Below are 55,315 nucleotides of genomic sequence, written 5' to 3' on the forward strand. Positions count from 1 at the left end.
CAAAATCGGCCGCATCGTCCAAGCCGCACTTGTGCTCACCCACTTCGAACACGGCCGACTCACCTAACCCCTTACTGAGATCACCTCATTGAAATTGAAGAAGTTGTCCACATCTCCCGGTGTGTCGGGTCACGACGCACCGGCGACTGTGGACAACCCGCAAGTTCCATTGAAATCGAACCTTCGATTTCAATGGAACTTGCGGGAGTGCCGGAGGGCCGACGCCCCGGCTGCGGCCGTGCGACCGGCGACACGTTGTTGAGCAGCGGCAACGTGCTTCGCGATGCGGGCGGTTACTGTTGTCGGTCATGGACGTTCGGGTCGTGGACCACCCCCTGGTGAAGGCAAGGCTGTCCACAATGCGCGATGCGCGCACCAACAGCGCCGCGTTCCGCGCCGCGCTGCAAGAGCTCACACTGATGCTCATCTACGAGGCGACGCGGGACGCCGAGGTCGCGGTGGAGCCGATCCACACCCCGGTGGCGCGCACCAACGGCTACCGGCTGGCGAACCCGCCGCTGCTGGTGCCGGTGCTGCGGGCCGGTCTCGGCATGGCCGACCAGGCGCACCGGCTGATCCCGGAGGCGCAGATGGGCTTCGTCGGCCTGGCCAGGGACGAGGAGACGCTGCAGCCCACGCCGTACCTCGAATCGCTGCCCGCCGACCTGTCCGGCCGCCCGGTGCTGGTGCTGGACCCGATGCTGGCCACCGGTGGCTCGATGGTGCACACGATCAGCCTGCTGACCGACCGCGGCGCCACCGACGTCACGGCGATCTGCACGCTGGCCGCCCCGGAGGGCGTGCGCCGGCTGGAGGAGTCCGGCCTGCCGGTGCGGGTGGTGACCGCGAGCGTGGACGAGCGCCTCAACGAGTCGGGATTCATCGTCCCCGGCCTCGGCGACGCGGGGGACCGCGAATACGGCGCGGTGTAGCTCCACTGGGGCCGGACGCCTCCCGGATTCGCCTGGAATTGCAACGATCTTCGCCGGGTCGCAGCGGTGAAATTCCCGATTTTGCCTGAAATCGGGAGTCCCGCAGCGGCCCGGTTCGTCGTGTTGACCACCCGTTCTACCTGGACAGGTGCGGGGTGCGCGGGCGCCCCGGCGACGCCTCGGGCTCCTGCGTGACCTGCCCGCAGCAGCGTCATTGGGCCGAACAGGCGCTACCTGGTCTAGACCTAACCCGAATATGGTCTATACCACATTGAGCGATCCCCCCGATGACGCAGGAGTCGCCATGTCCGTTCGACGACGCAGCTTCCCGTTCCGGCTGCCGGTGCTGCTCGCCTCGATCCTCGCCCTGGGGCTGCCCGCGCTGGCCGCCCCGGCCGGGGCCTCCGACACCCCGGCCGCCCCCCAACCCCAGGCCGCCGCCCGCAAGGTCGGCTACTTCACCCAGTGGTCGATCTACGACCGCAACTACTTCGTCAAGAACCTCGACACCTCCGGTGCCGCCGGTCAGCTGACCCACCTCAACTACGCCTTCGGCAACCTCGACGCCGGCGGCAAGTGCTTCCAGGTCAACCAGGCCGGCGAAGGCGACGCCTGGGCCGACTACCAGCGCCGCTTCACCGCCGAGCAGACCGTCAACGGCACGGCCGACGCCTACGACCAGCCGCTGGCGGGCAACCTCAACCAGCTCAAGCAGCTCAAGGCGAAGCACCCCGGGCTGAAGGTGTACATCTCCTTCGGCGGCTGGACTTGGTCGAAGAACTTCCACGCGGCCGCGGCGACCCCCCAATCCCGTGCCGCGCACGTCAAGTCCTGCATCGACATGTGGATCCGCGGCAACCTGCCGAAGATCGGCGAGCCGCAGGGCGGGGACGGCGTCGCCGCGGGCATCTTCGACGGCGTCGACCTCGACTGGGAGTGGCCCGCCTCCGAGGGCGGCCCCGGCAACGTCGTCGACCCGGCCGACAAGCAGAACTACACCGCGCTGCTGCAGGAATGGCGCACCCAGCTCGACGCCGTCGGCAAGGAGCTCGGCAAGACCTACGACATCAGCGCGTTCCTGCCCGCCGACCCGAAGAAGATCGAGGCCGGCTACGAGGTGCCGAAGGTCTTCGACCTGCTCACCTTCGGCACGATCCAGGGCTACGACCTGCACGGCGCCTACGAGCCGACGACGAACCACCAGTCGGCGATCTACAGCCCGGAGGGCGACCCGTCGCCGGAGAAGTGGAGCATCGACCAGACGATCAACGCCTGGCGCACCGCCGGGGCGCCGAACGACAAGATGGTGCTCGGCGTGCCCTTCTACGGCCGCGGCTGGACCGGCGTGCAGAACCAGAACAACGGCCTGTTCCAGACCTCGACCGGTCCCGCCCCGGCCAAGTACGAGGCGGGCATCGAGGACTACGAGCTGCTCAAGGCCAAGGCCGGTTCGTTCGCCCTGCACCGCGACGAGAAGGCCGGTCACGCCTGGATCTACGACGGAACCACGTTCTGGACCTTCGACGACGCGACCGAGATCACCCGCAAGGTCGAGTACCTCAAGCAGCAGGGCCTCGGCGGCGCGATGGTGTGGTCGATGGACGGCGACACGCCCGAAGGCGAGCTGATGACCGCCATCCACAAGGCCCTCGGCTGAAGACTGTTTCAAAGCAGCTCGCACAGCGGTGCGGGTAGCGGAACCTCAGAAGCCTTCTCGACTCCGGGATCCCCGACTTATGTATGTCCAATACACGGCGCTGGGGCTGTCCTCGCGAGAAGACTTCTGAGAACCCGCGGCGGTGCGAGCTGCGAGGGTGGGCTAAGCGGCTGCGCCGCTTCAAAGAGAAGACCGACGGAATCCCGAAGCAGTCGTGGGTGGTCATGGCCGCCAGTCAAGGCCGCGCACGACGCGCTGGCCCCGAGGAAACTCCCCCGTCGCTCGGGGTCAGCGCCTCCAACCCGCGAAACCGTTGCGCAGCGCCCGCTCATAGCAGGCGCTGCCTTCGTCTCCAGCCGGGGCCGAACCGCTCAGCTCCAAGGAGACCAAGCCGTGCACCAGCGCCCACGCGGCGAAGACGACCTCCGCCGGATCGGCGTCGATCAGCTCCCCGGTCTCGATGCCCTTGGCGATCGCCTCCCGCAGCGGCTCGATGCTGCGCAGCGCCTGCTCCCACGCCTGCTCGTCGGGCGTGAAGTCGGGCACCGCGTGCCCGAACATGATCGAGTAGAAGTGCCGGTTGGCCAGTGCGCTGTCCCGGTAGGCGTGGCCCAGTGCGGTCATGTCCTGCTCCGTGTCGCCGGTGCGCGACACCCGCTCCATCCGGTCGCACAGCCGCTGGAAGCCCTCCACGTACAGCTCGCGGACCAGCCCCGGCTTGCCGCCGAACAGGGAGTACACCGCGGTGGTCGAGGTGCCCACGTCCGCGGCGAGGCGCCGCAGGCTCAGCCCCTCCGGGCCGTGCGCGGACAGCAGCTCGCCGGCCCGGTCCAGCAGGCGGGTGCGGAGGGCTTCGTCGTGCGCTCGCGGTCTCGCCATTGACCGAACGTAGCGCCTTTCTCGGGTGGTATCAGCGCGATACCATCTACCGCATGGCCATGACCTTGCGTCTGACCGAGGAAGAGAACCGGCGGCTCGCCGAGCTGGCGGCGGTCGAGGGGCGGTCCAAGCAGGAGGTCGTGCGCAGTGCGCTGGCCGAACGCTGGGCGCGCCAGCAGAAGGAACAGCAGCTGGACGACGTGATGCAGCGCGTTCTGCCGCGATACCGGGGATTGTTGGACAAGCTCGGCCCTTCATGATCGACTATTGAGCGGTGACCGTATATCTCGACACGTCCGATCTGCTCCTGCTCGCGACCGCGGTTTCCGACGGCGACCTGCTGGTGCGGGACAGCGGATTGCTCGACGCGGCGGCGTACCGGCCGCGCGCGGAAGTCCTCGGGGTGCCGGCGTACGAGACCCTGTGGCTGAAGTCGGCGGCGCTGCTGGATTCGATCGTGCGCACCCGGCCGCTGGCCGGCGGCAACTGGCGGCTGGCCTGGGTGGCCGCGGTGGCGATGTGCGACGTGAACGGCTGGTGGGTGGAGGCCGACGATGACGAGGCGCTGGTGCTGGTCCGCGAGGTCGGCCGCGACCAGCGGGAGCTCCCCGAGGTGGCGGACCACCTGGAGCGCTGGGCCAAGCCCAAGATCTGACCCGGCCGCAAATCCTTCGTGCGCGGGGAGAATCGCGGCGGCGGGCCCGGAACGGCGATGACCCGCCCGGAAGTCCGGGCGGGCCATCGCGCTCAGTTCGTTCGGTCTTCGGCCGAGGTCGTTGTTCAGGCACTTGCTCGCGGTGGTCGGCCGACCACGCGGGAGTGCCGCTAGCAGGCCCTAGCCGACGGCTCCGCTCTCGAGCTTCCTCATGGCAATCGGTGCGCCTGCCAGGTCCTCTTCGTTGCAGAGCAACTTGAGGTCGTAGTAGGGCGAACCTTCGCGATCGTCGTAGTCCAGGTGGACTGCGATGACATCGATGGGTTCACCCAGCCAGTTCTGGGCCTCGCGAAGCCATTGGGCGGACCGCTCCAGGGCGGCTGGTAGGTCGTCGTCGCGGAACTCGACAGGTCGGTACGGAACGCCCTGAACCTGATCCTGCGGACCGGGGGGCTGTGGGAGATCCACGGAGACGCCGGAGTCGTCGAGTTCGAGTCGGATCGCTTCCTCACTCACTGTCGCAGGGTAACCCCTCCGGCGGTCCAAATGCTGCCGGAGGGCCTGCTCAGTTCCCCCGGATCGGGCTGCTGAGCTGGTCGGACCGGTCGGCCGATTACCATGCGCAAGGTGCGGGGCGCCCTGGGCATCGCACGTTGATGAGGGAAGGCGGGCTTTGCCCAGGGCGCCCTGCTGCCGTCAAGGGGCGCGCCCCGACGACACGATCAGGTTACTCCGGTCGTGTCTTCCAAGATCAACTGGGGGTTGGTCGCGGAGCATGCCGTTTTCGCGCGAAAACGGCACCTCCCACGCGTGGCGAGCGCCGTTTTCGAACGAAGACGCTGCTCCGCCACCCCGGCTGGGCGTCACCCTCCGCGATGGGCGGTTACGCCGTTCAGGGCATCAGCCCGGCCGCGACGGTCGCCCCGAGCTCCCAGCACGCCTCCAGCGCGTCCTTGTCCGGCTGGCCGAGCACGGTGACCGGTTCCGCGACCTGCTGCCACGACAGGCCGGTCGTGATCGACCGGATCGCGCGCAGCGCGCCCTCCACGCCCTCGTTGCCGTGCACGTAGCAGCCGTACGGCCGGCCGATCGTCGAATCCAGGCACGGGTAGTAGATCGTGTCGAAGAAGTGCTTGAGCGCGCCGCTGATGTAGCCGAGGTTCGCCGGCGTGCCGAGCAGGTAGCCGTCGGCTTCCAGGACGTCGCTGGCCGTGGCGCTCAACGCCGGTCGTCGCACCACTTCGACGCCCTCGATCTCGTCGGTCGTGGCGCCCGCGACGACCTTCTCGAACATCGCCTGCATGCCCGGCGACGGCGTGTGGTGCACGATCAGCAGCCTCGGCATCGTCAGTCCTCCCGCACCAGGTCGGAAACCGCCTGCTTCAGCGCGTCGAGCCGGTCCGCGGCCCGCTGCTTCGCCGCCGCCAGCGGGAGTTCGCCGGCGTGCTCGACGACCTGCAGGTAGCACTTGAGCTTGGGTTCGGTGCCGGACGGCCGGATGACGACCCGGAGCCCGCCCGCGCCGGTGATCACCAGCGCATCGGTGTCCGGCGACAGGTCCTCGACGTCCACAGTGGTCGCCGCGAGGCTGGTCGGCGGCCGCTCGCGGAGCCGTCGCATGATGCGCGGGATCACGCCCAGGTCCGTGACGCGCACGGAAACCTGTCCGGTCTGGTGCACGCCGTGCTTCGCGGACAGCGCGTCGAGCAGCTCCGGCAGGCCGCTCCCGGATGCCTTCAGGGTGGCGGCCAGGTCGCTGCCCAGGACGGCGGTGGAGATGCCGTCCTTGTCGCGCACGGCATCCGGGTCGACGCAGTGCCCGAGCGCCTCCTCGTAGGCGTAGACCAGGCCGGTTCCGGCGCCGTCGCCGGCGCGCACGAGCCACTTGAAGCCGGTCAGCGTCTCGTCGTAGCGGACGCCGAACTCCGCGGCGATCGAACGCAGCATGGTCGCGGACACGATCGTCGTCGCCACCAGCGGATCGGCCGATCTATCCACAGTGGACAGGATGTGCTGGGCGAGCAGGACGCCGGTCTCGTCACCGCGCAGCATCCGCCAGGCGCCGTCCTCCCGGACGCCGAGCGCGCACCGGTCGGCGTCCGGGTCGAGCGCGATCGCCAGGTCCGCGCCGATCTCGGCGGCCAGCGCCAGCAGCTCGTCGGTCGCCCCCGGTTCCTCCGGGTTCGGGAAGCCGACGGTGGGGAAGTCCGGGTCCGGTTTCTCCTGGGACGCAACGAGATGCACGTCGTCGAAACCGGCGCGATGCAGTGCCTGCCGCAGCGTCTGCGCACCGACGCCGTGCAACGCGGTCGCCGCGATCCGCAGCGTTCGCGCGTCGCCGCGCGGCAGCGTCGCAACCCGCGCGAGGTAGTCGTCCAAGGCGGAGCCGTGGATCGACCAGCTTTCCTTGCGCGGCACCGCGTTCGCCGCCGGAGTCGCGGCGATCGCCGCCTCGATCTCGGTGTCGACGGGGCTCACCAGGTGGATGCCGCCCCGCAGGTACAGCTTGTACCCGTTGTCCTGCGGCGGATTGTGCGAAGCGGTGATCTGGATGCCCGCGACGGCGTCCAGCGCGCGTGCGGCGTGCGCCAGCACCGGCGTCGGCAGCGGCTCGGGCAGCATCCGCACGTCGAAACCGGCGGCCGCCAGCACCCCGGCGGCGTCGGTGGCGAAGTCCTCCGAGCCGTGCCGCGCATCGCGGCCGACCACGACGACACCGCCGCCGTGACCGCGCTCGGTCAACCACGCCGCCACACCGGCGGTCGTGCGCACGACCACGGCGCGGTTCATCCCGTTCGAGCCCGCGCGCACCGCCGCGCGCAGGCCGGCGGTGCCGAACTGCGGCATGCCGGACATCCGGTCCGCGAGCTCCGGGTCGTCGGCGTCGAGCAGCGCCTGCAGCTCGGCCTGGGTCCGCGGGTCCACGTCGCCGGCGATCCACCGCAGGGCGGCCTCGCGCGGCTGCGCGTCGAGCGTCACTTCGCCTCCTGAGCTCCGTCGCGTCGTGAGCGGTTTCGTCGCTGCAGCAACCAAAACCGCTCACGACCACAATCATCACGCCGACTTCAGCACCTGGCCACGCGCGAGGCAAGAGCCGCGCTCACGCCGCCTCGACCAGCGAGCGCAGCAGCTTGCCCATCCGGCTGGCCGAGGCGCGACCGGCGTCCAGGACCTCCTGGTGGTTCAGCGGCTGCCCGCTCAACCCGGCGGCCAGGTTCGTCACCAGCGACAGCCCGAACACCTCGGCGCCCTCGGCGCGGGCCGCGATGGCCTCCAGCACGGTCGACATCCCGACCAGGTCGACGCCGAGCCCGCGCAGCATCCGGATCTCCGCCGGCGTCTCGAAGTGCGGGCCCGGCAGGCCGGCGTACACGCCTTCCTCCAGCGAGGGATCGATGCTGCGGGCCAGCTCCCGCAGCCGCGGCGAGTACAGGTCGGTGAGGTCCACGAAGTTCGCGCCGACCAGCGGCGACCGCGCGGTCATGTTGACGTGGTCGCTGATCAGCACGGGCTGACCGACCTGCATGCCCTCGCGGATCCCGCCGGCGGCGTTGGTGAGCACGACCGTCCGGCAGCCGGCGGCGATCGCGGTCCGCACGCCGTGCGCCACCGGATCGATGCCCTTGCCCTCGTACAGGTGCGTCCGCCCGAGCATGACCATCGCCCGCTTGTCACCCACCTGCAACGACCAGATCTTGCCGCTGTGCCCGATCGCGCCCGGCGCGGCGAAGCCCGGCAGGTCGGACATGCTCAGCTCGGTGGTGGGCCGGCCGATCTCCTCGGCGGCGGGTTGCCAGCCGGAACCGAGCACGACGACCAGGTCGTGGCGGTCGGTGCCGGTGATCTCGGCGAGCTTGACGGCGGCCGCCTGCGCAGCGGCGGAAGGATCGGAAGCAGTCGTAGAGGTCACGGCCGCGCAGCTTAGTCCGTACCAGGCCGGGACGAAGCCCGTTCAACACCGCACGAGCACGTGGAACCCGTTTTCACGGCTAGCTGGTCTGCAGGCTGCCCTGGATCTGGTCGAGTTCGCCGTTCGGCGCCTGGCTGCCCGGCACGGTCACCCGCACGATCCACAGGTCGTTGCCGTGGCGGCTCAGCTCCGCCGCGGTGCTGACCCGCCGCTCCGGGTCCAGCTGGCTGAACTTGGACTTCTCGACCGTCGTGTACGCCAGCCGCTGCCGGTTGCTGCCGTCGGGGGAGCTGGACTGGATGGTGACCTCGTGATCCTGGCCCGCACCGGACTTCCGCAGCTCGTTCTCGTAGTCCGAGAACTCGTAGCCGGCGCCGAAGAAGCTGCCGTAGCGCTGGACGGCGATCTCGGTGGTGCCGTCCGGGGACACGAAGGACACGACCGCGCTGTTGGCGAAGTCGTTGCGCTCGCTGATGAACAGCCGCCAACCCGGATCGCTCGGAGCCATGATGGTGAACTCGCCGCCGCTCGGCGCGGCGGTGTGCTTCGCGACGTTGCGGTGCTCGGCCAGGTTCAGGTGCACCTCCGGCGGTTCGGGCTCGCCCCCCGGGCTCGAGGCTTCCGGCAGCACCGGCTTGCCCGCGATCAACCGGGTCGCGGCGAAGCCGCCGGCGAGGGCGGCGGCGAAGAGCACGACCGCGGCGACGACGAGCGCGAGCACCGCCAGCGGCGACCTGCGGCGCGGCTGCTGCTGCGGCTCCTTCAACGCGAACGGCGGCAGGCCGGGATTGCTGGCCAGGGGAGCCGAATCCGGCGCGGGCGCGGGCTTCGGCGCCGGCGGGGGCGACACCTGGTGCCGCACCTTCACCGTCGGGGCGTCCGGGTCCAGCAGCATCGAGAAGGGGCGGACGCCGGGCTCGGGCAGCAGGCGCTGGATCCGGCGGCGCGCCTCGGTCAGCGGCATCCGCTGCGACGGGTCCTTGACCATCAGGCCGCGGATGATGTCGCCGATCGGGCCGGGCCGGGTGGCCACCGGAACGGGGCCGCGCACCACCTCGGTCACGGTGGCCAGCGGGTCGTTGCTGACGTCGTAGGGGGTGCGCCCCTCGGCCGCGGCGAACATCGTCGCGCCGAGCCCCCACAGGTCGGCGGCGGCGGTCACGCCCTGGCCCGCGGCGACCTCCGGGGCGATGAACGCCGGGGTGCCGAGCAGGATGCCGGTGCTGGTGAGGGTGTGCTCGGCGATGTTGCGGGAGATCCCGAAGTCGCTGACCTTGATCCGGCCGTCGTCGCCGATCAGCACGTTGCCGGGCTTGACGTCGCGGTGCACGATGCCCGCCCGGTGCGCGGCGTCCAGTCCGGAGGCGACGCCGTCGGCGATCACCGCGAGCTGGTGGTCGTCGAGCGCACCGTGCTTGCTGAGGATCGCGGCGAGGCTCTGCGACGGTACGAGCTCCATGACCACGAACGGTTCGCCGTTCTCACGCGCCACGTCGTAGAGCGTCACGACGTTGGGATGCGACAGGACGGCGATGGCGCGAGCTTCCCGGAGCGCGCGCTCGCGCAACTCGGCGGCCTCCTCATCCGGCATCCCCGGCGGGAGCTTGACCTCCTTGACCGCCACCTGCCGCCGCAGCAGCTCGTCCGTGCCGGACCACACGGTGCCCATCGCACCGCCGCCGAGCTTGCCGTCCAAGCGGTACCGGTTCCCGATCAACCGCCCGGCGCCGGCCAGGGTGTCGGGTTCGTAGCTATCCGTGGGCACGGCCATATTTTCCATGGTCGACGGCCCGGCATTGGCGGAACCGGTGAGTATCGTTGCTCAGCTGCGATGATTACCGGACCCGCCGGAACGATCACCCGCGGTATTCGTATCGGCGTTACGAAAAGTGAACAATCCCACGCCGACGGTCGTCTCGGCAGCACCCCCGATGCCGCCAAAGGTCATTTCGTCGCAACGAAAAACGGCCTCCCATCGGCCAATATGCCGTCTGGAGCTGATTGGCCCGAACTAGGGCGTTTCGGATAAGTTGGGCTCCGATCGGACCTCGCTGTACATCGGTGGCCCGAGCCTTCCTCAAGCCGATACGCGCAGCGGTTGCACTGCCGCGACGTCGATCGTCGCGGTGCGGCTGCGTCAACGGTGACGAACAATCCCGGTGTTCGGGAGTCGGCGGGTCCGGGTGACCACGACCAATCGTCGTCGAGGAGGTGCCCTTGCTCGCGTTCGTCATCGTGCACCTGCTGGTTGCTCTGGCGCTCCCGTTCCTCGCGCGGCGCAGCACCAGAGCCGCGTTCCTGACCGCGGCCGTCCCACCGGCCGCAGCGCTGGTCTGGGTGCTGGCGCAGGCGCAACCGGTGCTGACCGGGCAGGTGATCACCGAGACGGTCGCGTGGGCGCCGCTGATCGGGCTGGAGCTCAGCTTCCGGCTGGACGCGCTCGGGCTGCTGATGACGGTGCTGGTCGCCGGCATCGGTTCGCTGGTGCTGATCTACTCCGACGCGTACTTCAGCCGCGGCGGGGGTGACGCGCGGCGGTCCGCGCCGCTGCTGCTGGCCTTCGCCGGCGCGATGCTGGGGCTGGTCTTCGCCGACGACCTGATCACCGTCTACGTCTTCTGGGAACTGACCACGATCTGCTCGTTCCTGCTGGTCGGGCAGGCCGGGATCAGCCGCGAGTCGCGGCGGTCCGCGCTGCAGGCCCTGATGATCACCAGCCTGGGCGGGCTGGTGATGCTGCTGGGCTTCGTCGTGCTCGGCGAGTCCGCGGGCACCTACCGGATCTCCGAGCTGATCGCGAACCCGCCCGGCGGCACGCCGGTCGCGGTGGCCGCGGTGCTGATCCTGGTCGGCGCGTTCACCAAGTCCGCACAGGTGCCGTTCCACAACTGGTTGCCCGCCGCGATGGTGGCGCCGACGCCGATCAGCGCCTACCTGCACGCCGCGTCGATGGTCAAGGCCGGCGTGTTCCTGGTGGCCCGGCTGGGGCCGGTGTTCGCGGGCGTGCCGCAGTGGTGGCTGCCGACCGTGGTGTTCGGCCTGGCCACCATGCTGATGGGCGGCTGGCGGGCGCTGCACGAGTACGACCTGAAGAAGCTGCTCGCCTACGGCACGGTCAGCCAGCTCGGCTTCCTGATGGTGCTGCTCGGCACCGGCACCTACACCGCGGCGGTCGCCGGGACCGCGATGCTGCTGGCCCACGGCCTGTTCAAGGCGACGTTGTTCCTGGTCGTCGGCATCATCGACCACCAGACCGGCACCCGCGACATCCGCGAGCTGGCCGGGCTGGGCCGCCGGATGCCGTGGCTGGCGGTGATCGCGACGCTGGGCGCGGCGTCGATGGCGGGGCTGCCGCCGATGCTCGGCTTCGTCGGCAAGGAGGCGGCGTTCAGCGCCTACCTCGGCGGCTCCGGCCCGGAACCGCTGGTGGACGCGGTGCTGGTGGTCGGCTCGATGCTGACCGTCGCCTACAGCCTGCGGCTGTTGTGGGGCGCCTTCGCGGACAAGCGCGACATCGTGCCGACCGAGGCCAAACCGGCCGGTCTGGAGGCGCTGCTGCCCGCCGCGCTGCCCGCCGCCGCGGGCGTCGTCCTGGGCCTCAGCTACTCGGTCGTCGACAAGCTGACCAGCGCTTACGCCAGTGCTTTCCCGGCAGGGGCCGACCCGTACCACCTGGGGATCTGGCACGGCTGGACGCTGCCGCTGCTGCTGTCGGCGGTCGCCGTGACCGGCGGTGTCGCGCTGCACCTCGGGCGCACCCGCCTCACCGCGCTGCGCAGCCGGCTGCCGCGGCCGCTGGACGCCCAGCGCGGGTACGAGCGGATCATGGCGCTGCTGGAGCGGGTCGCGGTCGGCGTCACCGGACGCCTGCAGGTCGGTTCGCTGCCGACCTACCTCGGCATCATCCTGCTGACCGTGCTGGCGATCCCCGGTTCGGCGCTGGTGATGCGGGCGAGCGTGCCGGAAGACCTGCGCGCCTACGACAACCTCCTGCAGCTGCCGCTGGCGATCGTGGTGATCGTCGCGGCGATCGCCGTGCTGCGCTCGCGGCGGCGGTTGACCGGGGTGCTGCTGGTCGGCGTCGTCGGCTACGGCATCGGCGGGCTGTTCATCGTGGACGGCGGCCCGGACCTGGCGCTGGCGCAGTTCCTCGTCGAGACGCTGACGCTGGTGGCGTTCGTGTTCGTGCTGCGCCGGCTGCCGGTGCGCTTCACGCAGAGCGAAACCCCGACCACGAAAGCGCTGCGGCTGCCCAAGGCGATCATCGCGGGCGCGGCCGGCGTGTTCATCTCGCTGGCCGCGGTCATCTTCAGCGCGGCCCGCCAGGCGCCCCCGGAGGCCAGCGCCGAGTTCATCGCGAACTCCGAGAAGGGCGCCGGCGCGACCAACGTGGTCAACGCGATCATCGTCGACTTCCGCGCTTTCGACACCGTCGGCGAGATCGCGGTGCTCGCGGTCGCCGCGACCGGCGTCGCCAGCCTGATCCTGGCCTCCCGGCACGAACGCCGGAAACGCAGCACCCGCGCGGCGACCATGCCGCGGATCAAGACCCCGACCCTGGCCAAGCAGCAGGAGGAGGTGCGCGAATGACCTCGCCGACGAAGCCGAAACCGGCCTGGACCGCCTGGGACGCCCCGAGCGAGCGGTGGCTGCTCTCCGGTTTCCCCCGCGAGGGGATGCAGCGGACCGTGCTGCTGGAGCTGGCGTCCCGGATCATCTTCCCGACGGTGCTGGTGCTGTCGATCTACCTGCTGTTCGCCGGGCACGACCGGGCCGGCGGCGGGTTCAGCGGCGGCCTGGTCGCCGGGCAGGCGTTCGTGCTGCGCTACCTGGCCGGTGGCCGGATGGACGACAGCGCGATCGTCTCGATGCGCCCGCCGGTGCTCATCGGCATCGGCCTGACCATCGCGACCACCTCCGCGTTCCTGCCGCTGCTGTTCGGCGGGCAGATCCTGGAGACCGCGATCTACAAGTTCGCGGTGCCGCTGCTCGGCGAGATCAAGTTCGTCACCAGCGTCCTGCTGGACACCGGGGTGTACGTCCTGATCGTCGGCGTGGTGCTGGACCTGCTGCGGACCCTGGGCGCGGGTATCGAAGCCGACGTCGAGGCGGCGGCCAGGGGGCAGCGATGACCATCAACCTGACCATGGCGGTCGTGCTCGCCGTGCTGTACTCGGTCGGCTTCTACCTGCTGATGCAGCGCTCGCTGATGCGGATCCTGCTGGGCATCGTGATCCTCGGCCACGGCTCCAACCTGCTGCTGCAGACCGCCGGCGGCCCGCCCGCCGGCGCCGCGATGATCGGCACCACGCCGCTGGACGAGATGGCCGATCCGCTGCCGCAGGCGATGGCCCTCACCGCGATCGTGATCACCTTCGCGCTGACCACCTTCCTGCTGGCGCTGGCGTACCGGTCGTGGACGCTGCTCGGCCACGACGAGGTCCGCGACGACGTGGAGGACCGGCGCATCCAGCGGATGGAACGCCGCCTGGCGGAATCCGAAGACGACAGCACCGAGGAACTGGCGAAGGAGGCTCGCGGGTTGGAGGCGGAACGGTGACGTCAGGCAAGCGGCGTCAGCCGCTTTCAACCACTTATGCAACTTGCGCCGCCGCGGGTTCTCAGGGGTCGCCTCGCGAGGACAGCCCCGATGCCGCGTATTGGTCATACACAAATCGGGGATCCCACAGCGAGGCGGCGCTTGAGGTTCCGCCACCCGCACCGCTGAGCAAATCGACCCGAGCGGATATCAAGGAGGCCACTCAGTGACGGTTCTGGTGGCCCTGCCCGTTCTGCTTCCGCTGGCCGCTGCCGGACTGTCGTTGGCGCTGGGACGGTTCGCCGACATCCAGCGCGCGCTCGGGCTCATCGTCCTCGGCGGGATCATCGCCGACGCCGCGGTGCTGCTGTACGTCGCGGACCGCTACGGCCCGGTGGTGCTGCAGATGGGCGCCTGGCCGGCGCCGTTCGGCATCACCCTGGTCGCGGACCGGCTCTCGGCGCTGCTGCTGGTGGTCTCGTCGGTGGTGACGTTCGCGGTGCTGATCTACTCGATCGGCCAGCGCATCACCGACTACGGCAGGCAGCGCTCCAGCACCACGTTCCACCCGATGTACCTGGTGCTGTGCGCGGGCGTGTCGCTGGCGTACCTCACCGGCGACCTGTTCAACCTGTTCGTCGCGTTCGAGATCATGCTGAGCTCGTCGTACGTGCTGATCACCCGGCGCACGACGGCCACCCGCATCCGCGCGGGCATGACCTACACGATCGTCAGCCTGGCGTCGTCGCTGCTGTTCATCACGATGATCGCGCTGGTGTACGCCTCCACCGGCACGGTCAACCTGGCCGACCTCGGGGAGAAGGTGCACCAGCTGCCGGACGGGCTGCAGATCGCCCTCGCGCTGCTGGTGGTGATCGTCTTCGGCGTGAAGGCGGCGATGGTGCCGCTGCACTTCTGGCTGCCGGACAGCTACCCGACGGCGCCCGCGCCGGTCACCGCGGTGTTCGCCGGCCTGCTGACCAAGGTCGGCATCTACGCCCTGATCCGCACCCAGACACTGGTCTTCAGCCATTCCGAGAGCTGGAACCTGATGCTGGGCATCGCGCTGATCACCATGATCGTCGGCGCGCTGGGCGCGCTGGCCCAGAACGACCTCAACCGGCTGCTGTCCTTCCTGCTGGTCAGCCACATCGGGTACATGCTGTTCGGCCTCGGCGTCTACGACGTGATCGGGCTGACCGGGGTGATCCTCTACGTGGTGCACCACATCACCGTGCAGGCCACGTTGTTCCTGGTCAGCGGGTTGATCACGCGGCACACCGGTACGGTGGCGCTGACCAGGATGGGCGGGCTGGCCAAGGCCGCGCCGCTGATCGCGGTGCTGTTCGCGCTGCCCGCGCTGAGCCTGGCCGGGGTGCCGCCGTTCTCCGGCTTCGTCGCGAAGCTGGCGCTGCTGCAGGCCGGTGTCGGCGCGGGCACCTGGACGGCCTACGCGGTCACCGGCGGCGCGGTGCTGACCAGCCTGCTCACCCTCTACGCGATGGCGCGGGTGTGGACCCGGGCGTTCTGGGGCCAGGTCAAGGCGCCGGAGCCGGACCCGGATCCCACCGACGAGCTGGTCGTCGGCACGGCCACGTCGAGCCGGCCGATGGTCGTCGCGACCGGCGTGCTGGTGGCGGCGAGCGTGGTGATCGCCCTGGTCGCGGGGCCGCTGGCGGACGTCAGCGGCCGGGCGGCGACGGACCTGATGCACGGCGAGACCTACCGGACCGCGGTGCTGGGAGGTGCTGCCGGTGAGTGAGCAGGCGATCGGCCGCCGGCGGCGGCTGCTGCAGCGGCTGCCGCTGGTGGCCTGGCTGACCCTGGTCTGGGTGATGCTGTGGGGCACCTTCGACCTGGGCACGCTGTTCTTCGGCCTGGTGGTGGCGCTGCTGGTGTCGACCATGTTCCCGCTGCCGCCGATCAACACCAACATCGTGGTGCGCCCGCTGCGGCTGCTGCAGCTCGTCGCCTACCTCGCGTGGGACCTGGTGAGCTCCACGGCGCGGGTGTCCTGGCAGGCGTTGCGGTACGGGCCGAACGCGAAGTCGGGCATCGTCGCGGTCACGCTGCAGACCGACTCCGACCACATCACCGCGATGGTCGCCAACGCGGTGTCGCTGGCGCCCGGCAAGTTCGTCCTGCAGATCGACCGGGTCAACCGGATCTGCTACGTCTACGCGCTCGGCATGCGGGCCGAGGACGTCGAGTCGGTGCGGCGCGAGGTGCTGGCCCTGGAGCGGCGGGTGGTGCAGGCGGTCGGCTCGGCGAACGAGGTGGCGCTGGTGAGCGGACAGGAGGGGTGAGCATGGCCTGGGTCTTCGCGGTCACCTTCGGCCTGCTGTGCGTGGCCGGCCTGCTGGTGGTCGTCCGGTTGCTGCGCGGCCGCACCACCCTGGACCGGATCGTGGCGGTCGACGTGTTCGTCACCCTGATCGTCGCCGGGACCTGCGTCGGCATGGGCTGGCTGGGCGACGGCTCGAACATCGCGTTGCTGGCCGCGTTCGCGCTGCTCGCGTTCATCGGTTCGATCAGCGCGGCGCGGTTGATCGAGAAGAAGGAGCCGTACCGATGAGCTGGTTGGACGTGTTCTCCGCGGTGTGCCTGATCGGCGGCGCGTTGTCCTGCCTGCTCGGCGCGATCGGGTTGCTGAGCTTCCCGGACGTGACGGCGCGGTTGCAGGCGGCGACCAAGCCGCAGACCCTCGGGCTGATCCTGATCCTGATCGGCACCGCGGTGCAGCTCGACTTCGTCTACGCCTCGGGGCTGATCCTGGTCGGCCTGTTCCAGATGCTCACCGCGCCGGTGCTGGCGCAGCTCGTGGGCCGGGCGGCGTACCGCGCGGACAGCATGGACCGGGATTCGCTGGTGGTGGACGAGCTCGGCGACCGCATCGAGCGGGAGCGCCGGGTTCGCTGACCCGTTCGGCACTGCGCCGATCCGGCACAAGTCGCGCATAGCTGGTCACTCTCGGCGTCTAATATGATCAAATGGACCTGCACGAGTGACCACGCAAGAGTTACCGCTGACGTGTGATCAACGAACGCGGCGTAGGAGGGTGTGGAGCCATCATGTGGCGGACCGGCCGCGTGTTAGCTGGCCTTGCGATCGCGTTGTTCCTCTTGGTGGCGCCACCCGCGCTGGCGGCGGGCGAGACCGCACCGCCCGGCGCGCCGGTCGTCGTGCTGGCCCAAGATCCGGGCCAGCAGCCGGCGCCGCCCGCTCAGCCGCCGGCCTACGACAAGCAGCGCCTCGCCATCGGCGCCGCCGGAGTGGTGTTGATCGCACTGGTGCTGTTATCCCGCAAGGCGCGCAAGAAGCCGGTCTTGTTCGTCACGTGGAAGAAGAAGTAGTCGCCGATAAAACCGGCAGCGTGGTCGGTTTTTACGAGATTATTTCGGTGCTAATTCTCGCCATGGACTAGACCTGACGCCGAACCTGTGGGATTTTCACAACTGACTGAGTGCGCGGACCACATCCCCCGCCCGGGTAACCACGGGTCCAGCGCGCCTGCGACGGGGTAGTAGCCCCCCACTGACGTGGGCCGGCACCGGGAAGCCCCCCGACCGGTGCCGGCCCACACCTTTTCCTGGTACGGCCTGCGCGGCAGGCACTCCTCGACCTCCGGATGCGGTCACGCTGTGGTGTCGTGATGGTCGGCTTCGTCGCCCGGTTTATCAATCGAAAGTGTGAGGAATAGGTTAGTCGGCTCCGGTCGATCTCCAATTTCTTCGGTTCCGCCGAATCCGAACCACCCGTTCGTCGCAGTGTGACGACCGGTGGGCTCCCGGCCTCGCGCCAGGCCCGCGCCGGCGATCCGGATGATGCAGGATGGGCGCAAATGAGTACCGCTCCACATCCCGCCGCCGATCGTTCTGCCGCAGCGCGCGCCCACTGCCGCGACCGGGTGCAGCACCACGAAGCGGAGCTGGTCGAGCTCTCCCGGAGCATCCACGCCGAGCCGGAGCTCGCGTTCGCCGAACACCGCAGCGCCGCCAAGGTCGCGGACCTGCTCGCCCGGCACGGCTTCGCCGTTCGAACCCCGGTCGCCGGCCTCGACACCGCGCTCGTCGCCGAGTCGGGCAGCGGCGAGCTGGTGGTCGGCATCTGCGCGGAGTACGACGCGCTGCCGGAGGTCGGCCACGCCTGTGGGCACAACATCATCGCCGCGGCCGGCGTCGGTGCCGCGCTCGCGCTGGCGGGGATCGCCGACGACCTTGGCATCACGGTGCGGCTGATCGGCACCCCGGCCGAGGAGACCGGCGGCGGCAAGGTGCTGATGCTGGAGCGCGGCGTCTTCGACGGTGTCGCGATGGCGATGATGGTGCACCCCGGCCCGGAAGAGGTCTGCCGGCCGACCTCGCTGGCCATCACCGATCTCGAGGTCCGCTACACCGGCCGCGCGGCGCACGCCGCCGCGGCCCCGGAACTAGGCGTCAACGCGGCCGACGCGTTGACGGTCGCGCAGGTCGCCATCGGCCTGCTCCGCCAGCACCTCGAGCCCCGGCAAATGGTGCACGGTATCGTTACCGCAGGTGGCGCGGCGCCGAACATCGTTCCCGCGCACACCGCGGCGGTCTACAACCTGCGTGCTGCCGAAGCGCGCTCCCTGCAGCGCCTGGAGAACCGTATTCGGGCCTGTTTCGAGGCGGGCGCGACGGCGACCGGATGTGAGCACGAAGTCGTGCAGATCTCTCCGGTGTACGCGGAGCTGAACCCCGACGGCTGGCTGTCGGAGGTGTACGGCCGCGCGATCACCGAGCTCGGGCGTGAACCGCTCGACCGGGGCGAAGAGCAGGGCCCGGTAATCGGCAGCACCGACATGGGCAACGTGACCCAGGCCTTGCCCGCGATCCATCCGATGATCGCGGTGGACTGCGGCGACGCGGTCAACCACCAGGAGGAATTCGCTGCGGCCTGCGCGACACCGACCGCGGATCGCGCGGTGCTCGACGCAGCGTTGGCGATGGCCTGGACCGCAGTGGCCGCTGCTTTGGACGGCGCGCAACGCGATCGCCTGCTGGCGGCCGCGCGCGACCGGTCGGCTCGGAGTTCGTCGGAACAGATCTGCACGTCGGGAGGCGTGGCGTGACCGTGGTGGATTCTCGTGGCCCGGACCCGGGTCAGTCCCCGAACGGCGGTTCGGTGGCGGAAGACGTGGATTGGGAAGCGGCGGAGCGTTCCGCCGTGGCCCAGGGCACTCTCGTGGCGGCTGGTGCGGACGGGCCGAGTGCGCCCATCGGCAGCACCATGTCCAGCGTGGGGTCCGGTGCGGAATCCGCCGTGGTCGACCTCGGCGCTGGTCGTGGGCCATCCTGGCTGGATGCCTGGCTGGGCGCCAACGCGCATCGAGTGGTGGCCTGGCGGCGGCACATCCACGCCTACCCGGAGCTCTCCCGCGCCGAGCACGAGACCACCGCGTTCCTCGCCGAGCGGCTCACCCGGGCCGGCCTGCGCCCGCGGATGCTGCCGGTGGGCACCGGCCTGGTCTGCGACATCGGGGAGGCGCGGCCCGGCCAGCGCACCGTGGCGCTGCGGGCCGACATCGACGCGCTGCCGCTGAGCGAGACCACCGGACTGCCCTACGCCTCCACAGTGGACGGAGTCGCGCACGCCTGCGGGCACGACGCGCACACCACGGTCGCGCTGGGCGCCGCGCTGGCGCTGGCCGCCGCGCCGAGCCTGCGCGGCCGGGTGCGGATGGTCTTCCAGCCGGCCGAAGAGGTGATGCCCGGCGGCGCCCTGGACGTGCTGGCCGCCGGTGCTCTCGACGACGTGGACCGGATCTTCGGGCTGCACTGCGACCCGCGCCTGCTGGTGGGGCAGGTCGGAACCCGGGTCGGGGCGATCACGTCCGCGGCCGACCTGCTGGAGCTCCGGCTGACCTCGCCGGGCGGGCACACCTCGCGCCCGCACCTGACCGCGGACCTGGTGCACGCGCTGGGCACCGTCATCACGGGCCTGCCGACGCTGCTGTCGCGCCGCGTCGATCCGCGCACCGGAACCGTCCTGACCTGGGGCGCGGTGCACGCGGGCGAGGCGCCGAACGCCATTCCGCAGGACGGCGTGCTGACCGGGACGTTGCGCACGGGCGACCGCGACACCTGGGCGAAGCTGGAGCCGCTGGTGCACGAGCTCGTGCACAACCTGCTGTCGCCGCTGGGCGTCGGGTTCGACCTGCAGCACCGCCGCGGCGTGCCGCCGGTGGTGAACGACGCGGAGAGCACCGAGCTGCTGCGGGCCGGGATCGCGGCCGGCCTCGGCGAGGACGCCCTGGCCAGCACCCCGCAGTCGTCCGGCGGCGAGGACTTCGGCTGGTACCTGGAGCACGTGCCGGGCTCGTTCGCGAGACTGGGCGTCCACTCCGGGGTGGGCCGGGTCAAGGACCTGCACCAGCCGACGTTCGCGCTGGACGAGCGGGCCCTGTTCGTGGGCATCCGAGCGATGGTGAACACCGCTCTGATCAGCCTGGAGCGCTGAGATCGCGGCCGTCCGGCGGGCACTTGCCCGCCGGACGGCCGGATCAGCAGGCTCCTGCACGCGGTTCGCGGCCGAGTCCACCCGAATGAGGTGTATCCGCTCGCTGCTGTATCTGTTCGCGGGGTTCCCGCCTCTTTAATGGCATGACCGCGAACATCATCTCTCCCGAAATGCGGCCGCCGGTGGCCGTCGAATCCGACGTGCCGGGCGGCTGGCCGAAGTCCTCGCTGCACGGTGCCATGACCCGCCGCGACGCGGAGCAGGTGCTCGGTCGTGCGGAGGTTGCGGCCGGACTGGCCGCAGGCGACTGGGTGGAGCCTTGGTACGGGGTCGTCGTGCCGGTCACCCGCGTCCACGACCCGCTGACCCGAGCGGCGGCCGCGCTGCTGCGCGCCGGGCCGCACGCCGTGCTGTCCGGCGCCACCGCAGTGGCGATGCACGGCTGCGATTTCGCCGCCGACGGCGTGGTGCACGTGACCATTCCCTACGACCGAGAGCTCCGGTCCCAGCCGGATCTCGTCATCCACCAGGCCTGGGTCAGGGAGTGCGACGTCGTCGAGCTCGACGGGCTGCGCACCCAGGCGCTGGACGTCGCCATCTGCGAACTGCTGTGCACCGGCGAGCAGCGGTCGGCGCTGGACTGCCTGGAGCAGGCGCTCGCCCAGCTCGGTGAAGCCGCCGAGCGCTTCCGGGCGCTCGTCGCCGAAAGGCTCACCCGGCGCAGGGATCGCCGGGGCACCCGGCGAGCCACGGCCCTGCTCCAACTCGCGTGGTCCAGGCCTCGCGGCGTGCTGGTCGGAGGTGCGCGATGAGCAGCCGAACGTCAGTCCGCGCGCCGGAACCAACCGGCGGCCTGGGCGGATTCGCGCACCTTCACGAACCGGGCGTATGCGTCGTCGTACAGCGCGCGGTTGCTCTCGGTCGGCCGCAACGGTTCGGACGTGCCGACCAGCTCGCGGGCGACATCGGTGATGTCGCGGCCCGCCAGCAATGCGTGCGCGGTCACCGCCGCGCCCCGCGCCCCGGCCTGCTCGTCGGTGGTGCGCACGACCGGCAGGCCGGTGACGTCCGCGATCACTTGGCGCCACAGCGGGTTCGCCGACCCGCCGCCGGTGAGCCGCAGCTCGGTGGGCTGCGCGGTGCTGGCGACCAGGCAGTCCCGGATCACCATGGCCAGCCCCTCCAGGCAGGCCCGGGCGATCTCGGCGGGGCCGTGCTCCAGGCTCAGGCCCTGCAGGCTGCCGCGCGCGGCCGGGTCGTAGAAGGGCGCGCGCTCACCGCCGAGCGAGAGGTAGGGCAGCATCAGCAGGTCCTTGCTGCCCGGCTCGGCCTGTTCGGCGAGCTCGGTGAGGTTCTCCGGGTTGGGCAGGCCGAGCATCCGGCAGGCCCATTCGACGACCTCGGTCCCGGCGAGCGTGGCGCTGGCGAGCATCCAGCGGCCGGGCATCGGGGTGCGCAGCGACATGCCGACGGGAGTGCGCTCCAACCGGGGCTCGTCGCTGATCACCTCGGTGCAGATCGTGGTGCCGAGGATGGTGCAGGCCTGCCCGGGCTCGGTCACGCCCGCGCCGATCGCGGTGGAGATCACGTCGTAGGCGCCCAGCACGACCGGCGTGCCTTCCGGAACGCCCAGCCGCTCGGCCGCGGACCGCTGCAGCGGCGCGATCCGCTGCGCGCCGTCGACGGCGTCGGGCAGCAGCCGCTGCGCCCAGTCCAGGCCGAGTTCGCTGAGCACCGCGTCGGAGTAGAGCCCGGTCCGAGCGTCGAGGAACGGGTTGGAGGCCTCCGAGACGTCCCAGGCCAGGCGGCCGGTCAGGCAGTTGAACAGCCAGCCGCCGCAGGTCAGCACCTTCGCGGCGGTGGCGATCCGGTCCGGTTGGTGCTCGGCGAGCCAGCTGAGCTGCGCGTGTGGCAGCCCGGCGAAGCCGACCGAGCCGTTGATCTTGAACAGCTCGGCGAGCAGCCCGGAGTCGGCCCAGTTCGCGGCGATCGCCGAGGCGCGCGCGTCGTTCCAGAGCAACGCGGGACCGGTCGGCCGGCCGGCCTCGTCGACGAGCCAGCAGCCGTCGCCCTGCGCGGTGATCGCCAGCGCGGCGACTTCGGCGCGGAGCTCGTGGACGAGTTCGGCGACTGTGTCGGCGACGGCCGACCAGACCTCGGGCATGTCCTGTTCGGCCCAGCCGGGCCGGGGGCGCTCGACCCGGGTCGGGCGGCGGACGACCGCGAGCTCGGTGCCATCCGAGGCGTAGGCGACGCTCTTCACCACCGAGGTGCCGGCGTCGATGCCGATGGTGATCACGGGCGTGTCCTCCTGATCCCGCCTGCCTGGTCGATCCGGTCGGCCCGACCCGAGAACATCACAACATTTGGTGTTAAAAATTTCAAGATAGATGTTATGTTTGCGATGGGATGTGACACCAAGGTCCCGGTTGCGGACCACGACCGGAAGGACGCCACGTGCCGCCTCAACCCAGCCCCGGCTCGGAGAACGACCGCATCGACCTCGTGCTGCTCGACGTCGGCGGCCCCATCTACGACGACAAGGCCTACCGCGACGCGCTGCTGCGCGCCGCACGAGAGCTGGCGGCCGAAGACGGCCGGGGCGTCGACGAGGCCGAGTTCCAGCAGGTCTACGACGAACGCCGCCAAGCCCAGGGCGGGTCCCTGCGCACCGCGGTCGCCGAGCGGTTCCTGACCGCGCAGGACCGGCAGCGGCTTTCCGACCGCGCCGAGCGCTACTGGGAGTATCCGCCGTCGGCGCTGCACGCCGACGTGCTCCCGACGCTGCGCGAGCTCGCCGGCCGCTACAAACTCGCGGTCGTGGCGAACCAACGAGCGGTCGTCGTGGACGCGCTCCGCCGGGACGGCGTGGCCGACTTCATCGACATCTGGGCGGTTTCGGAGGTCGTCGGCGCGGAGAAGCCGGACCCGCGGATCTTCCAGCACGCGCTGCGGGAGGCCGGCGTCGAGCCGAAGAACGCGGTGCACGTCGGCAACCGGCTCGACACCGACGTGCGCGGCGCGCACCGGGTCGGGCTGCGCACGGTTTGGGTGGTGCGCGGCGAAGCGCCGCCGGAGCCCACGCCGGAGCAGCTCGCCGAGCCCGATGTGGCGGTGTTCTCGCTGGCCGAGCTGCCCACCGCGCTGGAACGCCTGCAGGGGGCCGAATGAGCGAACAACTCTCGAAACCGCTGGAGGCTTGCCGATGACCGAGCTCGTCGCGGGCGTCGACGTCGCGACCGCCAACGTCCGGGTGCAGATCCACGATCCGGCGGGCTCGGTGATCGCCGCGGCGTCCCGGCGGCTGCCGCAGCCGGTGCGATCATCGGGTGGACGCTCCGAGCAGGACGCGACCAGCTGGTGGCCCGCGGTGCGCGACAGCCTTGCCGAGTGCACGGCCGCTTTGGGTTCGCGCAGCAGCGAAATCCGCTCGCTGGCGATCTCGGCGACGTCGGGCACGGTCGTTCCGGTCGACGGTGACGGCGAGCCGCTCACGGCGGCGCTGATGTACGACGACCGGCGTGCCGATGCGGAAGCCCGGATCGCCGCCGAGGTGGGTGCGAGCCGCTGGCGGCGCACCGGCATCACGCCGTCGGCGGGCTCCGGCCTGGCCCGGATCGGTTGGCTGGCGCGACACCTCCCGGACGGCACGGCGCGGGTGTGCCACACGCCCGACGTCATCGCCTGGAAGCTCGTCGGGCATCCGGTCGCCACCGATTCCAGCCACGCGCTGAAGAGCGGCTACGACGCGGTCGACGGCGAGTGGGCCACCGAGGCGTTCGACGCCTTGGGCGTGCCGGGTGGGCTGCTCCCGGAGGTCGTGCGCCCGGCGGCGGTGCTGGGCACCGTCGATGCGAACGCCGAAGCGCAGACCGGACTCCCGGTCGGCTGCGAGGTGCGTGCCGGGATGACCGACGGCTGCGCCGGGCAACTGGCCTGCGGAGCGGTCGACGTCGGGCAGTTCGTGACGGTCCTCGGCACCACCCTGGTGCTCAAGGGGGTCTCCAAGGAGCTCGTGCACGATCCGGCCGGTGCGGTGTACAGCCACCTGCACCCGGAGGGGATGTGGCTGCCCGGCGGCGCGGCGAACATCGGCGGCTCGGCGCTGTCCGATGTGGACCCGGCAGAGCTGTCGAGCCTGGACGCGGCGGCGACCGAGCGCGGACCGGCGAGCGTGGTCGGCTACCCGCTGCGCGGCGAGGGGGAGCGCTTCCCGTTCCTCGCCGCGAACGCCACCCGGTTCACGCTCGGCACGCCCGCGGACCGGGTCGACGAGTACCGCTCCCGCCTCGAAGGCGTCGCCTTCTGCGAGCGGCTCGCGCTGGAGCGGCTGGCCGAGCTCGGCGCGCCGGCAGAAGGCGCTGTGCGCACCGCCGGCGGCGGAGCCCGCAGCATCGCCTGGTGCCAGATCAGGGCGTCGGTGCTGGACAAGCCGGTGCTGCGCGTCCAAGGCGCGGGGACGGCGTTGGGCGCGGCGCTGCTGGCGGCCAGCGGTTCGACCTACCCGAACCTGAGCACCGCGGCGGCGGAGATGGTGCCCGGTGGCGAACTCGTCGAGCCGGTGCGGGCTGAAGTGCGGCAGCTGGACGACAGCTACCGGCGCTTCCTCGACGAGCTCCGCGCCCGTGGCTGGCTCCCCGTGGCCTGATCAGGAGCCGGAGAGGGCTTCCGCGACCGTGAGGCTGTCTTCGTAGACGGCGTAGCGCGTGATCAGGCCGTCCTCGACGATCAGGTGCAGCGCGCAGAGCGCGGTGTACGGCTTGCCGGTGGCCTTGGTCGTCTGACGGATGTCGCCGAGCACAACCGCCTCGTTGCCGTCCACGAGGACCCGCGGCGCGGGTCCGGTCGCCTCTCCCGGCACGTGGAATTCGGCGATCATGCGGAAGTGCTCGGCGACGTCCGCCCTGGTCGAGCGGGGCCGGATCCAGGGCACCGCCGGGTGGCCGCCGGCCGGCCAGTCCAGCACCCAGTCGACGCGCTCGGCGAACAGGTCGGCGATCCGGTCCGGGTCGCCGGCGGCGAGCCTGCGGAGGAAATCATCCACAGTGGACCGGGTGTCTCCGGTCGGCACGGTGAACTGGTGGTCGGACCGGATCCGCCCGTCCGGGCCGAGGACGACGACTGCCCGGCCGGTCCAGGCGATGTCACCGCCTCCGGCGGGCACCATGTGCGTGGTGAAGGTGATGATGTCGTGGTGGCCGCTGGCGTCACCCGCGGCCCGGAACGCGAAACCGGCGTCCCGCACGAACTCCTCGTGGGCCGCGGCGATCCGGCCTTCGAGCTCGTCGTGGCCCCGGAACTGCGCCGTCTCGATCACCTCGACGCCGTCCTCGGCCCAGAGGGAGGCGATGGCGCCGCGCCGGGCGACCGGGTCGGGCTCGTTCCACACCGCGACGTAGCGCTCGACGAACTGGTCGATGTCGATGTTCATGCGCGGACGCTATTCGGGCTTCCCTGACATCTCCTGTCAGTGGATCTCGGCAGACTTCCGCTCATGCGCGCGAGCCGGCTGGTATCGATCCTGTTGCTGCTGCAGACCAGGCAGCGGATGACGGCGCAGGAGCTGGCCGACGAGCTGGAGGTGTCGGCGCGAACCATCTACCGCGACGTGGAATCCCTCAGCGCGGCGGGCGTGCCGCTCTACGGCGAGCCCGGCCACGAGGGCGGGTACCGCCTGCTCGAAGGCTTCCGAACCAAGCTGACCGGCCTGACCGCCGGCGAGGCGGAGTCGCTGTTCCTGACCGGGCTGCCCGCGGCCGCCGCCGAGCTCGGACTGGGTGCCGTCGTGACCGCGGCCCAGCTCAAGCTCAAGGCCGCCCTGCCCGCTGAGCTGCGCGATCGCGCCGAACGGATCACCGAACGGTTCCACCTGGACGCCCCGGCGTGGTACCGAGGCGCGGACCGCACGCCGCACCTGACCGAGGTCGCCGACGCGGTCTGGAACAACCGAGCGGTGCGGATGCGCTACCTGCGCTGGGCCGAACCGCACGAGACGACCCGGATCGCGCACCCGTACGGGCTGGTCCTGAAGGCGGGCCGTTGGTACCTCGTAGCCGGGGCGGCCGGGCGGATCCGCACCTACCGCATCTCCCGGATCGTCGACCTGCACGTCCTCGACGAGCGCTTCTCCCGGCCGGCCGGCTTCGAGCTGGCCACCCACTGGCAGGCATACCTGGAGCAGTTCGATGCGCGACGCCACCGGGGTGAAGCGACGATCAGGCTTTCCCCGCACGCCCTCGACCGGCTGCCGCACCTGGTGGAGCCGGCCGTGGCGCGAGCGGCACGGCGAACCGCGGAAGCCCCCGACGCCGCCGGCTGGACCGAGGTGACGATCCCGATCGAGTCCGTCGACCAAGCCCTCCCGGAGCTGCTCAAACTCGGCGCCGACGCCGAAATCGTCGCCCCGGCCGAGCTCCGGGAACGGCTCACCACGACGCTCGACGCCCTGAACCGCATCTACGGCACGGCATGAACGCCGGTGATCAGCCGTCGGCGACCTCCAGCGCCACGCCCGCCGCCCGCAGCTCGTCGCGCAGCGATGCCGGGGTTCCCGCGTCGACCACGACGACGTCGAACTCGGTCAGCGGCGCGAGCTCGTGCACGGCGCGCCGGTCGAACTTGGAGTGGTCCAGCAGCAGCACGCGCTTGCCGGTGGTCTCCATGAGGGCGCGCTTGACCTGGATCGTCTCCTGCGAGCGATGCAGGCAGTGCCCGTCGACGACTGCCGTGGTCGACATGAACAGCACGTCGGAGCGCATCGTGCGGGCCATGCCCGCGGTGTGCAGGCCGAGGAACGCGTCGTAGGACGGCTGGTAGTCGCCGCCGAGCCCGATCAGGTGCAGCCCCGGTTCGCCGCTGAGCAGGTTGATCACGGACAGGAAGTTCGTCACGACGGTCAGCGGACCCAGCGGCGCCAACTGCTCCGCGACCGCGAGCGCGCTGGTGCTGTCGTCGAGCGCGACGACCTGACCTGGGGAAACGTGCCGGATGGCGTGCTTCGCGATGCGCGCCTTCTCGTCGGCCGCGTCGGCGATCCGGGCCCGCACCGAGGTCTCCAGCAGCGCGGTCGGCGTCGACGTCGCACCGCCGCGAACCTTGCGCAGCCAGCCCTGCTGTTCGAGGACGTCCAGGTCGCGGTGGATGGTCATCCCGCTGACCCCGTGCTCGGCGGCCAGCGCCTCGATGCGGACGAACCCGCTGGCCAGCACCTCTTGGCGGATCTGCTCGCGCCGGTCCTGCTGGTTGACCGGCGTGCCTGCGTCGACCATGGACCCCCTCACCTCGCGCGTGCAACCGGAGTGATTATCACACGAGAGACGTGATATTCGGTCCGGATGTCACGCGGGGTTCACGGGCCGACGTTGTGGCACGGGCGTTTGCGCAGCTTCTCGACGTAGTCCTCGGGCGCCCCGGCCGCTTCGGCCGCATCGGCCATCACGCCTAGATAGCGCGCCGACGGCAGCCCGCCTTCGTAGGCGTCCAGCACGTACAGCCAGGCCAGCGCCGATCCGTCCAGCGTCTGCACCCGCAGCCGTAGCTTCTTGTGCATGCCGAGCTCGGCGCCTTCCCAGTTGTCGAGCTGCTGCTCGTCCTCCGGGCTGACGTCGTAGAGCACCGTGAAAACCTGGGAGCCCGGCTGCTCGACGATCGTGGCGAGGGCCCCTTCCCAGCCGTAGTCCTCGCCGCCGAAGGTCAGCCGCCAGTCCACCAGCCAGCCCGTTCCCGCCATCGGGGAATGCGGGGCGCGCTTCATCATCTGGGCCGGGTCCATGTTGGACCCGTACGCGGCGTACAGAGGCACGCCCAACAGGGTAGCGATCGACAGCCCGGGTGGCGGTGCGGACTACGTCACGAATGTGGGTGGGGGTCCCGGCCCGGGCGTTCCGCGCGGCCCTGTCCGGAACGCCGGGAGTGGTCTGCGCCACGATGGTCAACTCGCGCGGCACCACCCGAAATGCCTGGACTCGTCGCAGCGTACGGTGAGTTCGGCGCCCACAAGGCAGGCGGACCGAGGAGGAGCGCGAAGTGACCCGCATCGTGATCATGGGAGGCGGCCCCGCGGGCTACGAGGCGGCGCTGGTCGCGGCTTCGAACGGGGCGGATGTCACGCTGGTCGAGCCGGAGGGCCTCGGCGGTGCGTGCGTGCTCTACGACTGCGTCCCGTCGAAGACCTTCATCGCGTCCGCCGGCGCGCGCTCCGCGTTCCGGGACGCCCGTGAGCTGGGCATCCGCACCAAGACCGAGGATTCCGACGTCGACGTCGCGGTGGTGCACGGCCGGGTCAAGGGCCTCGCGCTCGCGCAGTCCGCCGACATCCGCTCCAGGGTCCGCCGCGAAGGCGTGAAGATCCTGCCGGGCCGCGCGCGGTTCACCAACCCGACCAAGGGCATGGCCGTCCACCACATCGGGGTCGATCTCGCCGACGGCAGCTTCGAGGAGCTGTCCGCCGACGTCGTGCTGATCGCCACCGGCGCCACACCCCGGATCCTCAAGGACGCCGAGCCCGACGGGGAGCGGATCCTGACCTGGCGGCAGCTCTACGACCTGCCCGAACTGCCCGAGCACCTGGCCGTGATCGGCTCCGGTGTGACCGGTGTGGAGTTCGCCTCCGCCTACACCGAGATGGGCGTCAAGGTCACCATGATCTCCAGCCGCGACCGGGTGCTGCCGCACGAGGACGCGGACGCCGCGGCGGTGCTGGAAGAGGTGTTCGCCGAGCGCGGTACCGAGGTCGTCAAGCACGCCCGGGCCGAGAAGGTGGAGCGCACCGACTCCGGGGTGCTGATCCACCTCGCCGACGGGCGGCAGGTCGAGGCCAGCCACGCGCTGATGACCGTCGGCTCGGTGCCCAACACCACCGACATCGGCCTGGAGCGGGTGGGGATCGAGCCCGATCGCGGCGGCTACATCCCGGTCGACCGGGTGTCGCGGACCTGCGTGCCCGGCGTCTACGCGGCCGGCGACTGCACCGGTCTGCTGCTGCTGGCCTCGGTGGCGGGCATGCAGGGCCGCATCGCGATGTGGCACGCGCTCGGCGAGGGCGTCACGCCGATCAAGCTCAAGACCGTCGCGGCGAACGTCTTCACGCACCCGGAGATCGCCACGGTCGGCATCAGCCAGCAGGCGATCGACTCCGGGGAGGTGCCCGCGCGGACCGTGACGATGCCGCTGGCGACCAACCCGCGGGCGAAGATGGAGGGCCTGCGGCGCGGCTTCCTCAAGGTCTTCTGCCGGCCGCAGACCGGTGTGGTGGTGGGCGGCGTCGTGGTGGCGCCGAACGCCAGCGAGCTGATCCTGCCGATCGCACTCGCGGTGCAGAACCAGGTGACCGTCGACAACCTGGCGAACACCTTCTCGGTGTACCCGTCGCTGTCGGGTTCGCTGACCGAGGCCGGACGTCTGCTGATGCGCCACGACGACCTGGACTGACCCGCGCTGATCGGCCGATCCGTCGGCCGTGAACGCCGGGGCAAGCCTCGCGGGGCGTTCACCGTGTTGCCGACCGCCTGGCCGCGTCCACTGTTGGAGGCGGCCGGGAGACCGGCGGAAAGGGGCGTGCGAGGCATGGCAGACCTGCCGGTGCTGATCTACGACGGTGACTGCGGATTCTGCACGCGCAGCGTGCGGCTCGCGGAGCGGCTGCCGGTGCGCATGCGCATCCTGCCGTGGCAGGAGGCAGATCTCGCCGCACTGCGGACCACATCGGACCGGGCCCGGCACGAGGTGCTGTGGGTGGCCAGGTCGGGCCGCGTGTTCGGCGGCGCGGCCGCGGTCGCGGAGCTGCTCAAGAACTGCCGCGCGCCGTGGCCGGTGCTCGGTCTGCTCATGTCCGCCCCGGTGCTGCGGCTGCTGGCGGAGTGGGCTTACCGATGGGTCGCGGCGAACCGATACCGGCTGCCGGGTGCCACCCCTGCCTGCCAGCTGCCGCCTGCGGAGCGTCCCGGCCATTCGGCTCGTTCCTGACCGCCGCCGACCTCGGCCAAAAGTACTAGAAGCGCTGCCTCCTTACTGGCCGATCGGTTGACCCGGCCTGCCAATTCGGCCGAGCCGCCGACCCCTCGCGACGCAATAGCTTTGGAGTCGTTCGGGGGTTCGGAGTGGCCCGCCCTCCGCTTCAGGGGATCGGCGGAGGGCGTGGCCGCAAATCAACTTGGTGCGTCTTGAGCACCAACGCGGTGGAAAGGCCAGGTGGCTCGAGATGTACGGCAAGGCATTCGCTCCGGAGTACCAGGGGAAGCTCCGGGACATGTCGGTGAACGCGGCCCTCGGGGATGTGCTGGCGGCAGCGTTGGAGCGTGAGTCCCAGGCGGCGGAGGAGGGCGTCGGCCTGGCGCTCGCCCAGGCGCGGCTGGCGGTCGCGGAGGCGTACCGGCGCCTCGGCCGGCTCGACGAGGCGGATGCGGCGTGGCGGGCGAGCTATCGGACGGCCCGCAGCGCGGGGGAGCGGGGCGCGATGGCGTGGGCGCTGTGGAGCGGCGGCACCCTGGCCCGGCAGCGCGGGCAGATGGCCGCCGCGGTGCGATGGCTCAGCTACGCACGGGACCTCGCGAAGCAGTCCGGTGAACTGATCGCGTACGGCTACTCGGTCGCCGGGATCGCCGAAACGCTGCGGATCCGCGGGGACTACGAGGAAGCACGCGAGCTGCACGTGCAGCTGCTGGCCGAGGCCCGCAAGCGGGGCGAGTGCCGGCACACGGTGTGGGCGCTGGAGGGCCTGGCCCAGCTCGACCGCAACGCGGGCGACCTGGGCTCCGCGTGGGAGCGGTTCGCGGAGGCCGCCGAGATCGCGGAGGAAGGCGGGGACGAGCGCGGCCTGGCCTGGGCCCTGAGGGGGATGGCGGACGTCATGTCGTTGCGCGGGGAGCACGACGAGGCGTTGCAGCTGTTGTCGCGAGCCGAGAGGATCTGCCGCCGGATGGACCTGGCCAGCGCGCTGGCCTACAACCGCAAGATGCGTGGCAACGTCCTCTTTCGCGCGTGCTGGTACGGGGAGGCCGCACGCACGTACCGGGACGCGAAGCAGATGTTCCAGTCCATCAACGAACCGCGCGGCGCCGCGCTGGCCGAGCTGGGTCTGTTGAAGAGCCTCGACAAGCTGGGGCGGCCGCGTCCCGCCACCGAGCACGACCTGCGCGCCTTGCGCGACCGGTTGGACAGCCGGGAGCTGCGGCACACCAGGCGAATGGTGGAGGAGGCGATCAGCGAAATGGCGGAGATCGCAGCCTGAGCAAGCGCCTTCGGCGCGAAGCCGTTCGAGCCCGGCCGAACACGGGCCTACACCGACGCTGTCGCGTCCTTCGGGTGCGGGGTCTGGGAACGAAAGCTGTGCCCCAGTTCCCGGCCGAGCCCGAAGTAGTGGCGGAAGTTGTAGATCAGGGGACTCCACGCCGTCGGGTCGATGTGGTCCGTGCCGGCCACGACGATGCGCGGATCGCAGTGCACCCGCAGCACCTGCGCCTCGATGATGCGGAAGCTTCCGGTCGTATCGGCTCGAACCCGCGTTGCGCGGGCCTCCAGCTGAACCGGGCACTCGGCGACGCGGGGCGGGCGCACCAGATCCGAAGGCTCCGGGCGCAGCCCGGCGGCACCGAACTTGTCTGGTTCGAAGCGGAACACGCCGCGCTTCTGGTCCGGAACCGGGTTCCGGCCGGTCAGGGGCGCGAGTCGTTCGACCGCGGGCCACTGCTCGGGCGACGGGAAGTTGATCACGAGGTCGGGCCGGGCTTCGAGGTTGGACGCGGTGTGGGAGCCGCCGCCCATCCCGAGGACCATCACGTCGCCGAGGGCCCAGGCGGACGACATCGGCGCGAGGTTCGCGGTGCCGTCGGAGTTCTCGGTCGACAGCAACGCCACCGGCGTTCCGAAGTACAGGACGCTCGGCGCGATGGTCACGTGGTCGGCATCGGCACCGCTGCTGGTTCGGATGTCATTGCTGGGCGACGTGGTTTCCATGGGTGGAACGGTAAGGAGGTGTTGCTTCGGTGAGGAGCGAAGTGTTGTGGACTACGCCGTGAGTTGTTTCGCCGCCGCGCGAAGCCCGGCGCCGGCGTTGCCGATGATCGGCTCCCCGTGGCCGAAGCAGGCGACCTCGGTGTCGAGTTCCGCGAGGCGGTGGAACGACTCGATGGTTCGCGCGCGATCAACGTTGAACGTGCCGAGCATCAGCCGGCCGACGTTGGCGATGGTGTCTCCGGTGAAGAGAATTCGGCTCTTTGACAAGTAAACAGCGATGCTTCCATCGGTGTGCCCCGGGATGGAGAGGACCCGTGCGCCACCACCGAAGTCCAGCACATCGCCGTCGGCGAGCTCCTGGTCGACCGGGCAGGGCGGCGGAGGCGGGAGAGTCGGGGCGATGCTCGCGAAGAGGGGACGTTCCCAGTCGAGCAGCACCGGATCGGCCTGCTTCCGCTCGCCGCGCACGACGGGCGCGTCCGCGCCGTGGGCCAGCACGGGCGCGCCGGTCGTGGCACGGAGTTCGGCCGCGGAACCGGTGTGGTCCTCGTGCCCGTGGGTGATGACGATCCGGTCGAGCTCGGCGCCCAATTCGGCCAGCAGCCCGGTGATGGCCGGGCCGGACCCGGCGATCCCGGTGTCGATGAGGGTTGCCGAGCGGCCCTCGCGCAACAGGTACGCCTGCCCGAACTCGAGCTGCAAGAAGTACAGGTTCGGCATCACCTCGGTCACGTCCATGCCGTCAACGTAAGTCACTTCTCGGTCGACTCCCGCTGTTTTCGTTGCGGGCGAACAGGTTTGAAGCGCGAACCGAGGCGAAGCACGTGTGCTGCGAAAATCGGTGCGACATCAGTCGGGGCGGTCCGTTATCCTCGGCGCATGGCCCACGTGCAGTACTACCTCTGATCAGGACGCCGCGACGGCGGCGATCCCCGGGCGGCTACACCGCCTGGTTCCACCGCACTTCGGTGCGCATCATTCCCAGTCCGGGAATTCACCGCTCGCAACCTCCGAGCGCTGACCGCTGGTGTCCGGCCGTCCGCGCTCAGGTGGTCGGTGCGAGGCGGTTGCATGCGACCGGTGCGGGCGATCCGATTACCTTTCGCGCTCCTCGCTGCGGCGAGGGCGTTCCTGATCAGGAGTAGAACAAGATGGCCGACACGGCTCAGAACAGCCACCGCACCAGGCCCGCGCACATCGCGTTCATGTCGATTCCGGCGCACGGGCACGTGAACCCGGGCCTCGGGCTGGTCGCCGAACTGGTGGCCCGCGGGCACCGCGTCACATACGCGACGACCGATGACTTCGCGGCGCAGGTGGCGGAGGCCGGCGCGACGCCGGTCCGCTACACCTCGATGCTGCCGGGCCCATCGGCGGAGACGCAGGAATGGCCGGAAGAACAGGTCGCGGCTCAGGAGATGTTCCTCGAAGAGATGATGGCCGTGGTGCCGCAGCTCGAACAGGCGTACGCGGCCGACCGGCCGGACCTCATCGTGTACGACATCGCGGCCTTCCATGCGCTCGTGCTGTCGGAGAAGTGGCAGGTGCCCCGCCTCCAGCTGTCTCCGACCCACGTGTACTTCGAGGGTGTCGAGGAGATCTTCGGCATCGAGTTGTCGCCGGAGGCCCTTGCGGTGCGGGCGAAGTACGACGAGTACTTCGCCCAGCAGGGCACCGGACTGGTCTTCCACGACGTGGAGGCGTCGAACCGCTGCGTCGTGACCATTCCCCGCTCCTTCCAGTACTTCGGGGAACGGGTCGCGGACTCCTACACCTTCGTGGGGCCGATGCTGACCGAGCGCGCGTTCCAGGGCGATTGGCAGGCGCCGGACTCCCGTCCGGTGCTCGTGATCTCCCTGGGCTCGGCCTACAACGGCCGGGTGGAGTTCTACCGCAAGTGCGTGCGCGCGTTCGCCGATCTCGACTGGCACGTGGTGATGTCGGTGGGGCGGTCGACCGATCCGGCGGAACTCGGTGAGATTCCGCCGAATTTCGACGTGCGCCAATGGATTCCGCAGTTGCGGATGTTGTCGCAGGCGAGTGCGTTCATCACGCACGCGGGCATGGGCGGCACCATGGAGGGCCTGTACCACGAGGTGCCGCTGATCGCGGTTCCGCAGGCGGCCGACCAGTTCTTGAACGCGGCCCGGATCGAAGAGCTCCAGCTGGGCACGCAGGTCGACTGCGAGTCGGTGACCCCGGAGCAGCTGCGGGCCGCTTTGGAGCAGGTCACCTCGAGTGAGGCGATCCGGCTGAGGTTGAAGGAGATGCGGCGGGAGATCCTGGAGTCCGGCGGCCTGCGGCGGGCCGCTGAAATCGCCGAGTCCGTGCTCTGACGAGGGCGGCCGAGGTGGGCTGCCGGGCCATCGGGCAGCCCACCATCCGCCGCCGGGCGACGAGCAGGGTGGTGTGCGTTCCGCGAGCGCCGAAGTCCGCGCTCGGTGTCGAGCCGCTGCTCGGTCTCGGCTGGGCAAAGCAAGCCCGGCAATGCCGCAGCACGGTCACGGCGGCCCAGTCCTCCTGGGAGTGGTCCACCTGCGGGTGAAACCGGCGATCGGTCCTCCTCGCCGACCCGGTACCGCACGCCGGATGCGAAGTGAATCTTGGAATTCGCTGTTCCGGTAGCTATACCTGAGGGCACGGCGTTGCCGGGAGGAGCGCGGACGTGCCCGAAACGAGGTGGACGTGATGGCTGGGGCGATCAGGGGGATCCGGACCTACGACATCCGGTTCCCCACCTCCCGCGAGCTGGACGGTTCGGACGCGATGAACCCGGACCCGGACTACTCGGCGTCCTACGTCGTGATCGACACCGATGCGCCGGACGAGGCCGAGGGGCACGGCTTCGCCTTCACCATCGGCCGCGGCAACGACGTGCAGACCGCCGCGATCAAGGCCCTGGAACCGGCCCTGGTCGGCCGGGACGTCCAGCACACCCTGGACGACCTCGGCGGCATGTGGCGAGAGCTGGTGCACGATTCCCAGCTGCGCTGGCTGGGCCCGGAGAAGGGCGTCGTGCACATGGCGATCGCCGCCGTGATCAACGCCCTGTGGGACCTGAAGGCCAAGAGGGCCGGCAAGCCGCTGTGGCAGCTGCTCGCCGAGCTGACGCCGGAACAGCTGGTCGACCTCGTCGACTTCCGGTATCTCAGCGATGCCCTGACCCCGGACGAAGCGCTGGACATCCTGCGCCGGGCCGAACCGGGGCGCGCCGCCCGTGCGGCGGAGCTCCGCGAAGGCGGTTACCCGGCGTACACCACGACGCCGGGGTGGCTCGGGTACTCCGACGAGAAGCTGCGCAGGCTCTGCCGGGAGGCGGTCGAACTGGGGTTCCGGCAGCTGAAGCTCAAGGTCGGTGCGGACCTCGCGGACGACGTCCGCCGGATGCGGATCGCCCGCGAGGAGGTCGGTCCGGACATCCGCATCGCCGTCGACGCCAACCAGCGCTGGGACGTGGGGATCGCGATCGACTGGATCCGGGAACTCGCGCCGTTCGACCCGTGGTGGGTGGAGGAGCCGACCAGCCCGGACGACGTGCTCGGCCACGCGGCCATCGCGCAGGCGATCGCCCCGGTCCGGGTCGCCACCGGCGAGCACGTGGCGAACCGGGTGGTGTTCAAGCAGCTGTTGCAGGCGAACGCCCTGTCCTACCTGCAACTGGATGCCGCGCGGGTGGCCGGTGTCAATGAGAACGTGGCGATCTTGTTGCTCGCGGCGAAGTTCGGGGTGCCGGTGTGCCCGCACGCGGGCGGGGTGGGCCTGTGCGAGCTGGTGCAGCACCTGGCCATGTTCGACTTCGTCGCGGTGTCGGGGTCGATGGAGGACCGGGTCATCGAATACGTCGATCACCTGCACGAGCACTTCGTCGATCCGGTGACGATCCGCGGCGGCAACTACCTGGCACCTGACCGCCCCGGGTTCTCCGCACAGCTGCGACCGGAAACGCTGGTCGAGTACTCGTATCCCGACGGCCCGGTGTGGACGTCGAACGGGAGGGGACGAATGCATGAGTGAATTCGCCGGACGGACCGCCGTCGTCACCGGGGCCGGTTCGGGCATCGGGCTGGCGGTTGCCACCGAGCTGGCCGCGCGCGGTGCCTCCGTCGCCGCCCTGGACCTCGATCCCTCCGGCGCGCCGGCGGACGTGCTGGGGTTGCGTTGCGACGTGACGGACGAGGAGTCGGTGTCCGCCGCCGTCGAACAGGTCGTGCAGCGGCTCGGCGGCGTGGACGTCCTGGTCAACAACGCCGGAATCGGTGCTCAGGGCACGGTCGAGGCCAACGCCTACGACGAGTGGAACAGGGTCTTCGACGTCAACGTCCTGGGCATCGTGCGCACGACCCGGGCGTGCCTGCCGCACCTGCGCCGGTCCTCGGCTGCGGCGATCGTGAACACCTGCTCGATCGCGGCCACCGCAGGACTGCCCAACCGGGCGCTCTACAGCGCGAGCAAGGGGGCGGTGCTGTCGCTGACCATGGCGATGGCCGCCGACCACGTGGCGGAGGGAATCCGCGTCAACTGCATCAATCCGGGCACCGTCGACACCCCGTGGGTGCGCCGGCTCCTCGACGCGGCCGACGACCCGGAGGCGGAGCTGCACGCGCTGCAGGCCCGGCAGCCCACCGGGCGTCTCGTGTCGGCGGCCGAGGTCGCGGGGGCCGTCGCCTACCTCGCCGGTCCGGCGGCCGGGGCGACCACCGGCACTGCGCTCGCCGTGGACGGTGGGATGCAGGGCCTGCGCCTGCGGAAGAGCTGAGGGGAAGGCCGGAGATGCAGCGAATCGCCTTGCACACCAAGCTGAAGCCCGGCAAGGAAGCGGAGTACGAGCAGGTGCACGCGGTGATCCCGGCGGACCTGGATGCGGCTCTCCGCGCCGCGGGCGTGCACAGCTGGCAGATCTGGCGCGACGGCCAGGACTTGTTCCACGTCGTGGAGGTCGAGGACTACCAGGCGATGCGGCATGCGCTGCGCGACCATCCGGCGAACGTCGCCTGGCAGGCCACGATGTCCGAGCTGCTGGACGTCGAGGACGATTACTCGGGCACCGACACCGGCCTGACGCAAGTGTGGGAGCTGCCCGGGATCGGGGGCGCATGAAGTCCGTTCGGTTGGGCGGATCGGCGGTTTCGGTCTCGGCGCTCGGATTCGGCGGCGCGGTGATCGGCAACCTCTACCGCGCGGTGGACGAGGACACCGCGTTCGGAGCGGTGGATGCGGCGTGGCACGCGGGCATCCGCTTTTTCGACACCGCCCCGCACTACGGGCTCGGGCTGGCCGAGCGCCGACTCGGGCGGGCCCTCGCCGGGCGGCCGCGGGACGAGTTGGTCGTGTCGACCAAGGTCGGCAGGCTGCTCGTGCCCGATCCGCGCGGCTCGGCGCGGCGGGACGACGCGGGCTTCGAGGTTCCCGCCGACCACCGGAGGGTGTGGGACTTCAGCGCGGACGGGGTGCGGCGTTCGCTGGACGCCAGCCTGCGACGGCTCGGCCTGGACCGGATCGACGTCGTGCTGATCCACGACCCGGACGACCACTGGGAACAGGCCGTCGGCGAGGCGTACCCGGCCCTGCACGAGCTCCGGTCGCAGGGCGTGATCGGTGCGATCGGCGTCGGCATGAACCAGTGGCGGATGCTGGAGCGGTTCGCCGCCGAAACCGACGTCGACGCGGTGATGCTGGCGGGCCGGTACACCTTGCTCGAACAGTCCGCAGTGGACACCATGCTGCCGACGTGCCTCCGGCGCAACGTATCGGTGCTCGCGGCCGGCGTCTTCAACGGCGGGGTGCTGGCGACCGACGAGCCCGGCCCGGAAGCGATGTACGACTACGCCCCGGCCGCGCCGGAGGTGCGGGAGCGCGTGGCGCGGATGGCCGAGGTGATCCACCGGCACGGCGCGAGCGTGCCGCAGGTCGCGATGGCTTTCGTCGCTTCGCATCCGGCGGTCGCGAGCGTCGTGGTGGGCGCTCGAACCGCGTCGGAGGTCCGTGGCAACGCCGAACTGTTCGGCCGCGCGGTCCCGGCCGAGCTGTGGGGCGACCTGATCGCGGAGGGCCTGCTGCGCCCCGACTCGGTGCTTCCGGTCTGACGCGAATTCCGGGTTATTCATTTGACCTCGAGCGCGGTGGAGGTTCTACCTTGGGAAGTGATCATCGATCGCTCTGAGGGGATTTCTTCATGACCGTGTTGGTAACCGGTGCGACGGGGAATGTCGGGCGGCGCGTGGTGGATCGCCTGCTGGCCGCCGGGACACAGGTGCGGGCGTTGACCAGGCGCCCTGAAGCGGCCGGGCTGCCGGGTGATGTCGAGGTGTTCCGGGGCGACCTCACCGATTCGGATGCGCTGGCGAAGGCGCTGGCCGGGGTCGGCAGCATGTTCCTGTTCCCGGTGCCCGAAGGGATCGAGGCGTTCGTCGAGCGGGCGAAGGCGGCCGGTGTCCGTCGTGTCGTCGTGTTGTCGTCGAAGGCGGTGGAGTTCGCCGACGGCAACGCGATCGGCGAGCGGCACCGGGTGATCGAGGAAGCCGTGGAAGCAGGCGGCTTCGAGTGGACGTTCCTGCGACCCGGCGCGTTCGCGACCAACACCCTGGCCTGGGCCGGCTCGATCCGCGCCGAAGGAGTCGTCCGCGAGCCGTTCGTGGATGCCCAGCAGACGCCGATCCACGAGGACGACATCGCGGCGGTGGCGGAGACCGCCTTGCTGGAGGACGGGCACGCCGGAGCGGCCTACGCGCTGAGCGGGCCCGAGGCGCTCACGGTGCGCGAGCAGGTGCAGGCGATCAGCGCCGCGATCGGCCGCGAGATCGGGCTTGAAGAGCAGACGCTGGAGCAGGCCCGCGCGCACATGATCGCCAAAGGCGTGCCAGAAGCCATCGTCGATGCACTGCTCTCCTACGGGGCGCGGAACGTCGAGAACGCGGAGCCGCCGGTGCGGACGGTTGAGCAGGTGACCGGGCGCCCAGCACGCACGTTCGCCCAGTGGGCCGTCGACCACGCGGACGACTTCCGTTGATGCGGCCCGGAAAACCGGTCGCCGATGGTGTTCCGGAACGCCTAATCTCCTGATATGGCGATTGTTTCGGTTCCTTACCACCTCGACGAGCGGTTGCCGGAGCCCGGCTTCCCGCTGCCGTCAGACGCTACGACGGTGGAGATACCGCTGCCGGACGGCGACGTGTGGCAGCGCCTCGGCGCGTTGTACTCCGTTGCCGTCGACGAGGTTGCCAGGGTCGCCGGCCGAGGCGAAGTGCCGACCGTGGTCTCCGGGGACTGCATGGTGTCGCTCGCTGTGCTCGCCGGACTGCAGCGGGCGGGAACCGACGCGGCGATCGTCTGGTTCGACGCGCACGGCGACGTGCAGACCGTCGAGACCTCGGAATCCGGTTATGTCGGCGGGATGCCGCTGCGGATAGCGGTCGGCTACCGCCCCGAGCTGATCGCGGACCGGCTCGGACTCCGCCCGCTGCCGGAGGACCGTGCGCTGCTGGTGGACGCCCGGGACCTGGACGAGGCGGAGGTCGAGTACCTGGCGACCTCGGACATCGCGCGGTGCGAGGTCGATGAGATCACCGAGGACGTCCTGCCGGACGGGCCACTGCTCCTGCACATCGACGTGGACGTGATCGACACCGCCGACTTGCCCGGCATGAGCTTCCCGGTCGGCGGTGGGCCGTCGCGTTCGGCGGTGCTCACCGCGATCCGGCGGATCATGGCAACCGGGAGGGTCCGGGCATTCGACGTCGCCTGCACCTGGCGGCCCGACGAACAGCACGGTGAGGCCAGGGCACGAGTCCTGGCAGACCTGTTGGCGGCGAGCGAAGCACCGCGCTAGGTCTTTCGCTGGACCGGCAACGATCTCCGTCCGGGCGCGGCCAGCCGCCCCCGGAGAGCCACACCGCCACGTCGCGACGCGTCGCCCCTCGACCGGCGCGCGGCGGTGCCATGAGCCGGGTGGTGCGTTCGGCACGCACCACCCGGCCGCAAACCCATCCCGCAGGGCGCCCGCGAACCGGGGACTCGGTGCGGTCGCCGTCGGCCCGGGCATGGCCTTCAGGCCGTTGATTTCTCACTCCAGGTGTTCGGTCGCGTACTGCCTGCTTATCGGCCATTTGGCCCCGGAGTGGGATTCGTCACTCGGCCCCGATACGCTGTTTTCCCAGCGGAGAAGGGCAATCGGACATCACACGCGCCTTTCTCGGATTTGCTGCCAGGCGTGGCGCGACCAATCAGCGGTACCGGACGCCGCACGGGAATGTGGCACCGTCGATGCGAGCACAGCGATGCGCACGCAGACGTGAGGAGGAAGATGAAAAGCAGGAAAGCGTCCGCGCTGGCCGTGGCGGCTCTGGTCGCGGGCGGCGTGCTGACCGGCGGGGTGGCTACCGCGCAGGCCGCGGGCGGCAGCCCGAGCCCTTGCCGGGCGAGCGCCAAGGCGTGCGTGAGCCTGTCGACCAACCAGGCCTGGCTCCAGAAGGACGGAAGCACCAGCTACGGACCGGTTCCGATCACCAGCGGCAAGCCGGGTTCGGAGACCCCGACGGGCATCCACCGGGTGCAGTGGAAGGATGCCGACCACCGTAGCCAGGAGTTCAACAACGCGCCGATGCCGAACTCGGTGTTCTTCACCAATACCGGCGTCGCGTTCCACGAGGGCAGCCTCCGGGCCCAGTCCAACGGCTGCGTGCACCTGTCGACAACGGCGGCGAAGCGGTTCTTCGACGACCTGAACCCGGGCGACGAGGTCCAGGTCGTCCCCTGACGGCCCGCATCCGCAGCGCCCCGCCGGGCGGACGCCTCTGAAAGTCCATTGTGGACTATAAGTGTCGCCCTGCGGAGGAACGCGAAGGTTCCAGGGCGGGGCTCCTGCCATCGATCCGAAGGATGCGCAGGTTCGGGCATCCCTTCGCCCTTTCGCATGATCTCCGACTGCCGAAGCGCATTGCGCGCTCTGGAACAGGCCACCCAGCCGAACAATTGGGTTCCAACGGACCTGCTTGCGAAGAACCCCTGCTACCAGGGAAGACTTCCCCGGTCTTCGCGGAGGTCCCGAGCGTTCGACCGCCGTCACCGGCCCCGGCCGGACGAGTTCGGGCGCACGCGTGTGATCGCGGGTGCGCCTATGATCCACAGGACCGCCAGAAGTCGCGTACCGAACCGGCTTGCTCCCTGCGCGCTCGACGAATTTGAGGAGCCTCGGTGACGGACCTCGCGGACTCGATCGAATCGATGGAACAGCTCGCGGTGGTCTGGCGCGACATGGTGCTCGACCGTGATCCGGGGGCCGATGTGCGAGACCTCCCGGGCATCGCCGTTCGCTGGGCCGACTGCCGGTTCCTCTTCTGGAACTGCATCACGTTGACCGAGGTCGGCGCGGACGCGGAACTCGTCGGGCAACGACTGGGCCAGGCAGCGGACATCATGCGCTCGAAGCAGCACCCGGGCTTCCTGTGGATCTTCGAAGACCTCCTCGCCGATGACGCACGCGCGGCGCTGGGCGAAGCAGCCGGGCGAGCGGGCCTGGCGCACGCCTTCCCCGGAACCGGCATGGCCGGAGACCTGCTCCCCATCCCCGAGCCCAGCCACCCCGACCTGACATTCGTGCGCGTGACCACCGACGAACAGCTGCGCACCTACGCAGATCTCAACTCGCGCGCCTACGGATTCCCTTTGGAGGACGGCCGCGACGGGCTCGTCGGCTCGGCGCTGTGGAAGAACCAGGTGCACGCCTACCTGGGCCTGCGAGACGGCGTGGCGGTGACGTGCGCTGCGACCGTGGAAGCAGCGGGCCGTCTCTTCGTCGCTCTCGTCGCCACCGCCCCGGAGTGGGAGCGCAGGGGATACGGCGAGGCGGTGACGCGGAAGGCGCTGCACGAGGGCGGCCGGGCCACCGGACTGACCCGCGCCACGCTGCACGCGACCGTCGCCGGGGCACCTGTGTATCCGCGTATCGGCTTCAACCCGAACTCGCCGATGCACTTCTACAGCCTGAAGAACTGATCCCAGCCACGCCGCGCCTCGCGTTCCGGCAGTGTGCGACCCTCGGTGCAGTCCAAGTGCGCCAGGCAGGCTCGGGGCTGTGTACCTGTTTACGACGGTCGATAGGAAAGTTCGATGCTCGTCCGCCGCGCCTACATCCCCGAAGCGCAACGCCCGGAGTCGTTGGACACCTGGCCGTACACGGTGCCGTGCGTCGCAGAACTCGCCGAGCGCGGCCTGACCTTCACCGCGCCGGTGACCATGCTCGTCGGCGAGAACGGGTCCGGGAAGTCGACGTTGGTCGAGGCGATCGCGGAGGGCTTCAAGCTCGACTCGCACGGCGGACGGGCCGGCCGCAAGTACGGCAACGACCGGCCCAGGACTCCGCTCGGGGACGTGCTCAAACTGGAGACCACCCCGATCGGGAGCCGGATGCTGACCGGGCCGAGGTCGCGGCGCAAAGGTTTCTTCCTGCGCGCTGAGACCGCGTTCGGTCTGCTGAACACCGTGAACGGCGTGTACGGCTATTGGGATGAGGACACCTCGACCATGTCCCACGGCGAGGGGTTCCTGACGGTGTTCGGGGCGATGTTCCAGGACCGCGGGTTCTACGTCATGGACGAGCCCGAGGCCGCGTTGTCCTTCGAGTCCTGCCTGAAGCTGGTGGGGTTGATGCACGAGCTCGGCAAGTCCGGCGCGCAGATCGTCTGCGCGACGCACTCGCCGATCCTGGCCGCCACGCCCGGCGCGGACATCATCGAGGTGGGCGAGCACGGAACCCGCCGCGTGAAGTGGGATGAGCTCGACCTGGTCGACCACTGGCGCCGGTACCTGGCCGACCCCGGCCTCTACCTGCGGCACATCACCGGATGAACCAACACCATCAAGGCCATTCGCGCTATAGATGGGGTTACCGCATGGCGGCTGTGTCGCGATCGCAGTGAACAGACACGAGGACTCCGACCAGAGGTTTGGCGATGCGATCCCGTTTGGTGCATGATCTGCCCCCGCTCCGAGCGTGGCGGAGGCCGGGTCGATCAGGCGAGCAGGCCGGTTCTGGTGTCCGGGCCGCTTGCATTGCCGACTCTAACAGTGGAAAGGGGCACGAGTGGTTGGCTACGACGGTGAAGTCTGGGATCCATTTGGCACGTTGCGCCACGCGTTGTGGATCGGCGGCGGGCAATGGGCGGGCAAGTCCACCGTCGCGCGACTCCTGGCCGTTCGATACGGTCTTACCGCCTATCACTACGACTACCACGACGCTCGTGCCCACAACGATCGCCGGATCGCCCGCCGCATCGAACTTGGTGAGCCGTCCGCCGAGCCCGACCCGGACACCGTGTGGGTCCACCCCACTCCCGAGGACATGGCCGCCCAGACCCTGGCCGGATTCCCGATCCGATTCGAGTGGGCTCTGGACGACCTGCGGGCACTCGTCTCAGGACGCCCGATCATCGCCGAAGGATGGGGACTGCGGCCCGAGCTCGTCGCACCCATCACCGACTCACCGCGCCGGATGGTCGTCATGGTGCCCACGCAGGAGTTCCGCCAGCATCAGCTGCACGCACTACCTCGGGCCGCAGCCTTCGGGCTTCAGGTCAGCGACCCCACCCGAGCGCAGCAGAACCGGCTCGCCCGGGACCGCCTCGTTGCTGACGAAGCTGTCCGCACGGCGCGGCGACTCGGCATCCGCGTGATCGAGGTCGACGGCTCCCGCGACGCCGAAGTCGTTGCCAACAGCATCGCGGACCACTTCGCCCCTTACCTCCCGCCGCCCGAGCCGGCGTATTCCTGATCACTCATGCGATCCCATAACGCGGCGGCGTGACCCGCCACCAAGCTGATCTGCGAGGTGCCGGTCACGCCGCCGCGGTGCTGCTCGCGCGAAAGCGCCTGTCCTACAACCGAGAAGGGCTCACTCGACCCAGTCGAAGGTCTTGGTGACTGCCTTCTGCCACTGGTGGTACTGCTTTTCGCGGAGTTCCGCCGGCATCGCCGGGTCCCACTGCTTGTCCTTGGCCCAGTTCGAGCGGATGTCCTCCTCGCTGGACCAGAAGCCGACCGCGAGGCCCGCCGCGTAGGCCGCGCCGAGCGCCGTGGTCTCGGCGACCACCGGGCGGATCACCGGGACGCCGAGGATGTCGGCCTGGAACTGCATCAGCAGTTCGTTCTGCACCATGCCGCCGTCGACCTTCAGCGACTTCAGCGGGACGCCGGAGTCGGCGTTCATCGCCTCGATCACCTCGCGGGTCTGGAACGCCGTCGCTTCCAGCACCGCGCGGGCCAGGTGGCCGCGGTTGACGTAGCGGGTGAGGCCGACGATCGCGCCGCGCGCGTCGGAGCGCCAGTGCGGGGCGAACAGCCCGGAGAACGCGGGCACGAAGTACGCGCCGCCGTTGTCGTCGACGGAGCGCGCGAGCTGCTCGATCTCCGGGGCCGTGCCGATGATGCCCAGGTTGTCCCGCAGCCACTGCACCAAGGAGCCGGTGACGGCGATGGAACCTTCCAGGCAGTAGACCGTTTCCCGGCTGCCGATCTTGTAGCCGACCGTGGTCAGCAGGCCGTTCTCGCTGATCACGCGCTCCGTGCCGGTGTTGAGCAGCACGAAGTTGCCGGTGCCGTAGGTGTTCTTGGCTTCGCCGGGCGACAGGCACGCCTGTCCGAAGGTCGCGGCCTGCTGGTCACCGAGGATGCCGGAGATCGGGATTCCCGCGAACACGCCGCGCTCCCGGAACTTGCCGTACACCTCCGACGAGGACCGGATCTCGGGCAGCATCGCCATCGGCACGCCGATCTCGGCGCAGATGTCGGCGTCCCACTCCAGCCGTTCCAGGTCCATCAGCAGCGTGCGGGACGCGTTGGTCGGGTCGGTGATGTGCAGGCCGCCGTCCGGGCCACCGGTGCAGTTCCACAGCACCCAGGTGTCCATGTTGCCGAACAGCAGCTCGCCCTTCTCGGCGCGCTCCCGGGCACCGTCCACATTGTCCAGGATCCACTTCACCTTGGGGCCGGAGAAGTAGGTGGCCAGCGGCAGGCCGGTCTTGCTCTGGTACCGGTTCTGGCCGCCCTCGCCGGTGGCCAGCTCGCCGACGATCTCGTCGGTGCGCGTGTCCTGCCAGACGATCGCGTTGTAGACGGGCTTTCCGGTGGCCTTCTCCCACACCACGGTGGTTTCCCGCTGGTTGGTGATGCCGCAGGCCGCGATGTCCGAGGACACCAGGTCGACCTTGGCCAGCGCGCCCGCGCAGACCTGCCGGGTGTTGGCCCAGATCTCGTTCGGGTCGTGCTCGACCCAGCCCGCCTTCGGGAAGATCTGCCGGTGTTCAATCTGGTCGACCGAAACGACCCGACCGGAGTGGTCGAAGATCATGCACCGCGTCGAGGTGGTTCCCTGGTCGATGGCGGCGACGTACGAGGACATCTCGTTCTACCTTCCTGAGTGGACCGTTCGGTCAGCTGATGGGTAGGGCCAGGGCCAGCAGGCCGGCCAGCACACCGCCGATGATCGGGCCCGCGATCGGAATCCAGGAGTAGCCCCAGTCGGCCGAGCCCTTGCCGCGGATCGGCAGGATCGCGTAGGCGATGCGCGGCCCGAGGTCGCGAGCCGGGTTGATGGCGTACCCGGTCGGGCCGCCGAGCGAGTTGCCGATGCCGATCACGATGAAGGCGACCGCGGCGTAGCCGAGCGCGGAGTTGCCGAACGACGGCACGCCGGGAGTTTCACCGACACCCGCCTGCGGGCTGAGGATGATCCAGAAGACCAGCACGAACGTGCCGATGATCTCGGTGACGAGGTTCCACGGAGCGTTCGGCACGGTCGGGCTGGTGGAGAAGATGCCGAGCGTGTTGGCCGGGTCGTCGTGGGTGTCGAACTGCAGCTTGTAGGCGGCCCAGCACAGGATCGCGCCCAGCGTGCCGCCGACGAGTTGCGCTGCGATGTAGACCGGGACCTCGGACCACGGCGTCTGGCCGTTCACCGCGAGCCCGAGGGTCACTGCCGGGTTGATGTGCGCGTTGGACGGCGCGGCGACGCTCGCGCCCGCGAAAACCGCGAAGCCCCAACCGAAGTTGACGAGCAGGAATCCGCCTTCGTAACCGCGGTTCTTGCGCAGCACGGTGTTTGCGACGACACCGCAACCTAACAGGGTGAGAATCGCCGTCCCCATCATCTCCCAGAGGAAGATCTCACCAAAACTCATGCTGCCGTTCCCCTCTTAATGCCGCCGTTGGCAAAGGCGGGTTCGCTGACTGTCCGAGATGGAGTGAGTCGGGACGGTACTGCCGCATAGCAACACGTGTCCACGTATGCCGCCACTCGTGGCAACAGGTTGGTCTGAACCGCCTAGTCCGACGTCTCGGCTGGTAGTAGCGGATGCCCGAACCGTCGATCGGTGATCTCGATCGACCGGTGGCGCGGGCCCGGTGGACGGCCCGCGACGGGGGCGTACCCCGGGCATCGTTGCGCATGGCAAGTCACATTAGACTTGTGAAAACAAACGTTGCAAGACGGTTCCGATGGTGTTTTTATCGAACTAGGTGATGACACCGCGCCGGCTCGGCGCTCGCGTCAGGCTGGTGGCAGCCGCGCACCGGTCGGCCGGAGCGCGATGACCTGGGATTTTGGAGGACGACGATGTCCGGTCGACGCCCGTCCGGGAAGCAGCAGGACCGGCGGCGCAAGATCACCGAGCTGGTCATGGCGGAGGGCACCATGCGGATCGACGACCTCGTCGAGACCGTCGGCGCCAGCGCGATGACGGTGTACCGCGATCTCGCCGACCTGGAGTCCCAGGGCTTGGTGCATCGCAACCGCGGCTACGTCTCGGCGGCCTCGTCATTGCTCTACGAGGCCGCGTCGGAATACCGGTTGCAGCAGAACACCTCGGAGAAGGAGGAGATCGCGCAGGCCGCGGCGGAACTGATCGAGCCGGGGCAGGCGCTGGTGCTCGACGACTCGACGACCGGCGTGTACCTGGCCCGGCTGCTGCCGGAGCGCGCGCCGCTGACCGTCGTCACCAACCACCGCGGGGTGTTCGGCGAACTGGCCGGCGCGTCGGGCATCAGCCTGATCTGCGTGGGCGGCGACTACCTGCCGTGGGCCGACGCGTTCGTCGGCGGGATGGCGTTGGACGCGCTGCGGAACCTGCGCGTCGATCTGGCGATCATGTCGGTCTCCGCCGTGACCGACGGGATTTGCTGCTACCCGCAACAGGAAATGGTGCAGATCAAGAAAGCCATGCTGGCCTCGGCGCGGCGTCGCGTGCTCTACGTCGACCACACCAAGTTCCGGCGGCGGGCGCTGCACGCGGTCGCTCCGGTCGAGGACTTCGACGTCGTGATCGTGGATTCGCAGACGACGAGCGCCGATATCGAGGTGCTGCGCGACCGCGGCGCGCGGGTCGAGCAGGCGGGAAATGCGCGGAGTGCCGTGCCGAGCACGAAGGGTGCAGGTCGGGCATGATGACCACCGCAGGACGGACTGGCGCCGAGTCCGGTTCCGCGCCGGCGGGGTGGTCAGCGGTGGGACGCGATTCGAGCGAGGAGGACGCCTGGTGTCCAAGGACAAAATCGAAATCGACAGCCGGTTGAAGGGCACGTTGGGCCCGGCGGAGCGGGCGGAGAACTGGCGTCGGCTCGGTTCCGAAGAGTTCGACGTGGTGGTGATCGGCGGTGGCGTGGTCGGCGCTGGCGCGGCGCTGGACGCGGCGACCCGCGGGCTGCGGGTGGCGCTGGTGGAGGCGCGCGACCTGGCGGCCGGTACCTCCAGCCGTTCGAGCAAGCTGTTCCACGGCGGACTCCGCTACCTGGAGCAGCTGGAGTTCTCGCTGGTTCGCGAGGCACTCCGGGAGCGCGAGCTGATGCTCACCCGGATCGCGCCGCACCTGGTGAAGCCGGTCCCCTTCCTCTACCCGCTGACCCGCCGGGTCTGGGAGCGCCCCTACACCGCCGCGGGCCTCTTCCTCTACGACACGATGGGCGGCGCCCGCTCCGTGCCGGGGCAGAAGCACCTTTCCCGCGCGGGCGCGCTGCGGATGGTGCCGGCGCTGAAGCGCAACGCGATGATCGGCGGGATCCGCTACTACGACGCCCAGGCCGACGACGCCCGGCACACCATGATGGTGGCCCGCACCGCCGCCCGCTACGGCGCCGTGATCACGACGTCCACCCAGGTCACCGGTTTCCTGCGGGAGGCCGACCGGGTCGCCGGCGTCCGGGTGCGCGACGTGGAGTCCGGTGACGAGGTCGAGGTCCGCGCGCAGGCCGTGATCAACGCGACCGGAGTCTGGACCGACGAGCTGCAGAAGCTCTCCGGCGGGCGCGGCCGCTTCCGGGTCCGCTCCAGCAAGGGCGTGCACATCGTGGTGCCCCGCGACCGGATCGTCGCCGAGGCCGGGATGATCCTGCGCACCGAGAAGTCGGTGCTGTTCGTCATCCCGTGGGGCAACCACTGGATCGTCGGCACCACCGACACCGACTGGCACCTCGACCTGGCGCACCCGGCGGCCACCAAGGCCGACATCGACTACCTGCTGGAACACGTCAACTCGGTGCTGGCGACGCCGCTGACCCACGACGACATCGAAGGCGTGTACGCGGGGCTGCGGCCGCTGCTGGCCGGCGAGAGCGAGGAAACCTCGAAGCTGTCCCGGGAACACGCGGTCGCACGCGTCGCGCCCGGGCTGGTGGCGATCGCCGGCGGCAAGTACACGACGTACCGGGTCATGGCGGCCGACGCCGTCGACGCCATCTCGCCGGACATCACCGGGCGGATGGCGTCGTCGATCACCGACCGGGTCCCGCTGCTCGGCGCCGACGGGTACCACGCGCTGGTCAACCAGGCCGATCAGCTGGCCGCCGCGCACGGCTTGCACCCGTACCGCATCCGGCACCTGCTGGACCGCTTCGGTTCGGAGATCCACGACGTGCTCGCCCTCGGCGACGACCGGCCCGAGCTGCTCAAGCCGATCCCGGCGGCGCCGAACTACCTGCAGGCCGAGGTGGTTTACGCGTGCAGCCACGAAGGCGCGCTGCACCTGGAGGACGTGCTGACCCGGCGCACCCGGATCTCCATCGAGTACGCGCACCGCGGCGTGGACTGCGCGGAACCGGTCGCGCGGCTGATGGGGGAGGTGCTCGGCTGGGACGACGCGCGCGTCGCCCGCGAGGTCGAGGTCTACGCGAAGCGGGTCGAGGCGGAGCGGGATTCGCAGACGCAGCCCGACGACCAGGCGGCCGACGCGAAGCGTTCGGCGGCGCCGGAAGCACGCGAGCGCATCATCGAACCGGTGGTGTGAGGACGTATTCGGCTCGGTGAGTCCCTCGGGGCGCTTGTCATCCCGAGGGACTCACTGGTTTTCGGACACCTCGGCGAGCAGTTCCTCGACGTGGCCGATCAGGCGCCGGGTGTCGACCGGCGCGACGGTGCTCCACACGTCGCCGGACGGCGATTCCCGCCGCAGCTGGGCATAGCGGCCGTGCGCGGTGTCGAAGAACCCGATGACGTGGTCGGCGCGGATCCGGCGGCCGTACCGGTCCCGGGCCGCGGTGCCGAACTGCCCGCGCGCCTCGACGCCGGCCACCATGCTCATCAGCGTTTCGGCGTCGTCCGGGCGGATTCCACGGCGCTGCAACGCGTTCTGCAGCCGCTCGATGTTGTCGCCGGCCTCCTCGGCGGCGCCGTCGAGATCGCTGCTGGGCACGGACACCGAACGGCCCGGGCCGGGCGGCAGCGTCGGCAGCACCGAAACCGCTTCGCGCGGCAGCCCGGTCGCCGCCGCGGCCCGCAGGCTCAGGGCGTCCTGGTCCTTGACGACCAGCGCCGCTCGTTCGGTCTCGGCGTCGGACGCCGCGAGCACCCGCACGCTGCGACCCATCCAGATCCGCCCGTCGACCTCGCGGCCGGGGCGCGCCAGCAGCCGCAACATCCATTCGAGCTCGGGATCGAGTTCGGTCGGGCGGCCGAGGTCGCGGGCCCCCAGCGATCGCCACGCCGATTCCACCAGCTTCGCGCGCTCGGTGTGGGTGCGCCCGGGCGACGGGACCTTCAACACCAGCGGCATGGTGTCCAACCCGAGGTGCTCGGTGAGCACGTCGAACTCCAGCGCCGACAGGGTCAGCTGCCGGCCGGTGTCGGTGACCGTCATTGGCCGGGCTCGCCGCCGATCACCGGGCGGGACAGGGTCTGCGGTTCGTCGAAGAACCCGCCCGGGCGGCCGACCTGCTCGGTCACCTTCCGGTCCATCCCCTCGTCGCGGTCCTTGCGGCCGCGCTTGCCGGCCGCACGGCCGTCACCGCCGCGCACCGGCCCACCGCCGCCACCCGGCCGTCCCGACCGCTGCTCGGGGAGCCGGTTGGAAAGCGTCGACTGCGTCGTCGCGATCCGCGTCGCGGGCGCGGAGGTGCTGCCCCAGCTGATGGTCACGTTCTGCTGCCCGCTCGGTGTCCCGGAACCACCGGTGACCGGGGCGTCGACCACCACCTGCGGCGGCTGGGTGAACGACGCCAGCGACGTGGTGTTGGCCTGCGTCGACGCCTCGTACGTGCGCATCACGTCGAAGGCCCGCTGCTCGGCGGCGTTCTGCTTGGCCTCCTGCAGCTCGTAGTCGGTCTGCCCGCCGAAGAGGTGCGTCAGCACCGTTTCCGCGGTGCTCGGCTCCTCGGTGGTCACCTGCACCGGCGGCGGCATGTCCTGGCGGGCCTTGCTGATGAACTCCGCCTGCTGCTCGGCCCGCTCCCGCATCACGGTGGTGGCCTGCTGGGCTTGGGCCGCCCAGTTGCCCAGCGGACGCACGCCGCCGTGCGCGCTGTCCGCGGCGATGCCCTGCCAGCCGGCCATCGCCGACGACAAGGCGGACGCCAGCCCGGCGTCGATGTCGCCGAGCGCGCGGGCGAGTTCGCTCCAGCGGCGCACGCTGTCGATCGAGCCGTTCGCGCCCGGGCCCTCGTGGATCTGCGCGAACAGCTCGGGGTGGCGGTATCCCTGCCAACGGTGGTCGCTCATCGGGATCAGCAACCTCCGCCGATGCCGTAAGCGCTGTCGCCGTCGATCCGCTCGTACTGGCGGTTGGCGAGCCGCAGAGACTCGGCGGCCGCCTGCAACTGGTCTCGGTAGCCGCACAGCGCGGTCAGCGCGTCCTCGCCGCCGCCGACGGAGCGCCGGTTGAACTCCTCGGCGGCGTCGGCGCTGATCGGATCGCCGGCCCAGGGCCGGATGCGCAGTTCGGTGATGGCGTGCTCGATCTGCAGGCCGACCGCGTCGAGCGATTCCTGCAGCGCGTTCACCAGCCTCGGGATGGAGGCTGGCTCGACTTGCACCGAGCCACCCGACATCCCGGGCAGGGCGCTGGTCGAGCTGTCGCCCCACGGAGCAGTGAGCGGCACGTTTTCCCCTCCCACAGGTAAGGGCCCGGGTTAGCGGGTGCAGGGCCCTTGTGCCCGAACGCCCGGGCGGATGCAGGGCGGCGGGGCCCTGACCGGGTGTTCGCGGGCACCCGGCGGTTGCGGGGGCCCGAGCGCTCAAGCTACTAAACGTCCGCCGAACACTGTAGTCAGTGAACATCACGCTGGGGAGTGCTCCAAACGCGGTGAGTATCGCCCATCCGGTTGCAGAGCGTGAACATCGCAGGACGTGGCGCGGTTTCGCGGGCCTCGTGGCGGCCGAAGACGTGATGTTGCCGACCCGAGCGGAGCAGCCGCGGCTACTGGGGCGCTGTCTGCCGGGGCTTGGTCGTCTGGGGCGGCGCGGACGTTTCCGGTGCGGCCAGGCTCGCGAGGGCGTCCTCGGCGACCCGCTGGGCGCCGGCGCAGAGCTGGTCGACCGGCGGCGGCGGTTGGCCGCCGTCGTCGCGGTAGAGGACGTCGAGGTGCTGGAGCTCGGCGACGTCCACCGCGACGTTGCAGGACAGGTCCAGGCCCGGGGTCTTGATCACCAGCGCCGGGAAGCCGCCGATCACCACCGGCGAGGCCTCCACCTGCGCGGTGTCGTCGGTCCACACCCCCATGCTCTCGGTGGTGATCAGCGCCAGCCGGGCGCCGACCTTGGCCGTGGTGTTGCGGTAGCTGCAGGTCGCCGCGTCGCCGAAGCCCGCCTCGGAACCCGGCAGCGGCTCCCGGTCGAAGCCGAGCTGGCTGCGCTGGTCGTCGGTGAGCAGCTCGCACGGGTCGACGCCGTCGAGGGCGAGCTCGAACGGGCGCGGCGGCAACGGCGGGGGAGCGCTCGTCGTGGGCATCGGCGGTGGTAGCGGGGCCCGGGTCTCCGACGTCGGCTCCGACTGCCACAGGCCGCACCCGGCGAGGGTGAGCGAGCCGGCGGCGAGCAACGCGCTCAGCCGCCACGCCCCGGGGATCCGCGAGCTGTGCATGGCCTCACCGTAACGAAACGTGGCCGGTCGTGACGGTGGGCGGCGATCAGCGGCGCCAGGAGAACCAGAGGACGGCGATCAGCGGGAGCAGCAGGACCAGGGCCAACTGCCGCGCGACCACCAGCAGGAAGACGACCAGGACGACGGCGCAGACGGCCAGCGCGATCTTCCCGGCGGCTGGTGGCGGCGCCGCCGCGCGGATCGCCGGGGCGACCGGGCGCGGCGGCTCGCTGGGCCGCGGCTCGGGCAGGTCGTCGAACAGGGGGGTCAGCTCGGAGCGGAACCGGGCGGCCGCGACCAGGCGGCAGCGCTCGTCGTACTCGGTGACGTCGAGGCGCCCGGCGGAGAAGTGCTCGCCGAGCAGCCGCATGGCGTCCTCCCGCTCGGGGTCGCCGATCCGGAGGTCCTTGCCCCGTCGACCGTTGTCCACGCCTCCATCCTACGTTCGGCGGACCTCCGGTCGGGGCGGTCGGCACCGGATTCCGGGCCGCGTGAAAACTCCGCCAACAATGCGGGAATCCGGCGTTCGGACGAGGTGAACGCCGGATTCCCGGTGGTGCTGCGTCAGGCCTTGACCAGGTTGCTGTCGTCGTCGATCAGCGGGGTGCTCGGCTTGGCGAGGACCTCGTCGTCGAGCAGGCCCTCGCTGCGGGCGACCACGACCGGGACCACGATCTGGCCCGCGACGTTGGTGGCGGTGCGCGCCATGTCCATGATCGGGTCGACCGCGTAGGCGATGGCGATGCCGGTGGCCACGACCTCGGGCGGGAAGCCCAGGGCGCCGACGGTCAGCGTCAGCATGGTGAACCAGCCGGTAACGCCGGCCGTGGCGATCGAGCCGAACACCGCGACGGCGATGATCGTCAGGTACTGCACCGGGCCGAGCTGGATGCCGAAGAGGTTCGCGATGAACATCGAGCCGACGGCCGGGTAGATCGCGGCGCAGCCGTCCATCTTGGTGGTGGTGGCCAGCGGCACCGCGAAGTTCGCGTAGGACGCCGGCACGCCGAGGTCCTGGGCGGTCTGCCGGGTCAGCGGCAGGCTCGCCCCGGAGGACCGGGAGACGAACGCGAACTGCAGCACGTTCCAGGACTTGGCGAAGAACTTGACCGGGCTGACCTTGGCCACGAACGCCAGCAGCAGCGGGTACACCGCGAACAGCACCAGCGCGCAGGCCACGTAGGTCGAGCCGATCAGCTTCAGCAGCGGCACGAAGAACTCGTTGCCGTAGGTGGCGACCGCGTTGCCGATCAGGCCGAGGGTGCCCAGCGGGGCGAGCCGGATGATCCAGCCGAGCACTCGCTGGATGACCTCGAAGGCGGCCTTGTTGAACTCGACGAACGGCGCGGCCTTCTCGCCCAGGCTGTAGGTCGCGGCGCCGATGATCAGTGCGACGAACACCACCTGCAGCGTCTCGCCCTCGGCGAACGCGCTGATCAGGTTGCTCGGCACCAGCCCGGTGATCAGGTCCAGCCAGGAGCCTTGCGTCTTCTCGCCGATGGAGGCCAGCTTGTCCGGGTCGGGCTCGATGACCAGGCCCTTGCCGGGCTGGAACAGCCCGCCGATCAGCAGGCCGATCACCACGGCGATCAGCGAGGTGATGCCGAACCACAGGGCCGTCTTGCCGCCGAGCCGGGCCGCGGTCCGGCCGCCGCCGACGCCGCGCAGGCTGTTGATGCCCACCACGATCGCCGTGAAGATCAGCGGCAGGACGGTGAAGGTGAGCAGCTTGGTGAAGGTGCTGCCGATGGTCTTCAGCGTGGTGACGAGCCATTCCGCGTCGGTCTGCTTGGCGACCCAGCCGAGCAGCGCGCCGAGCACGAGGGAGGCGATCACCGCCACGGCGAAGACCTTGGGGTTGAAGCGCAGGCGTGATCGGCCGGCGGAGGTGGACACAGGGATCTCCCGAGGTGTCGAAGGATGGATTCGGAGGTGGCGGCGGTTCCGGGCTCGTTCGCGCAGCGGCGCTGGACTCGCGCTGTGCGCGTGGTCGTCAGGAGGCGGTTTCGCTTGCCGGGGGCAGCCGTTATCGCGGCGCCGAGCGTCCGATCAAAGACAGACGGAGCTGGCCTGCCGTCGCAGATCGACGTGCAGGCGCGAAGTCAGGTACAGCCGTCGGAGGGTTCCCATCGCGAATATTTGTAACCAGGCGCGCGGCGAAACCCATCCGTGGGTAACCGAATTGTGTTCGTATTCACTCAGATGCGGAGATCTGGTGTCACTTCGTGATCGGCGTGTTCCACAACGTCACGACGCTGACGCCGATCTCGGCCAGCAGCTTGCGGGTCAGCGGCAGGCTGATGCCGAGCACGCTCGACGGGTCGCCGTCGACGCCTTCGATGAACCAGCCGCCGAAGCCTTCGAGCGTGAAACCGCCCGCCACGTGCAGCGGCTCGTCGGTCGCCAGGTAGGCGTCGAGCTCGGCTTCGGTGGGCGTGCCGAACCGCACGGTGGTGCTGAGATGCCCCTTCGCGCGCGCGCTGATCTCGCCGTCCCGCAGCCGGACGACGGCGTGCCCGGTCAGCAGTCGCCCGTCGTTCCCGGCGTTGTGCGCCCACCGCTTCGCGGCGGCCTCGCGGGTGCCGGGCTTGCCGACGATCTCGCCGTCCGCCATCAGCAGCATCGAGTCGCACCCGACGATCACGGCGTCCGGTTCGGCCGCGGCGATGTCGGCGACCACGGCCTCGGCCTTCGCCTGCGCCAGTGCGGTGACCAGCTCGGCCGGGCTGGGGTCGGGCAGGGCGGCGGCGACCGCGTCCTCGTCGACGCCGGAGACCTGCACCAGCGGCTCGATCCCGGCGGAGCGGAGCACGGACAGGCGGGCGGGCGATGCGGAAGCAAGCACGAAGCGCACGCCCCGATGTTAGTGCCGCGCCGGGAGGCACCGGGCCCGCGGCCGGGGGCCTTGGCGATTTCGCGCGAAATCGCCCTGGGGGGTGGGGGGGGGGGGGGGTTTGGTCGGGGTAAGGCGATCGGGCGTG

At 70.3% G+C, this 55,315-nt stretch carries 56 protein-coding genes; 34 read left to right on the forward strand and 22 right to left on the reverse strand.

The features are described 5' to 3' along the window. Positions 1–308: 308 nt before the first annotated feature. Positions 309–932: a uracil phosphoribosyltransferase gene (gene upp / locus ACWEV3_RS38430; RefSeq protein ID WP_397530548.1), complete on the forward strand. Its 624-nt coding sequence runs from the start codon at positions 309–311 to the stop codon at positions 930–932. A gap of 304 nt (positions 933–1,236) precedes the next feature. Then, complete coding sequence (locus tag ACWEV3_RS38435) at positions 1,237–2,589, forward strand: glycoside hydrolase family 18 protein (RefSeq protein WP_452618621.1); 1,353 nt, start codon at positions 1,237–1,239, stop codon at positions 2,587–2,589. Positions 2,590–2,877: 288 nt separating this feature from the next. Here ACWEV3_RS38435 and ACWEV3_RS38440 read toward each other — a convergent pair whose 3' ends face one another. Then, entirely contained in the window at positions 2,878–3,468 is a 591-nt protein-coding gene (locus ACWEV3_RS38440; RefSeq protein WP_452618622.1) for a TetR/AcrR family transcriptional regulator, read from the reverse strand. 53 nt (positions 3,469–3,521) lie between these two features. Between ACWEV3_RS38440 and ACWEV3_RS38445 the strand changes: the two genes are divergently transcribed. Both ACWEV3_RS38445 and ACWEV3_RS38450 read left to right on the forward strand, forming a co-directional pair. Beyond that, on the forward strand, positions 3,522–3,728 hold the full coding sequence (locus tag ACWEV3_RS38445; protein WP_358579371.1) for a type II toxin-antitoxin system VapB family antitoxin: 207 nt from the start codon (positions 3,522–3,524) through the stop codon (positions 3,726–3,728). Between the two features lie 14 nt (positions 3,729–3,742). Continuing rightward, positions 3,743–4,123 carry a type II toxin-antitoxin system death-on-curing family toxin gene (locus tag ACWEV3_RS38450; protein ID WP_358307401.1) on the forward strand — a complete coding sequence of 127 codons (381 nt, stop codon included), beginning with the start codon at positions 3,743–3,745 and terminating at the stop codon, positions 4,121–4,123. A gap of 180 nt (positions 4,124–4,303) precedes the next feature. Here ACWEV3_RS38450 and ACWEV3_RS38455 read toward each other — a convergent pair whose 3' ends face one another. The 5 genes from ACWEV3_RS38455 to ACWEV3_RS38475 form a co-directional block, all read right to left on the reverse strand. Continuing rightward, the gene (locus tag ACWEV3_RS38455; protein ID WP_132485237.1) at positions 4,304–4,639 is read right to left on the reverse strand and encodes a hypothetical protein; all 336 of its coding nucleotides are present in this window, start codon (positions 4,637–4,639) and stop codon (positions 4,304–4,306) included. Between the two features lie 376 nt (positions 4,640–5,015). Beyond that, positions 5,016–5,468 carry a flavodoxin family protein gene (locus ACWEV3_RS38460; protein ID WP_093266990.1) on the reverse strand — a complete coding sequence of 151 codons (453 nt, stop codon included), beginning with the start codon at positions 5,466–5,468 and terminating at the stop codon, positions 5,016–5,018. Positions 5,469–5,470: 2 nt separating this feature from the next. Next, on the reverse strand, positions 5,471–7,102 hold the full coding sequence (locus ACWEV3_RS38465) for a phospho-sugar mutase (protein WP_452618623.1): 1,632 nt from the start codon (positions 7,100–7,102) through the stop codon (positions 5,471–5,473). A 121-nt stretch (positions 7,103–7,223) separates the two neighbouring features. Continuing rightward, the gene (locus tag ACWEV3_RS38470) at positions 7,224–8,033 is read right to left on the reverse strand and encodes a purine-nucleoside phosphorylase (RefSeq protein WP_452618624.1); all 810 of its coding nucleotides are present in this window, start codon (positions 8,031–8,033) and stop codon (positions 7,224–7,226) included. A gap of 79 nt (positions 8,034–8,112) precedes the next feature. Then, entirely contained in the window at positions 8,113–9,804 is a 1,692-nt protein-coding gene (locus ACWEV3_RS38475; RefSeq protein ID WP_452618625.1) for a serine/threonine-protein kinase, read from the reverse strand. A 446-nt stretch (positions 9,805–10,250) separates the two neighbouring features. Here ACWEV3_RS38475 and mbhE point away from each other — a divergent pair, with 446 nt between their 5' ends. The 11 genes from mbhE to ACWEV3_RS38530 all read left to right on the forward strand — a co-directional run bounded on the left by mbhE (position 10,251) and on the right by ACWEV3_RS38530 (position 20,864). Beyond that, positions 10,251–12,623, forward strand: coding sequence for a hydrogen gas-evolving membrane-bound hydrogenase subunit E (gene mbhE / locus ACWEV3_RS38480; RefSeq protein ID WP_452618626.1), 2,373 nt, complete (start codon positions 10,251–10,253; stop codon positions 12,621–12,623). After that, a complete protein-coding gene (locus ACWEV3_RS38485; protein ID WP_358579380.1) occupies positions 12,620–13,165 on the forward strand; it encodes an MnhB domain-containing protein in 546 nt (181 codons plus the stop codon). Before mbhE ends, ACWEV3_RS38485 begins: the two co-directional genes overlap by 4 nt. Further along, complete coding sequence (locus ACWEV3_RS38490) at positions 13,162–13,593, forward strand: Na(+)/H(+) antiporter subunit C (RefSeq protein WP_452618627.1); 432 nt, start codon at positions 13,162–13,164, stop codon at positions 13,591–13,593. The genes ACWEV3_RS38485 and ACWEV3_RS38490 overlap by 4 nt, the downstream gene beginning before the upstream one ends. Positions 13,594–13,798: 205 nt before the next feature. Next, positions 13,799–15,334 carry a Na+/H+ antiporter subunit D gene (locus ACWEV3_RS38495; protein ID WP_452618628.1) on the forward strand — a complete coding sequence of 512 codons (1,536 nt, stop codon included), beginning with the start codon at positions 13,799–13,801 and terminating at the stop codon, positions 15,332–15,334. Next, positions 15,327–15,878: a Na+/H+ antiporter subunit E gene (locus ACWEV3_RS38500; protein ID WP_452618629.1), complete on the forward strand. Its 552-nt coding sequence runs from the start codon at positions 15,327–15,329 to the stop codon at positions 15,876–15,878. Before ACWEV3_RS38495 ends, ACWEV3_RS38500 begins: the two co-directional genes overlap by 8 nt. Before the next feature lie 2 nt (positions 15,879–15,880). After that, positions 15,881–16,147, forward strand: a complete 267-nt coding sequence (locus ACWEV3_RS38505) for a monovalent cation/H+ antiporter complex subunit F (protein WP_132485253.1) — start codon at positions 15,881–15,883, stop codon at positions 16,145–16,147. Beyond that, the gene (gene mnhG, locus ACWEV3_RS38510) at positions 16,144–16,491 is read left to right on the forward strand and encodes a monovalent cation/H(+) antiporter subunit G (RefSeq protein ID WP_358579390.1); all 348 of its coding nucleotides are present in this window, start codon (positions 16,144–16,146) and stop codon (positions 16,489–16,491) included. Before ACWEV3_RS38505 ends, mnhG begins: the two co-directional genes overlap by 4 nt. Before the next feature lie 170 nt (positions 16,492–16,661). Then, the gene (locus ACWEV3_RS38515; protein WP_452618630.1) at positions 16,662–16,925 is read left to right on the forward strand and encodes a hypothetical protein; all 264 of its coding nucleotides are present in this window, start codon (positions 16,662–16,664) and stop codon (positions 16,923–16,925) included. Between the two features lie 488 nt (positions 16,926–17,413). Beyond that, positions 17,414–18,664 carry a M20 family metallopeptidase gene (locus tag ACWEV3_RS38520; RefSeq protein WP_452618631.1) on the forward strand — a complete coding sequence of 417 codons (1,251 nt, stop codon included), beginning with the start codon at positions 17,414–17,416 and terminating at the stop codon, positions 18,662–18,664. Next, entirely contained in the window at positions 18,661–20,052 is a 1,392-nt protein-coding gene (locus ACWEV3_RS38525) for an amidohydrolase (RefSeq protein ID WP_452618632.1), read from the forward strand. The genes ACWEV3_RS38520 and ACWEV3_RS38525 overlap by 4 nt, the downstream gene beginning before the upstream one ends. Before the next feature lie 143 nt (positions 20,053–20,195). Next, entirely contained in the window at positions 20,196–20,864 is a 669-nt protein-coding gene (locus ACWEV3_RS38530; RefSeq protein ID WP_452618633.1) for a hypothetical protein, read from the forward strand. Positions 20,865–20,875: 11 nt separating this feature from the next. On the opposite strand, the gene ACWEV3_RS38535 is transcribed toward ACWEV3_RS38530, so the two are convergent. Continuing rightward, positions 20,876–22,351, reverse strand: a complete 1,476-nt coding sequence (locus tag ACWEV3_RS38535; RefSeq protein ID WP_452618634.1) for an FGGY family carbohydrate kinase — start codon at positions 22,349–22,351, stop codon at positions 20,876–20,878. A gap of 158 nt (positions 22,352–22,509) precedes the next feature. Between ACWEV3_RS38535 and ACWEV3_RS38540 the strand changes: the two genes are divergently transcribed. After that, positions 22,510–23,223 carry an HAD family hydrolase gene (locus ACWEV3_RS38540; protein WP_452618635.1) on the forward strand — a complete coding sequence of 238 codons (714 nt, stop codon included), beginning with the start codon at positions 22,510–22,512 and terminating at the stop codon, positions 23,221–23,223. 34 nt (positions 23,224–23,257) lie between these two features. After that, positions 23,258–24,700, forward strand: a complete 1,443-nt coding sequence (locus ACWEV3_RS38545) for an FGGY-family carbohydrate kinase (RefSeq protein ID WP_452618636.1) — start codon at positions 23,258–23,260, stop codon at positions 24,698–24,700. Here ACWEV3_RS38545 and ACWEV3_RS38550 read toward each other — a convergent pair whose 3' ends face one another. Then, positions 24,701–25,483, reverse strand: coding sequence for a nuclear transport factor 2 family protein (locus ACWEV3_RS38550; protein WP_452618637.1), 783 nt, complete (start codon positions 25,481–25,483; stop codon positions 24,701–24,703). Between the two features lie 63 nt (positions 25,484–25,546). On the opposite strand from ACWEV3_RS38550, the gene ACWEV3_RS38555 reads away from it, so the two are divergent. Then, positions 25,547–26,524 carry a helix-turn-helix transcriptional regulator gene (locus tag ACWEV3_RS38555; protein WP_452618638.1) on the forward strand — a complete coding sequence of 326 codons (978 nt, stop codon included), beginning with the start codon at positions 25,547–25,549 and terminating at the stop codon, positions 26,522–26,524. Between the two features lie 10 nt (positions 26,525–26,534). On the opposite strand, the gene ACWEV3_RS38560 is transcribed toward ACWEV3_RS38555, so the two are convergent. Together ACWEV3_RS38560 and ACWEV3_RS38565 are read right to left on the reverse strand one after the other, a co-directional pair. Then, the gene (locus ACWEV3_RS38560; RefSeq protein WP_452618639.1) at positions 26,535–27,320 is read right to left on the reverse strand and encodes a DeoR/GlpR family DNA-binding transcription regulator; all 786 of its coding nucleotides are present in this window, start codon (positions 27,318–27,320) and stop codon (positions 26,535–26,537) included. Positions 27,321–27,400: 80 nt separating this feature from the next. Continuing rightward, positions 27,401–27,853 (reverse strand): gamma-glutamylcyclotransferase, encoded by a 453-nt coding sequence (locus tag ACWEV3_RS38565; RefSeq protein ID WP_132485273.1) that lies wholly within the window; start codon positions 27,851–27,853, stop codon positions 27,401–27,403. Between the two features lie 224 nt (positions 27,854–28,077). Between ACWEV3_RS38565 and ACWEV3_RS38570 the strand changes: the two genes are divergently transcribed. The 3 genes from ACWEV3_RS38570 to ACWEV3_RS38580 all read left to right on the forward strand — a co-directional run bounded on the left by ACWEV3_RS38570 (position 28,078) and on the right by ACWEV3_RS38580 (position 31,279). Next, positions 28,078–29,481, forward strand: a complete 1,404-nt coding sequence (locus ACWEV3_RS38570; RefSeq protein WP_093267015.1) for an NAD(P)H-quinone dehydrogenase — start codon at positions 28,078–28,080, stop codon at positions 29,479–29,481. A gap of 135 nt (positions 29,482–29,616) precedes the next feature. Next, the gene (locus ACWEV3_RS38575; RefSeq protein WP_452618640.1) at positions 29,617–30,015 is read left to right on the forward strand and encodes a thiol-disulfide oxidoreductase DCC family protein; all 399 of its coding nucleotides are present in this window, start codon (positions 29,617–29,619) and stop codon (positions 30,013–30,015) included. A gap of 235 nt (positions 30,016–30,250) precedes the next feature. Further along, on the forward strand, positions 30,251–31,279 hold the full coding sequence (locus ACWEV3_RS38580; protein ID WP_452618641.1) for a tetratricopeptide repeat protein: 1,029 nt from the start codon (positions 30,251–30,253) through the stop codon (positions 31,277–31,279). A 47-nt stretch (positions 31,280–31,326) separates the two neighbouring features. Here ACWEV3_RS38580 and ACWEV3_RS38585 read toward each other — a convergent pair whose 3' ends face one another. Both ACWEV3_RS38585 and ACWEV3_RS38590 read right to left on the reverse strand, forming a co-directional pair. Continuing rightward, positions 31,327–32,004 carry a flavin reductase family protein gene (locus tag ACWEV3_RS38585; protein ID WP_452618642.1) on the reverse strand — a complete coding sequence of 226 codons (678 nt, stop codon included), beginning with the start codon at positions 32,002–32,004 and terminating at the stop codon, positions 31,327–31,329. Positions 32,005–32,055: 51 nt separating this feature from the next. Next, complete coding sequence (locus ACWEV3_RS38590) at positions 32,056–32,742, reverse strand: MBL fold metallo-hydrolase (RefSeq protein WP_452618643.1); 687 nt, start codon at positions 32,740–32,742, stop codon at positions 32,056–32,058. Between the two features lie 413 nt (positions 32,743–33,155). Here ACWEV3_RS38590 and ACWEV3_RS38595 point away from each other — a divergent pair, with 413 nt between their 5' ends. From ACWEV3_RS38595 to ACWEV3_RS38645, 11 genes are all read left to right on the forward strand, one after another. Beyond that, positions 33,156–34,340: a macrolide family glycosyltransferase gene (locus ACWEV3_RS38595; RefSeq protein ID WP_452618644.1), complete on the forward strand. Its 1,185-nt coding sequence runs from the start codon at positions 33,156–33,158 to the stop codon at positions 34,338–34,340. A gap of 352 nt (positions 34,341–34,692) precedes the next feature. Then, positions 34,693–36,018, forward strand: coding sequence for an L-fuconate dehydratase (locus ACWEV3_RS38600; protein WP_452618645.1), 1,326 nt, complete (start codon positions 34,693–34,695; stop codon positions 36,016–36,018). Further along, on the forward strand, positions 36,011–36,760 hold the full coding sequence (locus ACWEV3_RS38605) for an SDR family NAD(P)-dependent oxidoreductase (RefSeq protein WP_452618646.1): 750 nt from the start codon (positions 36,011–36,013) through the stop codon (positions 36,758–36,760). The genes ACWEV3_RS38600 and ACWEV3_RS38605 overlap by 8 nt, the downstream gene beginning before the upstream one ends. A 14-nt stretch (positions 36,761–36,774) precedes the next feature. Continuing rightward, positions 36,775–37,101, forward strand: a complete 327-nt coding sequence (locus tag ACWEV3_RS38610; RefSeq protein ID WP_452618647.1) for an L-rhamnose mutarotase — start codon at positions 36,775–36,777, stop codon at positions 37,099–37,101. Beyond that, positions 37,098–38,087: an aldo/keto reductase gene (locus ACWEV3_RS38615; protein ID WP_452618648.1), complete on the forward strand. Its 990-nt coding sequence runs from the start codon at positions 37,098–37,100 to the stop codon at positions 38,085–38,087. Before ACWEV3_RS38610 ends, ACWEV3_RS38615 begins: the two co-directional genes overlap by 4 nt. 89 nt (positions 38,088–38,176) lie before the next feature. Beyond that, positions 38,177–39,010, forward strand: coding sequence for an NAD(P)H-binding protein (locus ACWEV3_RS38620; protein WP_452618649.1), 834 nt, complete (start codon positions 38,177–38,179; stop codon positions 39,008–39,010). A gap of 54 nt (positions 39,011–39,064) precedes the next feature. After that, positions 39,065–39,829, forward strand: a complete 765-nt coding sequence (locus tag ACWEV3_RS38625; RefSeq protein WP_452618650.1) for an arginase family protein — start codon at positions 39,065–39,067, stop codon at positions 39,827–39,829. Between the two features lie 474 nt (positions 39,830–40,303). After that, positions 40,304–40,756: a L,D-transpeptidase gene (locus ACWEV3_RS38630; protein ID WP_452618651.1), complete on the forward strand. Its 453-nt coding sequence runs from the start codon at positions 40,304–40,306 to the stop codon at positions 40,754–40,756. Positions 40,757–41,193: 437 nt separating this feature from the next. After that, positions 41,194–41,994, forward strand: a complete 801-nt coding sequence (locus ACWEV3_RS38635) for a GNAT family N-acetyltransferase (RefSeq protein ID WP_452618652.1) — start codon at positions 41,194–41,196, stop codon at positions 41,992–41,994. Positions 41,995–42,108: 114 nt separating this feature from the next. After that, entirely contained in the window at positions 42,109–42,846 is a 738-nt protein-coding gene (locus tag ACWEV3_RS38640; RefSeq protein WP_452618653.1) for an AAA family ATPase, read from the forward strand. Positions 42,847–43,081: 235 nt separating this feature from the next. Further along, positions 43,082–43,768 carry a hypothetical protein gene (locus ACWEV3_RS38645; RefSeq protein WP_452618654.1) on the forward strand — a complete coding sequence of 229 codons (687 nt, stop codon included), beginning with the start codon at positions 43,082–43,084 and terminating at the stop codon, positions 43,766–43,768. A 120-nt stretch (positions 43,769–43,888) separates the two neighbouring features. On the opposite strand, the gene glpK is transcribed toward ACWEV3_RS38645, so the two are convergent. Beyond that, positions 43,889–45,394, reverse strand: coding sequence for a glycerol kinase GlpK (gene glpK / locus ACWEV3_RS38650; RefSeq protein WP_452618655.1), 1,506 nt, complete (start codon positions 45,392–45,394; stop codon positions 43,889–43,891). A gap of 31 nt (positions 45,395–45,425) precedes the next feature. Continuing rightward, entirely contained in the window at positions 45,426–46,172 is a 747-nt protein-coding gene (locus tag ACWEV3_RS38655; protein ID WP_358579448.1) for an MIP/aquaporin family protein, read from the reverse strand. A 434-nt stretch (positions 46,173–46,606) separates the two neighbouring features. On the opposite strand from ACWEV3_RS38655, the gene ACWEV3_RS38660 reads away from it, so the two are divergent. Next, positions 46,607–47,434, forward strand: coding sequence for a DeoR/GlpR family DNA-binding transcription regulator (locus ACWEV3_RS38660; protein WP_452618656.1), 828 nt, complete (start codon positions 46,607–46,609; stop codon positions 47,432–47,434). A 91-nt stretch (positions 47,435–47,525) separates the two neighbouring features. Beyond that, complete coding sequence (glpD, locus tag ACWEV3_RS38665; protein ID WP_452618657.1) at positions 47,526–49,268, forward strand: glycerol-3-phosphate dehydrogenase; 1,743 nt, start codon at positions 47,526–47,528, stop codon at positions 49,266–49,268. Between the two features lie 51 nt (positions 49,269–49,319). Here the strand turns inward: glpD and ACWEV3_RS38670 are convergent, their stop codons facing one another. The 8 genes from ACWEV3_RS38670 to ACWEV3_RS38705 all read right to left on the reverse strand — a co-directional run bounded on the left by ACWEV3_RS38670 (position 49,320) and on the right by ACWEV3_RS38705 (position 55,188). After that, positions 49,320–50,117 carry an ESX secretion-associated protein EspG gene (locus ACWEV3_RS38670; protein WP_452618658.1) on the reverse strand — a complete coding sequence of 266 codons (798 nt, stop codon included), beginning with the start codon at positions 50,115–50,117 and terminating at the stop codon, positions 49,320–49,322. Then, positions 50,114–50,974, reverse strand: coding sequence for a PPE domain-containing protein (locus ACWEV3_RS38675; protein ID WP_452618659.1), 861 nt, complete (start codon positions 50,972–50,974; stop codon positions 50,114–50,116). Before ACWEV3_RS38675 ends, ACWEV3_RS38670 begins: the two co-directional genes overlap by 4 nt. A gap of 5 nt (positions 50,975–50,979) precedes the next feature. After that, positions 50,980–51,354, reverse strand: a complete 375-nt coding sequence (locus ACWEV3_RS38680) for a hypothetical protein (RefSeq protein WP_093267047.1) — start codon at positions 51,352–51,354, stop codon at positions 50,980–50,982. 317 nt (positions 51,355–51,671) lie between these two features. Continuing rightward, on the reverse strand, positions 51,672–52,334 hold the full coding sequence (locus ACWEV3_RS38685) for a DUF3558 domain-containing protein (RefSeq protein WP_358579456.1): 663 nt from the start codon (positions 52,332–52,334) through the stop codon (positions 51,672–51,674). A 46-nt stretch (positions 52,335–52,380) separates the two neighbouring features. Continuing rightward, positions 52,381–52,764, reverse strand: a complete 384-nt coding sequence (locus ACWEV3_RS38690; RefSeq protein WP_452618661.1) for a DUF1707 SHOCT-like domain-containing protein — start codon at positions 52,762–52,764, stop codon at positions 52,381–52,383. A 134-nt stretch (positions 52,765–52,898) separates the two neighbouring features. Then, complete coding sequence (locus tag ACWEV3_RS38695) at positions 52,899–54,230, reverse strand: dicarboxylate/amino acid:cation symporter (RefSeq protein WP_452618662.1); 1,332 nt, start codon at positions 54,228–54,230, stop codon at positions 52,899–52,901. A 153-nt stretch (positions 54,231–54,383) separates the two neighbouring features. Continuing rightward, on the reverse strand, positions 54,384–54,464 hold the full coding sequence (locus tag ACWEV3_RS38700) for a putative leader peptide (protein ID WP_350942021.1): 81 nt from the start codon (positions 54,462–54,464) through the stop codon (positions 54,384–54,386). 88 nt (positions 54,465–54,552) lie between these two features. Then, on the reverse strand, positions 54,553–55,188 hold the full coding sequence (locus tag ACWEV3_RS38705; RefSeq protein ID WP_452618663.1) for a Maf family protein: 636 nt from the start codon (positions 55,186–55,188) through the stop codon (positions 54,553–54,555). Between the last annotated feature and the right edge of the window lie 127 nt (positions 55,189–55,315).

It is taken from the genome of Saccharopolyspora sp. NPDC003752 (genome assembly GCF_053605825.1).

Coding starts and splice junctions, on each gene's coding strand:
- ACWEV3_RS38625 (WP_452618650.1), top strand. CDS start 39,065: ATGGCGATTGTTTCGGTTCCTTACCACCTCGACGAGCGGTTGCCGGAG.
- ACWEV3_RS38530 (WP_452618633.1), top strand. CDS start 20,196: ATGACCGCGAACATCATCTCTCCCGAAATGCGGCCGCCGGTGGCCGTC.
- ACWEV3_RS38435 (WP_452618621.1), top strand. CDS start 1,237: ATGTCCGTTCGACGACGCAGCTTCCCGTTCCGGCTGCCGGTGCTGCTC.
- ACWEV3_RS38550 (WP_452618637.1), bottom strand. CDS start 25,483: ATGAACATCGACATCGACCAGTTCGTCGAGCGCTACGTCGCGGTGTGG.
- ACWEV3_RS38580 (WP_452618641.1), top strand. CDS start 30,251: ATGTACGGCAAGGCATTCGCTCCGGAGTACCAGGGGAAGCTCCGGGAC.
- ACWEV3_RS38560 (WP_452618639.1), bottom strand. CDS start 27,320: ATGGTCGACGCAGGCACGCCGGTCAACCAGCAGGACCGGCGCGAGCAG.
- ACWEV3_RS38545 (WP_452618636.1), top strand. CDS start 23,258: ATGACCGAGCTCGTCGCGGGCGTCGACGTCGCGACCGCCAACGTCCGG.
- ACWEV3_RS38520 (WP_452618631.1), top strand. CDS start 17,414: ATGAGTACCGCTCCACATCCCGCCGCCGATCGTTCTGCCGCAGCGCGC.
- ACWEV3_RS38505 (WP_132485253.1), top strand. CDS start 15,881: ATGGCCTGGGTCTTCGCGGTCACCTTCGGCCTGCTGTGCGTGGCCGGC.
- ACWEV3_RS38490 (WP_452618627.1), top strand. CDS start 13,162: ATGACCATCAACCTGACCATGGCGGTCGTGCTCGCCGTGCTGTACTCG.
- ACWEV3_RS38660 (WP_452618656.1), top strand. CDS start 46,607: ATGTCCGGTCGACGCCCGTCCGGGAAGCAGCAGGACCGGCGGCGCAAG.
- ACWEV3_RS38600 (WP_452618645.1), top strand. CDS start 34,693: ATGGCTGGGGCGATCAGGGGGATCCGGACCTACGACATCCGGTTCCCC.
- ACWEV3_RS38605 (WP_452618646.1), top strand. CDS start 36,011: ATGAGTGAATTCGCCGGACGGACCGCCGTCGTCACCGGGGCCGGTTCG.
- ACWEV3_RS38670 (WP_452618658.1), bottom strand. CDS start 50,117: ATGACGGTCACCGACACCGGCCGGCAGCTGACCCTGTCGGCGCTGGAG.
- ACWEV3_RS38590 (WP_452618643.1), bottom strand. CDS start 32,742: ATGGACGTGACCGAGGTGATGCCGAACCTGTACTTCTTGCAGCTCGAG.
- ACWEV3_RS38585 (WP_452618642.1), bottom strand. CDS start 32,004: ATGGAAACCACGTCGCCCAGCAATGACATCCGAACCAGCAGCGGTGCC.
- ACWEV3_RS38445 (WP_358579371.1), top strand. CDS start 3,522: ATGGCCATGACCTTGCGTCTGACCGAGGAAGAGAACCGGCGGCTCGCC.
- ACWEV3_RS38575 (WP_452618640.1), top strand. CDS start 29,617: ATGGCAGACCTGCCGGTGCTGATCTACGACGGTGACTGCGGATTCTGC.
- ACWEV3_RS38620 (WP_452618649.1), top strand. CDS start 38,177: ATGACCGTGTTGGTAACCGGTGCGACGGGGAATGTCGGGCGGCGCGTG.
- upp (WP_397530548.1), top strand. CDS start 309: ATGGACGTTCGGGTCGTGGACCACCCCCTGGTGAAGGCAAGGCTGTCC.
- ACWEV3_RS38460 (WP_093266990.1), bottom strand. CDS start 5,468: ATGCCGAGGCTGCTGATCGTGCACCACACGCCGTCGCCGGGCATGCAG.
- ACWEV3_RS38630 (WP_452618651.1), top strand. CDS start 40,304: ATGAAAAGCAGGAAAGCGTCCGCGCTGGCCGTGGCGGCTCTGGTCGCG.
- ACWEV3_RS38615 (WP_452618648.1), top strand. CDS start 37,098: ATGAAGTCCGTTCGGTTGGGCGGATCGGCGGTTTCGGTCTCGGCGCTC.
- ACWEV3_RS38675 (WP_452618659.1), bottom strand. CDS start 50,974: ATGAGCGACCACCGTTGGCAGGGATACCGCCACCCCGAGCTGTTCGCG.
- ACWEV3_RS38555 (WP_452618638.1), top strand. CDS start 25,547: ATGCGCGCGAGCCGGCTGGTATCGATCCTGTTGCTGCTGCAGACCAGG.
- mnhG (WP_358579390.1), top strand. CDS start 16,144: ATGAGCTGGTTGGACGTGTTCTCCGCGGTGTGCCTGATCGGCGGCGCG.
- ACWEV3_RS38610 (WP_452618647.1), top strand. CDS start 36,775: ATGCAGCGAATCGCCTTGCACACCAAGCTGAAGCCCGGCAAGGAAGCG.
- glpK (WP_452618655.1), bottom strand. CDS start 45,394: ATGTCCTCGTACGTCGCCGCCATCGACCAGGGAACCACCTCGACGCGG.
- ACWEV3_RS38640 (WP_452618653.1), top strand. CDS start 42,109: ATGCTCGTCCGCCGCGCCTACATCCCCGAAGCGCAACGCCCGGAGTCG.
- ACWEV3_RS38655 (WP_358579448.1), bottom strand. CDS start 46,172: ATGAGTTTTGGTGAGATCTTCCTCTGGGAGATGATGGGGACGGCGATT.
- ACWEV3_RS38475 (WP_452618625.1), bottom strand. CDS start 9,804: ATGGCCGTGCCCACGGATAGCTACGAACCCGACACCCTGGCCGGCGCC.
- ACWEV3_RS38595 (WP_452618644.1), top strand. CDS start 33,156: ATGGCCGACACGGCTCAGAACAGCCACCGCACCAGGCCCGCGCACATC.
- ACWEV3_RS38700 (WP_350942021.1), bottom strand. CDS start 54,464: ATGGGAACCCTCCGACGGCTGTACCTGACTTCGCGCCTGCACGTCGAT.
- ACWEV3_RS38685 (WP_358579456.1), bottom strand. CDS start 52,334: ATGCACAGCTCGCGGATCCCCGGGGCGTGGCGGCTGAGCGCGTTGCTC.
- ACWEV3_RS38485 (WP_358579380.1), top strand. CDS start 12,620: ATGACCTCGCCGACGAAGCCGAAACCGGCCTGGACCGCCTGGGACGCC.
- ACWEV3_RS38440 (WP_452618622.1), bottom strand. CDS start 3,468: ATGGCGAGACCGCGAGCGCACGACGAAGCCCTCCGCACCCGCCTGCTG.